The organism is Rhizobium leguminosarum bv. viciae USDA 2370 (assembly GCF_002008365.1).
GTDB classification, from domain to species: domain Bacteria; phylum Pseudomonadota; class Alphaproteobacteria; order Rhizobiales; family Rhizobiaceae; genus Rhizobium; species Rhizobium leguminosarum.
The window spans coordinates 574,651-632,321 of sequence record NZ_MRDL01000059.1 but is presented as its reverse complement, the minus strand read 5'-3'; the positions used below and the strand labels follow the sequence as shown (position 1 = coordinate 632,321).

The following is a 57,671-nucleotide window of genomic DNA, read 5'->3' as shown; positions in this document are numbered from 1 at the left end:
CAAGTATCCCGACATCAAGGTGACGCTGACGACGACGGGCTGGGTCGATTATTGGACGAGGCTGCCGGTGCTGGCGGCATCGGGCCAACTCGCCGACATCGTTTCCATGCAGTCGCTGCGCATGCCGAACTTCTATTCGCTGCTCGAGCCCCTGAATGACCGGATCGAGGCTGACAAATTCGACGTCGGCGCCTTTACCCCCTCGATCATTGGCGGCATGTCCGTCGAAAAGCAGCTTTACGGCCTGCCCTACGATGTCGGTCCGTGGGTCATCTATTATAACCAGGACGCGCTCGAAGCCGCCGGCGTTCCGCTGCCGAAGCCGGGCTGGACGCTTGCCGAGTTCACCGATGCCGCCAAGAAGCTGACGAAGGACGGCAAGTATGGCTTCGGTATCACCCCGACCAACTATTCGGTCCTGGCCGCGGCCTGGGGCGATAAATACGTCAACGATGCCGGCGAGCTTGACTTGACCAGTGCGAGTGCAGTTGCCGCCGCCGAGAGAGTGGTCGGTTTCGCCGCCAAGGATAAGATCGCGCCGCTGGTTCCCTCGGGTGGCGCAGATCCCGGTGATGTCATCCAGGGGCGGTTCAATTCGGGCAATGTCGCCATGTATATCGACGGCCCCTGGTCGATCATCGGCATGAAGGATCAGGCCAAGTTCAAGATCGGCCTCACCACCCTGCCGCGCGATGAGGGCGAACTTTCCGCCGTCACCGCAGGCTCCGGTTTCGGCATCGCCACGACGAGCAAGAACAAGGATGCTGCCTGGAAGGCGATCCAGGTGCTGACCAGCCCTGAAGCCTTATCCTATCTCGCTGAGCAGGGCCGTGCCCTGCCGGCGCGCACGGCGTCGCAATCCGCCTGGTACAAGGTGGCGGCCAAGGACATCACCAATGGCGGCGAGGCCATCGACTATTCCCTGGCGCACTCCGTGCCCTACGTGATCACCAACAACTGGGCGGCGGTGGAAAACCTGTTCAACCAGTATTTCCCGCCGGCTTTCGCCGGCAGCGCCGATGCCAAGCAGACGATGGAGTCTATCCAGAGCCTTGCACAGCAATAGAGCCAGCGCGTCCGACAGGACGCGCGGTCGCTTTGAAATCTGCGCATGATCCTATCGGAAAATCGATTCCGATTTTCGGGTCATGCGCCAGCTCGCGCTGCGGCAGGTCCTGCCGCGCATGGAGGAAGACATGTCGCAAAGCGCTGTTGCCGCAGTTCCCTTGCAGCCCGGTCAGCCACGGCGCTTCCTGAAGCCGGAGACGCAGACAGCCATGCTGTTCCTGCTGCCGAGCTTCCTCGGCTTCATGGTCTTCATGGCGCTGCCGATCCTGGCGTCGCTGGCGCTCAGCTTTACCAATTGGCAGCTGATCTCGACGCCATCCTTCGTCGGCTTTCAGAATTATATCAGGCTCTTCACTGTCGATCCGGCCTTCTACACCGTATTGAGCAACACGCTGTTCTTCGCCGTCGAGTATCTGGCGCTGAATATAATCGTCTCGCTGACGCTCGCGGTCTGGATATCGAGCCTGAAGCGCGGCAAGGCGATCTTCCGGGTGATCTTCTTCCTGCCGACCTTCACGCCCACCATCGCCGCATCGGTGGTATGGCTGCTGATCTTCACGCCGGACGGGCTGGCCGACAGCATCATCCGCGCGCTCGGCCTCGGTCTGCCGAATTTCCTGTTGAGCTCGAGCTGGGCCATGCAGGCGGTCGTGCTCGTCACCCTGTGGGCGAATGTCGGCTACAACGTTGTGATGTTCAACGCCGCGCTCGACCTCGTGCCGAAGCATTACCTCGAGGCGGCGACGATCGACGGTGCCAATGCCTGGCAGCGCTTCTGGCGCATCCGCCTGCCGCTCATATCGCCGACCATCTTCTTTGGCACCGTGATGACGGCGATCACCTCGCTGCAGGTCTTCGACGAGATATTCGCGATGACGCGCGGCGGCCCGGGCTCGGCGACGGCCACGCTCGGTTTCGCCATCTACCAGAAGGGCTTCACCAACTTCCAGATGGGCTATGCCTCCGCATTGGCCTGGGTGATGTTCGTCATGATCATGGCGCTCACCATCCTGCAATTCCACATGCAGCGCAAATGGGTGCATTATGACGATTGATCCGACCTCACGGCATCCGCATTCCGTGTCCCAGCATCGTCACCGCATATTGCGGCGCGTCGGCGCCTTCGTCAGCTACACGGCACTTTCGCTGATCGCGCTGCTTTTCCTCTTCCCCTTCTTCTGGATGGTGTCGAACGCGGTGCGCTCCAATGCCGAGGTGATGGCCGTGCCGGTCCGCATCTTCCCCGAGGAGTATCGTTGGGGAACATTCGTCGAAGCCCTGGTTTCCCTGCCGTTCGGAACCTTCCTGTTGAATTCCTTCGTGGTCGCCTGCGGCGTCACGGCGATCGTGATTGCGGTATCCTGCCTGTCTGCCTACGCTTTTGCCCGGCTAAAGTTTCCCGGCCGGGAGGGGTTGCTGCTCACCTATCTCAGTACGCTGATGATCCCGCAGGTGATGCTGGTCATCCCGCTGTTTCTCATCGTCAGCAAGTTCGGCTGGATCAACACCTATCACGGCATGATCCTGCCGGTCGCCTTCAGCTCCTTCGGCACCTTTCTGCTGCGACAGTTCATCCTCGGCATTCCCAAGGATCTCGACGAGGCGGCGATGATGGACGGGGCTTCGCGCCTGCGCATCCTGGTCACGGTCATCGTTCCGCTTGCCATGCCGGCCATCGGCCTCTTGTCGCTGTTCACCTTCATCGCGCAGTGGAAGAGCTTCCTCTGGCCGCTGATCGCCACCAGCGGCGTTGAAAAAGCCACGCTGCCGCTCGGGCTCACCCTGTTCCAGACACAGCAAGGCACCGCGTGGAACTACATCATGGCGGGTGCGACGATCTCCATGCTGCCGGGCGTCGTCCTGGCCATTGTGCTGCAGAGGGTGATCTACAAGGGTATCACCGTCAGCTCCGGCTTTGGTGGACGCTAATAGTTAAAAAACAAAGATTTAAGCGCATCGCATCAAGTTTGTTGTGATGCCCTTCAAGTCCGCTCGGTTGCCGCCCAAGAAGGCGCTCGTGCCGTCGCAATCATAGCCTCGCGCTTAACTTTTGCTTCCGGCCGAAAAGTAAAATTTAACCAAAATTTGAAATAACGCATTTCATATACGAATTGTGCAGGGGAATTCATGAAAACGGCCACGCTTGCATCCATCGCCTTGGCGATATCGATCTCTGCTGCCCATGCCCAGACGATCGGGGTTTCGATGTCCGATCTCGACAAATTCAGAACGGTGCTTCTGAACGGCGTCGTCTCGCATGGGCAGACGATATCCGGCCTCAAGCTCGTCACCGAGAATGCCAAGGGCGACAACGAAGTCCAGAAGCAGCAGGTGCAGAAGCTCATTGCCGACAAGGTCGACGCGATCATCCTTGCGGTCTCCGATGGCGACCTCGGGCCGCAAATGACCAAGATGGCGGCAGATGCCGGTATTCCACTGATCTATATCAACAACGTTCCTTCCAACCTGTTGGACCTGCCGGACAATCAGGTGGCGGTCGCCTCCAACGAGAAGGAGTCCGGAACGCTGGAGACCAAGCAGGTCTGCGCGCTCCTCAAAGGCAAAGGCCGCGTCGTCGTGCTGATGGGCGAACCCTTCCACGCGGCGGCCCGCGCCCGCACCCAGGACATCTCCGACGTCATCGCCACGCCGGACTGCAAGGGCCTTCAGATCGTCGAGCGGCAGGCCGCCTATTGGTCGCGCGATTATGCCGACCAGCAGATGCAGGAATGGCTGTCGGCCGGCGTCAAGTTCGATGCGGTCATCGCCAATAATGACGAGATGGCGCTCGGCGCGATCCGGGCCATGAAGAAAGCCGGCATGCCGATGAAGGATGTCGTCGTCGCCGGCGTCGATGCGACCGACGACGCGCTCGCCGCGATGGTGGCCGGCGATCTCGACGTCACCATTCTCCAGAGCGCCGTCGGGCAGGGCGCTGCCGCTGTCGATGCCGCCGTCAAGCTTATTCGCAAAGAGAAGGTGCCGCGCGAAAACAACGTTCCCTTCGAACTCGTCACACCTGAGAACATTGCCACCTATCTGCCGAAGAGCCAGTGAGCATAAGAGGACTATGATGTTGCATATCTGGAATAAATTCGGCATTCGCGCGCAGATCACCTCCGGCTTCGTGCCGCTGATCCTGTTGATGAGCCTGCTCACGGTCAGCGCGATCTCGGGCATGAACGGGCTCGCCTCCATCTTCGCGTCCTATCGCGCCACGGCTGGTCAAAGTCTCGCCATCTCGGACTACAGCGACCAGCTGAACGAGATTCAGATGTCGGCGGAAGCCTTCCGCTCCACGCCGACGCAGGATGTCGTCGACCGCTTCCGCGCCGGTGTGAAAGCGTTCGACGCCGACGACCCGCGTTTTGCCGGTAACAAGGACCTGCAGTCCGGCCTTGCGGCGATCCGCCAAGACATTGCCGCCTACGGCAAGGCTTTCGAACAGATCGTCTCCCTTCAGGCCAGGCGTGACGCCTTGATTTCCAAGGTCACCGAATTCGGCCCCTGGACCAGCATCGCGCTCAACGACGTCGTGCGCAGCGCCTGGCGCCAGAACGATGTGGCCCTGTTGCAGATGACGGCGGCGACGCTGGAGGCTTTGAACCGCAGCCTCTATTTCTCCGAGCGCTTCGTGCATTCCAACGATTTTGCGGCCTATGACACCGCGCAGGCGGCACTCGCCGAAGCGGTCACGCTCAACGAAGCCGCCGCCAAGGCCGCGAAGAACGAACTGCAGAAGAAGCGCCTGATGGGCGCCGGCCAGCTCATGCAGAACTACACCGCCCGTCTCGGCGACATGAAGGACGTCTTGCAGGCCTCCGGCAATATTCGCCAGACGCAGCTCAGCGTGCTCGCTCCGAAAATATCAGGCGGCTTCAAGGACCTGCAGGCCACCGTCACGGGCGCGCAGAAGACGCTGGACGGTTCTGTAGACGCGACGGTTGCCTCTGCGACCAGCACGACGCTGGTCATCAGCGGGCTGTTGATCGTGATCGGTCTCGTCCTTTCCTATTTCGTCGGCCGGCTGATTTCCTCTGCGGTCCGTAACATGGCGCAGTCCATGGAGCAGCTTGCCCGCGGCGAGGAAGGGATCGTGATAACGGGCGTTGAGCACCGCCACGAACTGGGGGCCATGGCGCGTTCGCTGAAGGTTTTCCAGGAAACGGGGCGCGCCAAGCTGATCGCGGAAGCCAATGCCGAACGCGCTCGTCTTGCCGCCGAGGAAGAGCGGCTCCGCCAGGAGGCCGAGCGGCTCAGCGATGCGCAGGTGATGGAGCATGCCTTCCGCCAGATTTCCGTCGGGTTGGACGCGCTTTCCAAGGGCGATCTCACCGTCCGCGTCGGCGAAGTCGACCATCGCTATGTGAGGATCCGGGATCATTTCAACAATTCGGTCGCGAGCCTCGAAGAGGCGGTCGACTCGGTCATTCGCGCCGTCGCCACCATCCGGTCCGGCCTTGCGGAAATCTCCACGGCGTCCAACGATCTCGCCCGCCGCACCGAGCAGCAGGCAGCCTCGCTGGAGGAGACCGTCGCGGCGCTGGGTGACGTGACCCGCGGCGTCAACGGAACGGCGGAGGGCGCAAGCCGCGCGCAGGGTGTCGTGGCAACGGCCCGCACCAATGCCGAAAAGGGCGGCGAGATCGTTGCCCGCGCCATCGACGCGATGACGGAAATTCAAAATTCGTCGTCGAAGATCGGCAACATCATCAGCGTCATCGACGAGATCGCCTTCCAGACCAACCTGCTGGCGCTGAACGCCGGCGTGGAAGCGGCGCGCGCCGGCGAGGCAGGCAAGGGCTTTGCCGTCGTCGCCCAGGAAGTCCGCGAGCTCGCCCAGCGCTCCGCCAACGCGGCAAGGGAGATCAAGCAGCTGATCTCCACCTCCTCGGCGCAGGTCAAGACCGGCGTCCAGCTGGTGGGTGAATCCGGCCTCTCGCTCGAACAGATCGTCGAGCAGGTCACCGCCATGAATGCGACCGTGGCCGAGATCGCCGTTGCCGCCCGCGAGCAGGCGACGAGCCTGCGCGAGGTCTCGGCCGCCGGCGACCAGATGGACAAGGTGACGCAGCAGAACGCCGCAATGGTCGAAGAGACCACGGCGGCCGCCCAGAGCCTGACACATGAAACCGAAAGCCTCGCCGAGCTGCTGCGGCGGTTCAGGACGGGCAGCGGCCGGGCGGCGGAACATCGCCACTACGCGATGGCATCCTGACGTTCGGATGCAGGCAAGCAAACGCCGCCGCCTCGAAAGGGCGGCGGTGAGCGAATGTCTGGCGTCGCTTCAGTGGCTTCCGGATGCCGGACCGGCGGAGTGGCCGGCAATGCTCTTGCGAACGTGACGAACCGCTGTCCAGACGGCAAAGAGCACGAGCGGGATGGCGCCGAGAACGGCGAGCTTCGCCACGTGGGGATCGACACCCAGTTCGGAAATACTTTCGAGGCAGATCTTCGCCAGGCCGACGGTGTAATAGGTGATGGCGATGACGGAGAAGCCTTCGACCGCCTGCTGGATATGCACCTGGATGCGAGCCCGTTCTTCCATCGACGTCAACAACGATGCGTTCTGATCTTCGAGCTGAACCTGCACGGTGGTTCTAAGGAGGTCTCCGGCAAGGCTGACGCGTTCGGCCAGTTCATCGAGGCGGCGTTCGGCGGCTTCGACCGAGCGGACGGCTGGTTGAAAGCGCCGATCGATAAAGGTGCCGAGCCGCTGGCGCTGTTCGACACGTTCCTCACGAAGCTCCGACACTCTGCTCGCGACAATTTCGGCATAGGCTTTCGTCGCGCCGAAGCGGTGGCGGGCGAGCGCCGAGAAGTTGAGAACGTCCGAAGAGAGCCTGGTCACCTCGGAAAGCAGTGCCTTGTCGACCTTGATCGCACTCTGCATATGCGCGATCAGCAGGTCGAGGCGTCGGTCGAAGACGGAGAGCTTCGAGACCGTCTCGCGGGCCATCGGCAACGCCAGCAGCGCCATCATCCGGTATGTCTCGATCTCCAGGAAACGCCTGACCATGCGGCCGGTGCGATAGGCATTGAGGTTGCGGTTGAAGAACAGAAATTCGACGAAACCGCTATCGGTCAGCCGGAAGTTCGAATGCACTTCCGCGTCGCCGCCGCCGACCTGAGAGGCGACATAGTCGAGCCTCGGTTTTTCCGGACGCTGCCGGTCCTTCTCGTCCCGCACCAGCACGCGAACGGCCGCGATGATCTTCCCGTTGATCTGGCGGCAGCAGGCCTGAAAGGCTTCAGGCGGATTGCTGCCGGGTTCGGCCGACGCGGGAACGACGAAGGTCAGGGTGAGGAACTCGGTATGCGCCTCCCACTTCAGCCGGCCGTCGCCGATGCGGCCGATGCCGTGGTTGCCCTCGCGGGTCGTGGAGACATCCTCCAGCCCCGGCAGGGAATTCGGTATCTGAGGAGGGGCATTTTCTCCGACGATGGCGACGTGCCACACATCCGTGTCGCCATCGAAGTAAAGCGACGGCCGCGCGTGGAGCTCGTTGTGAAGTTCCCTTCGCAGCGGATGCTCGGAGCCCATCGGCATGGAAATGCACCTCTATAAGGTAGACAGTCGCTGGGTCGCCGGACGTAACCGGGTTGCCGGCATGTGTGAGTTGACCATGGCGCCCGCGAGCCGGCGAAGGCTGACAACGCCTATAGCCTCTCCCGAACCGGATGTCACGACGCCTTCGCCAGCGGAGGCGCCATGCACGAAACGAAAAAGCCACGGCCCTGTTGCGAGGCCGTGGCTGCAGCATGCGCGCATTGTGCGGGACAACGCGTGACCGGTTACTTGGCGGCGAGCGCCTCGTTGACCTTGTCGACGTCGGCACTCATTGCCTTGAAGGTCTCGTCGAGGGAGAGTTCGCCGACGATCAGCTGGCTCATCCTCTGAACGATGAGCTGATAGATGGCGGAGGATCCCTTGAGACGTTCCAGGTCCCGGGCTGCCTGCGGCACGCTATTGCGGCTTCCGAGGAAGACGGCCATCGCCTCCTTGGCATTCTTGCTCTCGAGCTTGTATTGCGGGTCCTTGATGTCGGCGCCCGTCAGGATGACGTAGTTTTCAGCGATTTCACGCTGGACCTTTTCAGAGCCAAGGAATTCGATGAACGCGGCAACGGCCTCCGGAGACTTGGTGCGCTTGAAGCCGACGATCGCGGTGCCACCCGGCATCGCATAGCAGCCGGCATCGCCGCACGGCGCGCTGATCGCCGTCCAGTCGAAGGCGTCGCCGATCTTCTTCTGGAACGGATTGACCATCCAGTTGCCGGCGAGATAGGTCACGACGTTGCCGTTGACGAACTCGTCACCCATGTTCTTGTACTGGGTTCCGCCGGCAGCACCCCACATTTCCTTCGGGAAGGAGCCGTCCTTCGTCCAGCCGTAGAGATCCGTGACATAGCGCTTGGCGGCATCGTCGGGGAAGAAAAACTTGCCGTCCTTAACGTAGTTCGAGCCGTAGGAGAATGCCGCGCCGGAAAAGCGATGGCCCGAGCGATCCATCGTGAAGGGGATCTGAGCGCCGGTCGCCTTGGCAACACGCGCCGAGGCTTCGACGATGTCCTTCAGCGTGGCGGTGGGCTTCGGAAGCGGTTCGCCGGCCTGTTCGAACAGCGTCTTGTTGACGAAGGGCAGGTTGAAGGTCTGCGACGCGATATAGCCGTTGATCGACTGCGGATCGTTGACGCCGGGGAAGCGAAGTGTGTTCAGGCTGTCGCCGTGCAGCTTGGCGAAGCCATCCGGGTCCTTCATGTAGGGACGCATGTCGAGGTAATAAGGGGCAAGCTGCCAGTCGGTGATCTTGGCGATGTCAGGGCCTTCGCCGACGGCAAGCTGTACCGGCAGCTGCTTGGCGACCGCATCATAGCCCGAAGAGACGAAATTGACCTTGATGTCTGGATGCGCCGTCTCGAATTCCTTGCTGAGCGCTTCCATCCGCTCGACGTAAGCCTGGTCGTCGTCGGTGAACAGAAAGGTGATTGTCTTGGTTTCCGCCATGGCCGCGCCGGACCATGCGAAAGAAGCGGTAGCCAGCGCCACTGCGAAGGCACCTGAAAGATAGGTTTTCATTTTCATCCTCCCATGAAAACATTTTCATCAATCGCGGCCTCGGCCATCGATAAATCAATTTCATATACTTGACATTCGTTCCGTCAAGCTATTTTCTGCGGCAATAGCGATGTTTTTGAGCAATATGCAAAAATAGCGCGCACAAAAACCTAATGAAAATATTTTCATAGGATTGCGGAGGAGGCGGTCTGTGAAAACGGAATGCATCAAGCAGCCGGACGATATGGCGCCAGCATACAGCGTGGCTGAGAGGCAAACGATCACGGCATGGGCCGTTTCCGGCCTCATCGCCAGCTATTTTCCCGGCGAGCCCGCGCCGGCCGAAGACCGCGTGAACTATCGTTTCATCAACGGTTTCGTCGATGTCGGCGACCTGCCCTGCCGCAAGGCCTTCTGGTCCACCATGGTGGGGCGGCCGCTCTCGCCCGACACCTCCTGGCCGACCGAAAGCCTCAATCTTCCCGGCTCGAACCGCCGCGTCGAGTTCACCGGCTTCTGGCATGTGCCGACGCATCTCAGGCGATGGCTGAAGGGCACGTTCAGGACGGAGACTGCGCGAACGCTAAATCTCAGACTGAAGACCTGCGGCGGCGTTCGCATATGGGTCAACGGGCAGGAGGTGGTGCGCTTCGAACCCTTCAAGCGCAATCTCGAGAGCGCGACCGACATAAGCCTGTCCCTTGAAACTGGCGACAACCAGATTCTCGTTCACACCGAAGACCTGGCCGAGCGCGACACGACGTGGTTTTTCGAGCTCGAGATGCTGGACGAGGAGCCACTCTGCGTATTGTTGCCCGTATCGCTGGATCAGAATGAGGTCCGCGAGCTGGAGGCCCTTGCCCGTGGCGTCCGCCCGGCCCGCGACGTCTTCGTCAATCAGCCGCTGGAGATCATATTCGGCACCGCGCCCGAACGCGACTTGCCTGTCGAGATCAAGGTCATCGGCCATGGTCACGAACGGCCCGTTCTCGCGCACTCACGATTGACGCTGCGCGCCCATCAGAGCAGCCTCACGGCCGACGATGTCTGCGGCATTGCGGACGGTTATCACGGCGTCCACATGACGATCGGCTCCGGCACGGGCTCGGTCACCCGCGTCATCGATGCTGCCTTCATGAGCAGCATTTCACCGTTGCCATCAGAGGCATCGCTCGCCGCCCGCAAGCGGCAGGCGCTCGAATACAGCGCCCGCTTCGGCGCAAACCGCGTCGGGCGCCTCATTGCGATGATGGAAACCGGTCACCACGACCAGGAAAGCTTCGATCGCATCATCGACGCGACACTCGCCTCCATCGATGCGCGGGAGGATTGCTCGGATTTCATCATGGTGCCGCTCTTGTGGCTACTCGGTGCCTATGCCGACCGGATGTCCGATGCCGTGGTCGCTCGCATTCGGCATTCCGTTCGTTCCTACCGTTACTGGGTCGACGAGCCGGGCAACGACGCGATGTGGTTCTGGAGTGAGAACCATGTGCTCTGCTTTCACACGAGCCAGCTGCTGGCGGGACTTCTTCTGCCCGACGAGGTGTTTTCAGCCTCGGGCCGGACGGGGCGGCAGCAGGCGGAAATCGCCGGCGAGCGGCTCGGGCGCTGGTTCGACAGCGTCGAAGCCCATGGATTGGCGGAGTGGAACTCGGCGGCCTATTACCCGATCGACTTCATTGGCCTGCTGGCACTGGAGCGCTGGGCCGAGATGGCGATGTCAGCGCGCGCCCGCGCCCAGATCGATCTCATCTTCCGCATGATCGCCCTGCATTCGCTCGCAGGCGTTCCGGCCGGATCGCAGGGGCGCGCTTACGACAAGGAGTTGCGTGCCGGCCCGCTGACCGAGCTTGCGCCCTTCGCCCAGGTCGCCTTTGGAACCGGTTGGTTGAACAACGGCGTTGCGGCATTGACCATGTTCTGCGCCGGCGGCTACGAGCCGCCCGCCGATCTGGCCGAGCTTGCCGCGCTCTCGCGCGCAAGAAGCGTCGAGGCGCGTTACAGCCAGGGCCTCGAGAGCGGAAAACTCGTGCTGTTCAAGAACGAGGCGGCGCAGCTTTCGACGGTCGTCGATCATAAGACCGGCCAGAAGGGGCATCAGCAACATGTCCTCGACATCCGGCTGGCCGGCCACCCGATGGCGAGGCTGTGGATCAACCATCCCGGCGAGGACGATCCCTGGGGCAATCAAAGGCCATCCTATTGGGCCGGCAATGGCATCCTGCCGCGCGTTGCCCAGCATTGCGACGTCGCCCTGCTGGTCGAGGACACAAGCGACGCACGCCATGCATGGACGCACGCCTATATCGGCCGCGACGGCCTGGACGATCTCATCATCGAAGACAAGTGGCTCATCGCGCGATCGGGCAGGGGATTTTCCGCCCTCTGGGCGTCGAACGGGCTGGAGCTGATCACCGACGGCCCGACCGCCGGCCGCGAGGCACGCTCCCACGGACCGCTTTGCGGCTGGGCTGGTATCGTCGGATGCGGCGATGGCGACGCTTTCAAGGCATTCACCGAACGCCTGTGCCGGACGACGGTTTCCTTCGATCCCGGGCTTCGGCGCCTCTCCCTGACGCCGCCGAGTGGCCCGGCGATCTGCCTGTCCTATGCCGACGGTCTTTCGATCGGCGGCGAGGCGAGGCCCTTCACCCACGATCAGCCGCACCCGATCCTCACACACGACAGTGCTGCCTCCGGCGCCGGCACTGACGGACCCTTCTACTCTTGAAACATAGGTCTCCAACATGAACACAACATCTGTCGATAACGCCGCGCTCCTGACGACGATCGATCGCGTGGCAACGGCTTTCAGCCGGCTCAGGGGCATCAAGGAAGGTCTCGTGACCGGAAATTCCGCCTCCGGAATCCAGTTCGACGAATGGGACTGGGAAGTCGGCGTCGGTCTCTACGGCTTCCTGCGGCGCGCCATTTCCACCAATGATCAGAAAGCGCTGCAGGAACTGGTGACCTGGTATGCCGGACAGATCGAACGCGGCTTGCCGCCGCGCCAGATCAACAGCACGGCGCCGATGCTGCCGCTAGCGATCCTCGTCCAGCATGTCGACCGTCCGGATTTTCGCGCTCTCGTCGAGGACTGGGCCGAATGGCTCGTCAAGGAACTGCCAAAGACCGAAGACGGCGGCTTTCAGCACGTCGTCAAGGAGCGCCTCAACGACGGCGAATTGTGGGACGATACGCTGTTCATGGCCTGCCTGTTTCTCGCCCGGGCCGGCGTGCTCTGCGAACGCAGTGAATGGATCGACGAGGCCGTCTATCAGTTCGTGATCCACACCCGTTACCTTTCCGATCCGGTCAGCGGGCTCTGGTATCATGGCTGGACCTTCAACGGGCGGCACAATTTCGCCAATGCGTTCTGGGCGCGCGGCAACGCCTGGATCACGGTCGCCATCCCCGAGCTCTTCGATCTCGTTCCGACGCTCGGCGAGAAGGACCGGCGTTTTCTGTCGAACGTCCTCGTCAGCCAGGTGCGCTCCTTGAAAGCATACCAGCGGCCAGATGGCATGTTCACCACGCTTCTGGACGATCCGTCTTCGCCGTTGGAAACCTCAGCCACGGCAGGCATTGCCTATGGCATATTGCGCGCCATCGATGCCGGCATTCTCGACAAGGACGACAGGGCCCATGCGGAGCGCGCTCTTGCGGCGGTGTTGGCGCAGATCGACGAAGAAGGCGTGGTCCACGGCGTCTCGGACGGCACGCCGATGGGCCATGACCTCGATTTCTACAGGCGCATCCCCAACGTGCCGACGCCTTATGGCCAGGCGCTGACCATGCTGCTCCTGACGGAAGTCTTTCTCGAGAACGGCGAGCGCCAATGAGCCCCGTGTCCCTTGTCGCGATCGAGCCGGCAGAGGGCGACGATACGGTCCGCCTGCAGGCGGCCATCGACGGCTTGTCGGCTTCGGGCGGCGGACGCGTGGAGCTCATGGCCGGCATCCATGTCTGCCGCGGGCTCCAGCTCAAATCCGGCGTCGACCTTCATCTGGCCGCCGGAGCGATCCTGCGTCCCGTTCCGGATTATGCCGCCTACACGCATACGACCGTTTCGGTGATTGCCGAAAAGTCGGACCGTGGCATGATCGTCGCGAGCGGTGCGCGGCGGATCAGCCTGACGGGAGCGGGTCGCATCGAAGCCGGTTGCGACAGCTTCATTGTGGGGGACGACGAGACCGTTGGAACCTTCATCCCGGCCGAATTTCGGCCCCGTGTCGTCGTCTTCGAAGGCTGCGACGAGGTCGAGATCAGCTCCATCCATATCAGCCGCTCGCCGATGTGGACGTTGCACTTCGTCAACTGCACCGATGTCGCCGTCACGAACGTGACCATCGACAACGACCGCCGCCTTCCCAACACCGATGGCATCGTGCTGGATGCCTGCCGCGGCGCCGTCATCGAGGACTGCCGGATATCGACGGCCGACGATGGCATATGCCTGAAGACGAGCATCGGTCCCGACCGTGTCGCCATCGGGCGATGTGAAAACATTCTCGTCCGCCGTTGCTCCGTTCAGAGCCTCAGCTGCGCGCTGAAGATCGGCACGGAAACGCATGGCGACGTTACCAACGTCGTGTTCGAGGATTGCAGCGTCTCTTCCTCCAACAGGGCGCTCGGCGTCTTTTCCCGCGACGGCGGCAGGATATCCAACGTCAGGTTTTCGAGAATTGCGGTAGAGTGCCGCGAGACCCCCGATGGTTTCTGGGGCTCGGGGGAGGCGCTGACGGTCAATGTTGTCGACCGTGTCACGGAACGCACGGCGGGCGCCATCGAAAATCTCATCGTCGAGGACATAACCGGGCGGATGGAGGGGGCGATCACAGTCATTTCGACCTCGTCGGCCGGCATCGGCAACGCATCGCTGGCACGCATCGCCTTGGACCAGCAGCCTGGGCAACTCGGCACTGCGCGGTCCTACGACCTGCGTCCGACAAACGCGGACCTTTCCCCGAAAGCCGATGGCGGCGGCCGTGCTAATGCCTGGACCCGCGGGTCGGACGGCCGGGTGATCGGTCTTGAGCACTATCCGGGAGGAATGCCGGCCGTCTACGTGGCGGGGGTCACCGGGATCTTGATGAACGAGGTGCGGGTCACAAGGCCGACACCGCTGCCGCAAGGCTGGAACAAAAACGACGCCGTCTTCGAAACGGCGGCACCTGATGGGAGTGGGGCATGGCAGAACTGAAGCTTTCCAACGTCAACAAGTCGTATGGCTCGGTCAAAGTCCTGCATGACGTCGAACTCGATATCAAGGACGGCGAGTTCGTCGTCTTCGTCGGTCCGTCGGGATGCGGCAAGTCTACCCTGCTGCGCGTCATCGCCGGCCTCGAAGAGGTGACCTCAGGCGCAATCGCGATCGGGGCGCGCGACGTCAGCGCGCTCTCGCCGGCCGAGCGCAAGATCGCGATGGTCTTCCAGTCCTACGCGCTCTATCCGCATATGAGCGTTCGCAAGAATCTCGCTTTCGGCCTGGAGAACCTGAAGTTCAAACGCGCCGAGATCGAGGCGCGGATTGCCGAGGCTGCCAGGATGCTGGCGATCGAACCCTATCTGGACCGGCGTCCGAAGCAGCTTTCGGGCGGCCAGCGCCAGCGCGTGGCGATCGGCCGGGCCATCGTGCGCGAACCTGACATTTTCCTCTTCGACGAGCCGCTGTCCAATCTCGACGCGGCGCTGCGCGTCCAGACCCGCGCCGAGATCACCAAGCTCCACCGCGACATCAAGACGACGATGATCTACGTCACGCATGACCAGGTCGAGGCGATGACGATGGCCGACAAGATCGTCGTGCTGCGCGCCGGGCGGGTCGAGCAGGTTGGGGCACCGCTGGACCTGTTCGACAGCCCGCGCAATCTCTTCGTCGCGGGTTTCCTTGGCTCGCCGCGCATGAACATCATCAAGGGCAAGGTATCAGGCATCGACGAAAGCGGCGTCACCATCGATGTCGGCAATGGCGGCAAGATCGTCAGCGACGTCGATCCTACCGGCATTGCTGTCGGCCAGGCCGTTCTCGCCGGCATCCGGCCCGCGCATTTTTCACGCTCCAGCGAGCAGGGCCTGCCGTTCATCGTCCAGTATCACGAGGGCCTCGGCACCGAGACCTATGTCTATGGCAAACTTGCAGGACAGGACGAGCAGATCATCATTCATGAGGCCGGCCATTTCGCGCCGGCGCCTGGGGATCACATCCTGATCGACGCCGTGCCGGGGCGGGTTCATCTGTTCGATCCCGAAAGCGGCCTGGCTTTTGCCCGGCGGCCCGGACAGGGGAGGCGCTGAACATGGCGGCGCTCAAGGCAGGTGTATTGCTGTCCCAGGCAGGCGAAGCGGCGATGAGGGTGGTCGAAGCGCCGATGAATGCGATCGAGCGCATCTTCGGCCGCAAGCGCATGCCATGGCTGTTCCTGGCGCCGAACCTCGTTCTGTTCGCCATCTTCACGTTCCTTCCGATCGCGATTGCGATTGGTTACGCCTTCACCGGCGGCACCAATCTTTTCGTGTCGGAGCGCCCCTTCGTCGGCTTGGACAATTTCCGCACGCTGCTTTCCTGCGGCAATTATCTGCAGCCGGGAACCTGCCAGGAATCGCTGTTCTGGACGGCCGTGTGGAACACGCTCTGGTTCGTGGCGTGCAATGTTGTCGCCACATTGCTGGTGGCGCTGATCACGGCGCTGATCCTCAATCGGGCGATCGTCGCGCGTGGTTTCTTCAGGGCGATGTTCTTCTATCCCGTCTTGCTGTCTCCCGTCGTCATCGGCCTCATCTGGAAATGGTTCCTCGATCGCAACGGGCTGCTGAACGCCTTCTTCCAGATGATCGGCGTTCCCCCTGAAATCTTCCTGCTCGATGTCGGCTGGTCGCGCTTCTTCGTCGTCGTGGTGTCGGTCTGGTTTCATATGGGTTTTTACACCCTCATCCTCTTGGCCGGCCTCCAGGCCATTCCGAAGGAGCTCTACGAGGCTGCCTCCATCGATGCCGCCTCGCCACGCCGCACGCTTTTTAGGATCACGCTTCCCCTGCTGGCGCCGAACCTGCTGGTCGTGTTCATTCTGTTGATGATCAAATCCGTCCAGATCTTCGACGAGGCCTGGGTTTTGACCAATGGCGGCGGTCCGGGCACGGCCAACAGCTTCATCGTCCAATATATCTACCAGATGGCGTTCGGCAGCGATCTTCGCCTCTTCGGTCTCGCATCCGCGGCATCGGTTCTCATGGGGCTGGTGCTTCTGGTTCTCACCCTCATACAGCTGCGCATCGGCAAGCGAATGGAGTCCTGAGATGAACCCGATCAGCTTTTTCACGCGCACACGCCGGGCCGGACGCATCGATATAACCGACATATTGTCATGGGTCTGGCTGATCGGCGGAACCTTTGTGGTGTTGCTTCCGGTCCTCTGGGCGGGCCTCTCCTCGCTGAAGCCGGCCGCCGAGATCACCCGGTTTCCGCCGACGCTGCTTCCCCGGGCCGCCGTCGAACAGACCGTGCCCGGCTTCGACAAGCCGCTCAGCCTCTGGCAGGTTACCGTCGACGGCCAGCAGCGTGAAATGGCCATGGTCCGCCGCATCGGCCTCAAGGCCCAGATGGTCGACCCCGCAAATCCGGGACCACCCGTCAGCGTCGACGTCAAGGGGATGACGCCGGTGCAGAAGCTGACGGTCGCCACGCAGAATTACACCGATCCGCTGACGCGCTTCAACTTCCTGACCTTCCTCAAGAATTCGGTGTTCGTCACCTTCGTCGCAACGCTCCTGACGCTGATCGTCAACGCCATGGCGGCCTTCGCCCTATCGAAATACAAATTTGCTGGTGATACGACGGTCTTCGTCATCATCATTTCGACTTTGATGATTCCGCTCGCTGTCGTCATGGTGCCGGCCTATCTCGTCATCGTCGGGGTCGGGCTTGCCGACAATCTCTGGGGCGTCATCCTGCCGACGGTCGCCTCTCCGACCGCCGTCTTCCTGCTGCGGCAATATATGCTGACCATACCCGACGAGCTGATAGAGGCGGCGCGCGTCGATGCGGCGAGCGAATTCTGCATCTTCTGGCGCATCATCCTGCCGCTGACGGCACCGGCTCTCGCGGTGCTGGCGATCTTTTCGGTGCTCTGGCGGTGGAACGATTTCCTCTGGCCGCTCATCGTCCTCAATAGCCGCGAGAATTTCACCCTGCAGGTCGGTCTGAACGCGTTCCAGGGCGAGTTCTCGGTGCAGTGGCACTATATCCTGGCGATGACGTTCCTCAGCCTGCTGCCTGTCACCGTCGTCTTCCTGTTCCTGCAGAAATACATCACCACGGGCATCGCCGGAACAGGCATGAAATGAACGGTGCTGGCGTGGAGAAAGACCTCCTCGCAGCCGCCGAAGAACCATACTGTCTTCCTCCCGGCTGAGGCGCGTCGCATTGAACTTGTTTCATGCGGCGCGCTTCGGTCTTTGTCTTGGACATGCTCTCAAGCGGTCGTCGATTGTTGAGTGACATGCACCCTTGCCTGGGCAGTAAAGTTCACACCTATTCGTCTGAACCGCTCCAATTTTGTTTAGGCAAATACCAGGGATTCAGCACAATTCCCGGGACCCAAACATCTAGCGCGGCGGCGCGATGCTGCCGCGCAGGACGAGATGACATCCGAGTTCCAGGCGATGGGCGGGCCGCTGCGGATCGTTGGCAATCAGCCTCTGTTCGATGAGCGCCAGGGCGGCGGCACCGAGCCTGTCGGTGGGAACGCTGATTGTCGAAAGCGGCGGACGGCTGAATTCGCCGGGGACGATGTCGTCGAAGCCCAGGACGGAGATCGCTCCGGGCACGCGTATGTCGCGATCGGCCAATGCCTTCAGGCAGCCGAGCGCCAGGTTGTCGGCGGCGCAGAAGACGGCGGTCGCCCCTTTCATCGTGGGATCGCGGTCGAGCAGCGTGTTGATGGCAGCCTCGCCGTGCCTGGGCTCATATCCCTCGGCCTCGACGATCATGTCGTCCGGTACGGGAAGCTGGGCGGCGAAATAGGCGTCGGTAAAGCCGTCATATCGGCGCTGGATCGTTGTGCGGCCCTTCCAGGTCAGGTGCAGGATGCGGCGATGCCCGAGTGCGAGCAGGTGCTCGATGCCGAGCCTTGCCCCGAAGCGATTTTCGGGGGTGACCGTATCGACCAGCATGGCCGGGTCTTCGCCGTTGACGATGACGACGGGCATATCAGGGGAGGCGAGGCTTCGGATGAGTTCCGGCTGATCATCGTTCAGAACCACGATGCCGTCGGCGCGCTCGGAGAGGGCGATCTGCCTGACCTGGGCGCCGTCGATGCGACGGCCGGTGCTGACAAAGGGCACGATCCTGATGCCGCGGCGCTCGCACTCCCTGCGAAGGCCGTTGAGGATCGTCCAGCTCACCAGGTTGAGGTCGCTCTCCGGCGCGGCATCGTCGGGAATGGCGAGAAGCAGGACGCGTAAGGTCGCGATCGTTGCCTTCTTCCTCCGGCGGTCGAGGTAACCCAGGCGTTTTGCCGAATCCAGAACCCTCTCGCGCACCTCGATTGTCAGCGGTGCGGTTCCGTTCAGTGCGTGCGAGGCCGTGCTCAGCGATACGTCAGCATCGCGCGCGACATCCTTGAGATTGACTTTGCGTTCCACTTTTTCCGTCACGAATTGAGGTCATACCTTCGAAGGCATGGCTAACTCGATGTTTTTACATAAAAACTTGAGAAAAGCTACGTGCCTTGCGCGGTATTTTTCGTCATTCGGCGATCAGTTCTTGGCAAGCAGGCCGTTGAGCAACAGGTCGAAATAGGCCCGCAGGAAGGCCTCCTTGTTGGGAGTGGGCACGCGGCGGTCGTCGAATATCAGCCGCAGAACTGTCGTCGTCAGGATGGGGGCGACGACGATTTCGGAGAATTCCACCGGAATTTCGCGAAACTCCCCCGACGCCACACCCTCCAGAATGAGAGCGTCGACCTTGGCGATGATCGGCTCAATGAACTGATCGTGGTGGCGGTCGATCAGGTCGGGGAACCGGTGTCCTTCGGCAATGACGAGCCGCGTCAGCTCGCGTGTCGTGCGATCCTCGGCGATTTGGTCGTAGAGCAGGCCGAGAATGGAAAGCAGCCGGTCGGTGGCGCTGCCGCTGAGGCTTGCGGTGATCCCCAGCAGCTCCTGAAACGGCACGGAGAAGTGGTTGATCATGGCTTCGAAAAGCTTCTCCTTCGTCTCGAAGTAGACGTACACCGTACCCTTGGTGACGCCGACCCTGTCGGCGATGTCTTCGACGCGCGTGCCGGTGAAACCGCTTCTCACGAACTCCTCGAAGGCGGCATCCAGGATCTGGATGGGCCGCAGCGCTTTCTGTTCCGCGCGCGTGATCTTCTTCTGATTCTGAGCTGCCATTTGCCTCGCCTCCCGTGTTGCGCACGCCCTCGTTCCTGCGGCACAAAGTTTCATTGACTAATGCGTCAGTCAATTATATAGGAGCTGCCGTTGAGAGCAAGAGGTCAACTATGAGAACCATTCTGGTCGCCACAGCGATCGTATGCGCCATCGGTCTCGGATCATGCAGCGATGAGCGCGGACCGACTGAGCCAACCCCACGGCAGGTCGGCGTTGTCGTCGCCAAGCCTGAGCCGTTGGTCCAAGGTGGCGCAATCACCGGAGATGTCCGCGCCCGTGTCCAGACCGATCTGTCCTTCCGCGTCAGCGGCAAGATCATCGAGCGGCTGGTGGAGGTCGGGCAGTCCGTGAAGGCGGGGCAACTCCTCGCGCGCATCGATCCGGAAGAGCAGAAGGCTGACCTGGATGTGGCGGCAGCCAATCTTCAGTCGGCTGAGGCGCAACAGACCCAGGCGCAGCTCGCATACGACCGCCAGCAGAGCCTGTTTCGAACGCAGGTGACGACGCGTGCGGCACTCGACCAGGCGCAGGAGGCACTTCTGACCGCGCAGGCATCGACGAAGTCGGCGCAGGCGCTTTTCGAAACCGCCCAGGATACCCTGTCTTATACGGAGCTGAAGGCGGATGCCGACGGGGTGATCACCGCGCGCAACGCCGAGGTCGGGCAGGTGGCGCAGGCCGCCCAGGTCGTCTTCACCCTTGCCCATGACGGCGACCGGGATGCCGTCTTTGAGGTGGTCGAAAGCGCGTTCCTGCGCCCGATCGACGGCGACGGGACCGTGACCCTTCTGTCGAACCCGACGCAGAAGATCGCGGCGAAGGTTCGCGAGATTTCGCCGACGATCGATTCTTCCACCGGAACCATCAAGGTCAAGGTCGCGATATCGAGCGACGCTCCGATCCCTCTCGGCGCTCCCGTCGTCGGAAGATTCAATTACGTCTCGCAGGACGTCATCCAGCTTCCCTGGTCGGCCATGACGTCCAAGGGCGGCAAGCCTGCCATCTGGATCGTCGATCCCGCATCCTCTGCAGTTTCGGCAAGGGCAGTGGATGTCGCTGGCTACGAGACCGGCAGCTTCATCGTGAAGTCGGGCGTGTCGGAAGGAGATGTCGTGGTGACCGACGGGACCAAGTTCCTCAGGGCGGGTGAAATCGTGTCTTATGTCAAGGAAGCTTCCAAGTGAGTATTCGTTTCAACATAGTCGCACTGATGGTGGGCACGGCCCTGATTTCCTCTTGCGCACCGCAGGAGGAAAGCAAGGACGAAGCGCCCCGTCCCGTGCTGTCGATGACAGTCAAGCAGATGGCCGCTACGAGCCTAGGCCTGACCGGTACGATCGAGCCGACGATCGAGACCGAACTCGGCTTCCGGATTCTCGGACGGATGATCGCCCGCAACGTCAATGTCGGAGATCTCGTCAAGAAGGATGATGTCGTTGCCGCGATCGATCCGCTGGCGCTGGAGCTTGCCGTGCGCAACGCGCAGTCGGACGTGGAAAATAGCGACGCCCAGCTCAGAAACGCGGTGACGACGGAGCAGCGCCAGCGCGCGCTGCTGGAGTCGCGCTCCGGCACCGAAGCCTCACTCGAGGAGGCCGAGCAGGCAAGGCGAACCGCCGCAGCCGCCGTCGCCAAGGCGCAGGCCAATCTCGACAAGGCGAGGGAGCAGCTCGGCTATGCGCAGCTGCGGGCGGAATTCGATGGCGTGGTGACGGCGACCTCGGCCGAGGTCGGCCAGGTGGTGTCGGCCGGCCAAACGGTCGTGACCATCGCCCGGCCGGACAAGCGCGACGCTGTGGTCGACGTGCCCCAGGCCGCCGCCCAGAAACTGAAAATCGGCGCGCCCTTCGAAGTGACGCTGCAGCTCGCCCCGACGATCCGCACGTCGGGCGTCGTGCGCGAGATCGCCCCGGAGGCGGAGACCGCTACCCGCACGAGCAGAACCAAGATCGCGCTCGCTGATCCGCCCGAGGCCTTCAGACTCGGCTCGGTCGTCACTGCTTCTGCAACCATCGCTGCAGATCCTGAGATCGTGCTGCCTTGCTCGGCAATCCTTGCCGGCAGCGACGGCCCGAGCGTCTGGATCGTCGATGCTCCCGCCAGGAAGGTATCGCTCCGCCGCGTGAAGATCGACGGCGACGTCGAAGACGGCGGCACCGTTCGCGTCACCGAAGGGCTCGTCCCCGGAGAAAGGGTAGTCGTGGCAGGCGTGCATAAACTTGAAGATGGCCAGGCCATCAGGATCGACCAGGAGATCAGCCAGTGAAGTCCTTCAATCTTTCCGACTGGGCGCTCGAACACCGTTCGCTCGTCTGGTACTTCATGATCGTCTTCATTCTCGCAGGCGCCTTCTCCTACGTGAAACTCGGCCGCGAGGAAGATCCGAACTTCACGATCAAGACGATGGTGATCACCGCGCAGTGGCCCGGCGCCTCCGCCGATGAGGTGACGCGGCAGGTGACCGACAGGATCGAGAAAAAGCTCCAGGAACTGGAATCGCTCGACTACACGAAGAGCGAGACCGTTGCCGGCCAGACGACCGTCTTCGTCGAGCTGCTGCCGACCACCAAGGCAAAGGATGTCGCGCCGACCTGGCTGCGCATCCGCAACATGATCGCCGACATCAAGGGCGATTTTCCCACGGGGGTCGTCGGTCCTTTCTTCAACGATCGCTTCGGCGACGTCTTCGGAAACATCTACGCCTTCACCAGCGATGGGCTTACCCAGCGCCAGCTTCGCGATCTGGTGGAAGATGCCCGTTCCAAGGTTCTGACCGTGCCCAACGTTGGCAAGGTCGATGTGGTCGGCGCTCAGGACGAGGCGATCTATCTCGAATTCTCCACACGCCAGATCGCAGCGCTCGGGATCGACCAACAGTCGGTCATCCAGACCCTGCAGGCGCAGAATGCCGTGACTCAATCCGGCTTCGTTGACGCCGGGCCGGAGCGCATCGCGTTGCGGGTCAGCGGACAATTCACCTCCGAGGACAGCCTGAGATCGATCAATCTCCGAATAAACGACCGCTTCTTTCCGCTGAGTGACGTCGCCACGATCAAACGCGGCTACGTGGATCCGCCCTCGTCGCTGTTTCGCTTCGACGGCCAACCGGCGATCGGGCTTGCCATCGGCATGAAGCAGGGCGCCAATCTTCTGGAGTTCGGCGAGGGGCTCGACGCGCAGATGAAGCGTGTTGTCGCTGACCTTCCGATCGGCGTGGACGTTCACCGCGTTTCCGATCAGCCGGCCGTTGTCGACGAAGCGGTGTCCGGATTTACCCGCGCGCTGTTCGAAGCGATCGTCATCGTGCTGATCATCAGCTTCATCAGCCTTGGTCTTCGCGCCGGCATGGTGGTGGCGATCTCCATTCCGCTCGTCCTGGCGATCACCTTCGTGGTGATGGAATATTCCGGCATTTCGCTTCAGCGCATCTCGCTCGGCGCGCTCATCATCGCGCTCGGGCTGCTTGTCGACGACGCCATGATCGCCGTCGAGATGATGGTGGCCCGTCTGGAGGCGGGCGACGATCTGAGGAAGGCCGCCACCCACGTCTATACATCGACCGCCTTCCCGATGCTGACGGGAACGCTCGTCACCGTTGCCGGCTTCATTCCGGTTGGTCTCAACAACAGTGCTGCCGGTGAATTCACCTTCACGCTTTTCGTGGTCATCGCAGTTTCGCTGATCGTTTCCTGGGTGGTGGCGGTGCTGTTCACGCCGCTTCTCGGCGTCACGATCCTGCCGAAGACGATGAAATCGCATCACGAGAAGAAGGGCCGCTTCGCTTCCATCTTCTCCTGGCTTCTGGGGCTGGCAATGCGCTGGCGCTGGGTCACCATCATCCTCACGGTCGGCGTCTTCGGGCTTTCCATTGGCGGCATGGGGCTGGTGCAGCAGCAGTTCTTCCCGAACTCGGACAGGACCGAGCTCGTCATCGACTGGAACCTCCCCCACAACAGCTCGATTGCCGAAACCAACAGGCAGATGGCCAGGTTCGAAAAGGAGATGCTGGCCGACAACAAGGATATCGATCATTGGACGACCTATGTCGGCCAGGGTGCGCCACGCTTCATCTTGTCCTTTGACGTGCAGACGCCCGACGTGTCGTTCGGACAGACTATCATCGTCACCAAAGGGCTGGACGTGCGCGACAAGGTGCGGGCGGAACTGCAGGACTATCTGACGAAAACCTTCCCCGGCACCGACGCCTTCGTCAAGCTTCTCGACATCGGTCCGCCGGTGGGCAAGCCGGTCCAGTACCGGGTCACCGGCCCCGATATTCAAAAGGTCCGCGATCTCTCGCAGCAGTTTGCCGGCGTCATGGGATCACACCCGCTTCTGGCAAACCTGGTCCTGGACTGGAACGAGCCGTCCCGCGTGGTGAAGGTCGATGTCCTGCAGGACAAGGCGCGCCAGCTCGGCGTATCCTCCGAAGACATTGCCACCGCCCTCAACGGCATCGTCGAAGGCTCGACAGCCACCCAGGTTCGAGACGACATCTACCTGGTCAACGTCATCGGCCGCGCCAGGGCATCCGAGCGCGACTCCATCCAGACGCTTGAGAATCTGCAGCTCTCCACCTCCAACGGCAAGGTCGTGCCTCTCTCCGCCGTGGCGAATTTCCGCTACGAGCTCGAGCAGCCGACGATCTGGCGTCGCGACAGGCAACCCACCATAACGGTCAAGGCAGCCGTCGTCGGTCCGACGCAACCGGCCACGATCGTCGACCAGCTCAAGCCCAAGGTGGAAGAGTTCCAGAAAAACCTTCCGGTGGGATACAAGGTGGAAGTGGGCGGCGCGGTCGAATCCAGCGCCGAGGCTCAGGGGCCGATCGCGGCGGTTGCTCCGCTGATGCTGTTTGCGATGGCGACGATCCTGATGATCCAGCTGCAAAGCTTCAGCCGCCTCTTCCTGGTGTTCGCCGTCGCGCCGACGGCCCTGATCGGCGTGGTCGCGGCGCTCTTGCTGAGCAATGCTCCTATGGGCTTCGTCGCGATCCTCGGCGTGCTGGCGCTCATCGGCATCCTGATCCGCAACTCCGTCATTCTGGTCGTCCAGATCGAGCATCTGCGCAGTGAAGGAATGGCGCCCTGGCAGGCCGTCATCGAGGCCACCGAACACCGCATGCGGCCGATCATGCTGACGGCCGCGGCGGCCACGCTGGCGCTGATCCCGATCTCGCGCGAGATCTTCTGGGGCCCGATGGCCTACGCCATGATGGGCGGCATCGTCGTCGGAACGGCGCTCACCCTGCTGTTCCTGCCTGCGCTCTACGTCGCGTGGTTCAGGATCCGGCGGGATGAAGGCGTCGTCCAGGCCGATGTCGTGGCAGAGGCGTGAGCACGGGCTTCGACGTCCATCGCATGCGGCCGTCGCGGCGGCCGCTGCAGGTCCTGGCTTCCAAGGAGAGAACTCGATGACGGGCCAGCGGTTGAATGAGTTTCCGTTGGGGGCCAAGATGATGCTGGTCGCGATCGGCCTGGCGATGCTTGCCGGTTGCGCTACACGACCGTCGCCTGATGTGTTGAACCCGGTCCATCTGCCGGTTCATCTCAATGCATCGCTTCAATCCGATGAAGCCGCCTCGAGCCGCGTAAACGTGCTCGCTGCGACAAACAGGAACCCCGATACCGCGCGCGGCGGGTTCGGGAGCGCATGGGCTGACAATCTCACCTACGAGCAATATGCGTTTTCGGTCCCTCCCAACCGGAAGGACACCGCGATCACATATCCGACCTCGAGGCCGGATCCCGAACGCCAATTTGCCGTCATCCAGCGCAAGCAGCTTCCAAAGGACGCATTCGTAGAGGAGGCGCTCCGCTCCACGCAGTCCGATGGCACCGTCGGCATCTTCGTCCATGGCTACAATTATAGTTATCAAGAGGCGTTGTTTCGCACCGCGCAGATCGCCGCGGACGCCAATATTCCGGGCTCTCCGATTCTGTTTTCCTGGCCATCGGCCGCCGCCGTCGCAGGCTATGTCGCCGACCGCGATGCGGCGCTGTCCTCGCGCAGCGACCTGGACTCGCTTGTCACCTCGCTCTCGGCTTCAGGAAAGGTGAAACGCATCATCCTTTTCGGACATAGCATGGGAGGATTCCTGGTCATGGAGACCGTGCGCCAGCTCAAACTGCAGCATCGTGACGACGTCATCGATAAACTGGCGGTGATCCTGGCCGCCCCTGACATTGACATCGATGTTTTCCGGTCCCAGCTGAAGGATATCGGGCGGATGCCGATCCCGATATCTCTTCTCGTTTCGAAGGACGACCGGGCGCTGGTGGCCTCGAGCTTCATAGCGGGAGAGCGGGCGCGTGTCGGACGTCTCGATATCGACGATCCCGTCATCAGGGAGGCTGCCTTGAAGGAAAGGCTTCGGGTCATCGACATTACGTCGATCCAGGCGTCCGACGGGCTGGGGCACGACCGCTACGCATCGCTTGCCAAGTTCGGCGCGCAGCTTGCCTCCTTCGAAAGCGGGAGACGGTCGAGCGCCGGCGACGTTGGCGCCTATGTCTTCGATGCCGCCGGCGCAGCAGTCGCAAGTCCCTTTCGGCTGGCCGGACGTGTTGTCGGCTCGCAATGATGAGAACTGGTGTCTCAGGCAGGCGCACATGGCTAATCCTGAGGCATCGTCAAGAGATGTGTACAATGTGACTATTAAATTGTCAGCTGCACAAATGAAGAGCAGACTTCCGCCTGTGGTCGATTTGGCCTCAAGGATAGGGGAGGGCATTCTCCCTCGTTATACAACGAGGATCTTGCACCCGCCGAGGAGCGTAAATGGGGTGCATTCAGCATCTTTAACGTCTGGACGTCAGACGTCCACAGCCTGTGGGGTTACTATCTGGCGGCGAGCCTGTTCCTGCTGTGCGGCAGCTTCGTCAATTTCGTCATCGCCATCGGCATCGGATCTCTGGTCATCTTCTTTTTGATGAGCCTGGTCGGCAATGCCGGCGTGCGCACCGGCGTACCCTTTCCGGTCCTGGCGCGCGCCTCCTTCGGCACGTTTGGGGCGAATGTTCCGGCACTGGTCCGGGCGGTGGTCGCCTGCTTCTGGTACGGGGCGCAGACCGCCGCCGCATCCGGCGCCATCGTCGCCTTGCTGATCCGCAACGACAACCTGCTCGCCTTTCACCAGAACAGCCACTTCCTCGGCCACTCGACCCTCGAGGTCATCTGCTACGTCATCGTCTGGGCGCTGCAGCTACTGATCATTCAGCGTGGGATGGAAACGGTTCGCAAGTTCCAGGATTGGGCCGGTCCGGCCGTCTGGATCATGATGCTGGTGCTCGCAGTCTATCTGGTCGCCAAATCAGGCACCTTCTCCTTCGGGTCCGAAATCCCGCGCGACGTGCTGATCGAAAAGACCAAGGATGCAGGCGTGCCGGGTGAGCCTGGTTCGATTGCAGCGCTTGCCGCCGTGGCCGCCACATGGATCACCTATTTCGCGGCTCTCTACCTAAATTTCTGCGATTTCTCGCGCTACGCAACGAATGAAAAGGCTCTCAGGAAAGGCAACCTCTGGGGGCTTCCGATCAACCTTCTGGCGTTCTGCCTGGTCGCAGGTGTTACGACCACCGCCGCCTTTACGGTCTACGGAGAGGTGCTGCTGCATCCGGAACAAATATCGGCGAAATTCGACAGCTGGTTCCTGGCGCTGCTGGCCGCGCTGACATTCGCGATCGCAACGCTCGGCATCAACGTCGTGGCGAACTTCGTGTCGCCGGCCTTCGACTTCGCCAATGTATTCCCGCGCCAGATCAACTTCAAACGCGGCGGATATATCGCCGCCCTGATCGCTCTCGTGCTTTACCCGTTTGCTCCCTGGGAGACGGGTGCGGCGCATTTCGTCAATTTCATCGGATCGACGATGGGGCCGATCTTCGGCATCATGATGGTGGATTACTATCTCATCCGGAGAAGCCAACTGAACGTCGAAGCGCTCTATCATGAGAATGGCGAGTTCCGGTTCCAGAACGGATGGCATGGCAATGCCTTCATCGCATTTGCGGTTGGCGTGCTCTTCTCATCGATCCTGCCGACCTTCACCACCATCCTGCCGGACTGGTGGGGAACCTACGGCTGGTTCTTCGGCGTCGCCATCGGCGGGGCGATCTATTTCGTGTTGAGAATGGGCGCGCGGCGCAATCCGGCCTTCGCGTCATGATCGAATGAAAGCGCCCGGCAATCGCCGGGCGCCTTTTCATGTCTGGTTTTCTGCTGCCGCCTGGTTCAACGGCGAGCCGCAACCGCATGCACGGCTGCACGAGCAGCGGGCTGCGCCATCGTTCTCGCCGTCGACCGAAGGGCCGAGGAATGGCTGGTGGCCACATCGTCGAGCTTGAACTGGGCGATGAGCTCGCGAAGCTTCTGGGCTTCCTGCGCGAGCGAATCGGATGCCGCCGTCGACTGTTGCACCATGGTTGCGTTCTGTTGCGTGGTCTGGTCCATCCGGTTGACCGCGACGTTGACTTCGCTGAGGCCGATGGACTGCTCCTTCGCTGAGGTGGCGATCGAATCCATATGGTGATTGATCTGGGTAATGAAGCCGCCGATGGTCTTCAAGGCCTGGCCGGTATCGCGCACCAGCTTGACCCCGCCTTCCACCTCCTTCGAGGAGTTCTGGATCAGGCCCTTGATTTCCTTGGCCGCACTTGCCGAGCGCTGGGCGAGTTCGCGCACTTCCTGGGCGACGACGGCGAAGCCCTTGCCGGCCTCGCCGGCTCTCGCCGCTTCCACGCCGGCATTCAATGCGAGTAGGTTGGTCTGGAATGCGATTTCGTCGATGACGCTGATGATATTGGAGATCTGCTGCGACGACGTCTCGATGCGTCCCATCGCCTCTTCGGCGTGGGAAACGACTTCCGCGGAGACCCCGGCGCTGCGATTTGCCTCCGTGGCCACCGTGCGCGTCTCCTCGGTTCGCTTGCTGGAGTTCGACACGTTCGCCGTGATCTCTTCCAGCGCGGCCGCCGTCTCTTCGAGCGAGGCGGCCTGCTGCTCCGTGCGCTTTGCAAGATCGCTCGCCCCGGAAGAAATTTCCCGCGTGCCTTCGTCGATCGTGCCGATGCTGTCGGATATTGCTCTCAGCGTCGCGCCAAGCTGGTTGACGGACTGGTTGAAGTCATGGCGTAGCGCCTCGAAGTCGGGGGCGAAGGTCTCGCTGAGCTGGAAGGCGAGGTCGCCTGCGGCCAGCCGCTTCAAACCGGCGGCGAGACCCGAGGTAGCGATGCGCAGCCGTTCCGAGGCGTCAGCCTCCGCCTGCTGCTGGGCGGCAAGGCGGTCGGCCTCCGCCCTGTTGCGGTTTTCGTCGGCTTCCATTGCCATTCGCTTGTTGGTGATCGCGGCCTGGCGGAAGATCTCCACCGCTCCCGCCATCGATCCGATTTCGTCGGCGCGGTCAGCGAACGGAATCTCTGAACCGGTGTCTCCCTCGGCCAGCCGCCGCATCGAGGCGGTGATGCCGGTAATCGGATTGGCGATGCCCGTCAGAACGAAGACGACGGCGCCGAGAACGAGCAATCCCGCAAAGCCGATCGCGGCAAACAGCTCGAATTCTATCGAGGCGAAGGTCTCCTTGCTGAGTTCGGCGGCCTTGTTGCTGCCGCTGACGTTCAGTTCGACCAGGGCCGCAGTTGCTTCTTTGAGCTTATCCGAATGCGAGCGCATCTCTCCACCCAGATATTGCCCGGCTTCCTCGGTCTTGTTGGCCCGGGAGAGGACGAGCAGTTGCGAGCTGCTGGCGATGTAGCCACCAACGCTCTCCTTGATCGTCTTGATCAGTTCGCGCTCGTGGTCGGACGAAGCCAGCGGGAGATAGGCGTCTACCGCTTTGCCAACTGTATCCTCAGCGACTTTAATGGCCTCTTCGCGCGTTTTCTTTTCTGCATCCGACTGCGCGATGATGTGATCACGATAGGCGAGGCGCAAATTCGTCATGGCGAGATTGATCGCTTGCGACGCCTGCACGCTCGGCAGCCAGTTGGTCGCAATTTCTTCGGTGGAGCCGTTCGTATTTCGAAGACCGTCGACCGCGAGATAAGCGACAAGCCCGAAAAGAAGAGCTATGCCGCTGAAAATCAACAGCAAACTCGATTTTATGTTTGGACGACGCATTGAAAGCCCCCATCGAACATCCGGTTTCATATCGGATTGGCCAAGGACTTTTTTATCCAAAAAAATTTAACGATTTGTTCCATATGTAAAAACGCCGTTTACCAGTTTTCCGGAAAACTGCTGCCGCCTTCGCGCTCCGGCTCCCGCTAAAGCAGCAAAATGCCTATCGATGCTGCGGCACGGATGACAGGAGCCAGAGATGATGAAGCGCATATATTCCGCCCTTCTTGCATTGATTCTTCCGGTGCAGGCAGCCGTTTCGCAACCCGCTGACGAGGCGGGGGCACGCAAAGCCCGGTCTATCGCCCAGCTTCAGTCGGAAGGCGTGCCGACCATCGATCATCTGCCGACCATCGAGCCCGAGAGCGAGAGCACTCGCCGAAATACAAAGGCTGTCGTTCAGCGCACGATTGCGCTTGCGATCGTTGCCGTGAAAGGCGAGACCGGCGACCACGAAATGGGTCAGGCTCTCATCCGGCAGTTCGACGCCGCAAGTTTTTTCACCCCGAAAGAACGGGTCTTCATGGACGATCCCGATCCCTCGGATCAGGACCGGACCAACTTCGCCTGGCGCTACGAGGGCGTGCACGTCATGTTATGGGCGCTCGGGATCACTTCCGATCTTGAACGCCCCGACCATATTTGCGACGTGCCATTCATTGCCAACACACTTCGCGAACTGGGAACCGACGGCCTGATGCGTCGTGCCAAGCTGCGTCCGCAGAAAGAACTGCTCGACGCTACCGATCTCATTTACCGCTACGATTGGGCCGCAGTGAACGCGCGGCTGAAGGGAGAGGAGCCACCTGCCGGATTGGACAAGGGCGTGGTTTACGAACGGCATTATGCCCTCAACTGGCTGACCGGCTATATGGATCAGGATTGGGACGATATTTCCACGGACACATGACGCCGCCCGGCGCCCGGCCACGATGAAGGCGCCTGGTCAGACCCCGCACCGACGCGGATGATGCATGTTTTACGAAATAGCATTATGATCGGTTGAGCGCCTGACTGGCGGAGGGGCTGGCCGCGGATTTGTGATCCGCGCGAAATGGAGGACGGCAGGATTTGGAACGGCTAAAGGATCTGGACAGTATTTCCGCGCAATCAGGTGGCGGTTCCACATCGCCTCCGTATGAACGGCCCGGCGTCGTGGCTGCTGCCGTTTACCAGCATGGGCAACGCATTCGCGACATCAGGATAGAAGAGGCCGGCGAATGGCGAAGCAGGGAGAATGCCATCGTCTGGATCGGCCTGCACGAGCCGGATGAAGTGCTGCTGCACCAGGTCCAGGCCGAGTTCAATCTCCATCCGCTGGCGATCGAGGATGCAGCGCAGCCCCACCAGCGCCCGAAGCTGGAGATTTATGGGGACGCGATGTTCATCGTCGCCCGGACCGCCCACATGAAGGATGACGAAATCATCTTCGGCGAAACGCATTTGTTCGTCGGTCGCGGTTATGTCGTCTCCGTTCGCCACGGGGACTCGTCCTCGTATCTCGCGGTGCGGCAGCGATGCGAGGCCACGCCGACAGCGCTTGCCCACGGCGAGAATTATATTCTCTATTCCATCCTCGATTTCATCGTCGACAATTATATGCCGGTGATCGAGGTCGTGCAGGAGGAGGTCGAGAAGCTCGAGGATCTGGTGCTGCGCGAACAGCTGGCAAAGTCTGACATCGAGCGCCTTTACCTGTTGCGGCGCAAGCTGCTGCGGCTCCGCAATGCCGTGGTGCCGCTGGTAGACGTCTGTCGGCGATACGAGCACATCGATCTTCCCGGCATGGATCCGACGCTCCAGTCGCTGTTTCGCGATGTGACGGATCACGTGCGCCGGGTTCAGGAAGATATCGATGCGCTACGCGAGGTTCTCGCCTTTGCCTTCGAGGCCAGCGTGATGATTGGCCAGACGGAGCAGACGGCGATCGCCCGCCAACTCGCCGCATGGGCGGCGATCCTGGCCGTTCCCACCGCGATCGCCGGTATCTACGGGATGAATTTCAGCGATATGCCCGAACTGAAATTCCAATATGGCTATTTCGTCGTGCTTGGTGTTATCGCCTTCTTGTGCCTGTTTCTCTTCAGTTTCTTCCGTCGGAGGAAGTGGCTCTAGATATGAAGCCTGGCGAAGGCGTCAGCACAGAGCTTCGAGCAGTCGATCCCGATGGCTTCTGATATAGTCGATATCGCTTAGATAGAGCCGGGCATCTCCTGTGGCGACGTCCTCCGCGAATGTCGCCTCTCCAGCCGAGGCGTTCGCCAGCATGAAATCGACCAGCGCCTGAAGCCGCCTGCAGATCATCTCGGGGAGCTGGAGCCGTTCGTCCACCGTCGCCCCATATGCCTCACAGAAGAGTTCCGCTCGCCGCAGCTGTTCGTCGAGGTTGAATGCCACATGTGGGTTGGCGGGATCGGATAGGGGCGCCCAGCGATAAACCGAGTAGGCCAAATCCCAAAGGCGCGACGCGGGATGGGCGGCGTCGAAATCGATGATGCCGACAGCCGCCTGACCTGCCGTGGCGACATTGTAGGGCGCATAATCTCCGTGGCATACGATCTCGCGCGGCTCCTGTGGCGGCAACATCCATGTCTGGACCTCGCGATCCGATTCCAGAAATCCTTGAGATGCCGAATGAAAGTCGCGCAGAAGCTTCGCTGCGGAAAGCAGCATGGGCTCCGATCCGACAAATTGGTCGCTCAAATCTTCGCAGACGCGCCCGGCGACATAACTGATGACCTCCTGGTTCCCCGTTATTTCAATGGGATCCGGCGCTCCCGAAAAGCCTCTGCTCCTCAGATGGCGCAAAAACCGGTGCACCGTCGGCGTCCACGCGCCGGAAGGCCTGATCACGGTATCGCCACCACGCCAGATCTGCCCGGTTCGACCGCCCTCCAACAGTTTCATTTTCCGGTCTCTTCGATATGGGCCTGAACCGTCGCGCCAAGGTTTGTCTCATGGCAGTTCCGGTAGAACGCCACCACCTCGGAAGGCATTCCGTCGGGGATGGGGACGAAGTCTTCAAGCCGCAGGCCGATTGAGCTGCCGAGTTGTGGATCCGCCAGCTGGCTCTCGCTCAAACTGCCGATACGATCGGCTAGGGCTTGGAAATAGGCGAGGTTCGCATCCACCGTCGAAGGGGAGTACGTCCGGCCGTGCGCAGGGATAATCAGCCTTGCATCCAGGTCACGTATTCGCTCGAGCGAGGAACGGATAAGGCGGAGATCATCAGTACTTTTGCTCCAGACTTCGGGAACGGGATACTCCACCGCGTCGACGGCCAGGCAGATGCGAAGTTCGGGAATCCATACGGCGATATGGTCGGGCGTGTGACCCGGCGTATGAATGAGTTCCAGCGTCAGATCACCGCCATTGAGGGTCATCGAGGCGGAGAACGTAATGTCGGGACCGATGAGGTCGACGTTCCGAAACCTCGAATCCTGGCTTGCCTTGTCCCTCAGGACCTCGCGTGCGGAAGGGTCGCGTAAACGGTCGAGCGCTGCGGCATGCGCGATAATCGGAGCGCGCCCCGCAACGGCGGCATTCCCCCAGAAATGATCCCAATCCATGTGCGAATTGATGACGATCATCGGGCGTTCCTTCGTCTGTTCCTCGAGCAGGTCCAGCGCCGCCAGGCATAATTCGGGCGTTCCGAGCGTATCGATCAGCACATTGAACCTCTCGGTCTGGACAAACACGCTATCAACCTCATCCCCCGCCCTGACGATCACGATTCGATCATCGAGTTCGGGATATGAACACAATTCCACCGATGGATTCACGTCTGGTCGCCTTTATTGCAAATCGCAGAGATTCATTCGGATACATCAAGTCCCGTTCGGGCGCCTGCTCTTTCCGAACGGTGCGGGGCGGCGGGGCTTCCCGTCAGATTTGGCTTGCGCTCTACCGGAACATGGACATCCCAACGTCTCATCACGCTGTTCGGCACCGCGACCGTGCATATCACCATCACGCTCAGTTTCGAGCGGCCAAGGCTCTTCGGCGTCCACTGTGTTTCGAGCGGCACCGCACAGCGGGGAACCAGAATCTTCAGGTTGGGCTCCAGCACGTCCCATTGCTGATGCCCCTTGGCGTTCTCGTGCGAAATGAAGCGCCTGGCCTCCTCGCGGATTTCGAACAGGCCATGGGTGTTCTCAGTGGAACGATCGGTGTCGATGCTCCAGGAGGCCAGGCACAGCGCGCAAGCCGACAGGGCGGCGCTAAAGCATATCGATCGAAGCAATGGTGCGCCGTCAGCAGCCAAATGGGTCACCCTCCCAGGAAGTGAAAGACTACCGAAATGCGGCAGTCCTTCAAGGTCTCTCTTCTGACGCAAGCGCCTTTGATGCTCGAAATTAACGCGTCCTATCGGTCCCGCGCCAATGCGGCCGGTGATGTCCAGCGCATCGCGAATTGGCAGTTTCGGTGGAACAACGGCCGCCAACAGAAGTTTGCCTGTAAAGCAACTCGAGCGGCGGCCGATGTTATTCTCTCCAAAACAGGGTGTGTTGAGCACCCCACCCCGGATTTATTATGTCAATCCACTCCTTCTTCAGGGTATCGATGCGTGGCGCGAGGTTTTCGACCATGCAGCGGATACGGGTTTCGACCGTGTGCTGACGGCGCCTCTTTTCGACCGGGGCGGGGAGCGCAGCGTCTTTGCCTCCCGGGACCTAGGCCGCCTCGATCCTCAACTGTCGCTCGGAAGCGCAGTCGAGGAGGGGGTGGGACGCCTGGCGGAGGCCGCCCGCAAGAGCGGCGTCGCCTTGATGATGGACTTGATGCTCGACGGTAAGGCCCGGGATCCCAAGGCGGGCTTTCACCCTGTCGATCCGAGGCGCTCGCCATTGGACCCGGCGGAACCGATGACTGCGATGGGGGCGGAGTCTCTATCCCGGCTGTTGGAAGAATGGACCGAACGGCTGCGAGGACTGACTGGTCTCGGCCTCTCCGGCTACAGGGCGCTCGGGATCGATCGCATTGCGCCGGCGGTTTTCAAATCACTGATTTCGGCGGTGCGCGAGAAGGCGGACGCGCAATTCCTCGCCTGGACGCCCGGCACTGACTTTGGAGCCAGGGCCGCGGTCAAGGATACAGGCTTCGACGGATGTTTTTCATCGATGGCTTGGTGGGATTTCGATGAGAGATGGTTCATCGAAGAACACCGCGTCCAGAAGGAGCTTGGCTGGCAGGTCGCTTTTCCGGAGCCGCCCTTCGCCAGGCGGATCGCCCACGGAACCGAAAGTCGCGAAATCCTCGAACGGCGCGCTATAAGGGCGCTCCGGCTGGCTGCTTCACTCGGCGGCGGCCTGATGGTTCCGATGGGCTTCGAATATGGCGCAGTCACGCCGCTCGATCCGACCCATGGGAATGGAGCGGGCTTGCGGAGGATGCGCCATGACCTTGCCTTCGATATCTCCTCCGAAATTCGCCTTGCGAACACCGAGGTCGGCAAGAAACCCCATGCGCCGACCTCGTCGCTCCGGCTCATCCGCAACGCCAACGGACCGGTCTCAGCGCTGCTGCAGGCTGAGGCGGAAGACCTTCGTAGCACTGAGAATGTGCGGTTCATCCTGCTCAACAGGGACCTTCGGAAAAGTGCGCCCGCTCCGGTGACCGCACTGCGCGAAGCGGCCTCCGGTTTTCTTCCCGCCGCAGCCGACGGCACAGCTCTGCGGCTGCGGGCAGGGGAGACCCTGGTGGTCGAAGGCAAGGCGCCGGCGCCGATCACATCCCGGCCGATCCTCGACGTCGCACAGGCGATAGCATCACCGCGGCTCGCCATCGAAAACATCATGCCGCGGGTCGATGAAGGGCGCTTTCCCGTCAAGCGGGTGGTCGGCGACATCGTCACCGTCGAGGCGGATATATTCGCCGACGGCCATGACCCGATCGCCGCGGTCCTGCTCTGGCGGCCGCTCGATGCGGCGGACTGGAATGAGACGGAGATGCAATTGGTCGAAAACGACCGCTGGCGCGCCGAATTCCTGCTGGAGCGCATTGGACGTTATGAATTTGCCGTCGAGGCATGGAAGAACCCGTTTGCGATTTTCCGCTACGAACTGACGAAGAAGAACGATGCCAGGCTGGATCTGAAGCTCGAACTGCAGGAGGGGTTGAACCTCGTCCGCTCGGCCGAGATGCATGCCGGCCCAACGCTCAATGCCGAATTGAAGGCCCTCGGCGACAATCTCGAAAGCGCCTCCGATGCCGAGCGCACGGCGATCCTGCTCGATGCCGAAACATCCGAATTGATGAACAAGGCGGATTGGCGGCCGTTTCGGCTTCGCTCGACGGCAAGCGCCGTCGATGCCGAGCGCAAGGAGGCTGCCTTTGCCAGCTGGTACCAGATCTTCCCGCGCTCGCAGAGCGGCGATCCGGACCGACACGGCACCTTCGACGACGTCATCCCGCGACTGCCCGCCATCCGCGACATGGGTTTCGACGTGCTCTATTTCCCGCCGATTCATCCGATCGGTTCGACCAACCGGAAAGGCCGCAACAACAGCCTGAAAGCCGGGCCGGGCGACCCCGGAAGCCCCTATGCCATCGGCTCCGAGGATGGCGGCCATGACGCCATCCATCCCGAGCTCGGCGAGTTCGAGGATTTCCGCCGGTTGGTCGAGGCGGCAGGGCGGCATGGCCTGGAGATCGCTCTCGACCTTGCGATCCAGGCGTCGCCGGATCACCCCTGGTTGAAGGAGCATCCCGGCTGGTTCGACTGGCGTCCCGACGGCACGATCAAATATGCCGAAAACCCGCCGAAGAAATACGAGGACATCGTCAACGTCGATTTCTACACGAAAGATGCCCTGCCTTCGCTTTGGGTGGAGCTCAGGGATGTCGTGCAGCTTTGGGTGGACCAGGGCGTCAAGCTGTTTCGCGTCGACAATCCGCACACGAAGCCCTTTCCGTTCTGGGAATGGCTGATCGGCGATATCAGGGCCCGTCATCCCGATGTCGTCTTCCTCTCGGAAGCCTTCACCAAGCCGAAGGTCATGTACCGGCTGGCAAAGATCGGCTTCTCCCAGTCCTATACCTACTTCACCTGGCGCAATGCCAAATGGGAACTCGAGCAATATATGCGGGAGCTGACCGAGACCGCGCCGAAGGAATTCTTCCGCCCGCATTTCTTCGTCAACACCCATGATATCAATCCGGATTTCCTGCAGAACGCACCGCGCCCGGCCTTCCTGATCCGCGCAGCACTTGCCGCCACTCTTTCGGGATTGTGGGGCGTCTATAATGGTTTCGAACTTTGCGAGGGGCGACCCGATGCCAAGCGCAAGGAATATGCCGACAGCGAAAAGTACGAAATCCGGGCCTGGGACTATGACCGGCCGGGCAATATCATTGCCGAAATCAGGACGCTCAACCGCATCCGGACCGAAAACACCGCGCTGCATTCGCATCTCGGGCTGACGCTGCTGAATGCGCGAAATGACAATATCTTGTTCTTCGAGAAGGCAAGCCGCGCCCGCGACAACGTCCTGCTGATCGCCATCAGCCTCGACCCCCATAATTTCCAGCAAAGCGACGTCGAGCTGCCGCTCTGGCACTGGTCGCTCGGAGACGACGGCACGCTGGATGCGGAAGATCTGATCGGCGGCCATCGTTTCAAGTGGACCGGCAAATGGCAGAGCATCGGGCTCAATCCTGAGATCCTGCCCTATGCGATCTGGCGCATTCGCTCAAGGGAGGCATGAATGGACACGATGAATGCAGATAGCGCGCCGCAGCCGCTCTGGTACAAGGATGCGATCATCTACCAGCTGCACATCAAGTCGTTCTACGATGGCAATGGCGACGGGGTCGGCGACTTCGCCGGCCTGCACCAGAAGCTCGATCATATCGCAGCGCTCGGCGTCAATGCCATCTGGCTCCTGCCTTTCTTTCCCTCTCCGCGCCGCGACGACGGCTACGACATCGCCGACTATGGCAATGTCAGCCCCGATTACGGGACGATGGAGGATTTCCGAGCCTTCGTCGACGCCGCCCACCAGCGCAATATTCGCGTCATCATCGAACTCGTCATCAACCACACCTCCGACCAGCATCCCTGGTTCCAGCGCGCGCGCCAGGCGCCGGCGGGATCGCCGGAGCGCGACTTTTACGTCTGGTCGGATACCGATCAGAAATTTCCGGAAACACGCATCATTTTCATCGATACAGAAAAATCCAACTGGACATGGGACGCGGTGGCCGGCGCCTATTACTGGCACCGCTTCTATTCCCATCAACCCGACCTGAATTTCGACAGCCCTCTTGTCATGGAGGAGTTGCTGAGGGTTATGCGCTTCTGGCTGGAAACCGGCATCGACGGGTTTCGTCTCGATGCGATCCCCTACCTCGTCGAGCGCGAGGGGACGATCAACGAAAACCTGCCGGAAACCCACGGGATCCTCAAACGCATACGCGCCGCGCTCGATGCCACTCATCCCGGCGTGATGCTGCTTGCCGAGGCCAATCAATGGCCGGAGGACACGCGCGAATATTTCGGAGAGGGCGACGAATGCCACATGGCCTTCCACTTCCCGCTAATGCCGCGCATGTATATGGCGATCGCCAAGGAGGATCGGTTTCCGATCACCGACATCCTGCGCCAGACGCCGGAGATTCCAGACAACTGCCAATGGGCGATCTTCCTTCGCAACCACGACGAGCTGACGCTCGAAATGGTGACCGACGCCGAGCGGGATTATCTCTGGGAGACCTATGCATCCGACAAACGTGCCCGCATCAATCTCGGCATCAGACGGCGCCTGGCGCCATTAATGGAGCGCGACCGCCGGCGGATCGAGCTGATGAACGCGCTTCTTCTCTCGATGCCGGGAACGCCGGTGATCTATTACGGTGACGAGATTGGCATGGGCGACAATATCTATCTCGGCGACCGGGATGGAGTGAGGACGCCGATGCAATGGTCTCCGGACCGCAATGGCGGTTTCTCCAGGGCAGATCCGGCGCGTCTCGTCCTGCCGCCCGTCGCCGACCCGCTCTACGGTTTCGAGGCCGTCAACGTCGAGGCGCAGAGTACGGACGCGCATTCGCTGCTCAACTGGACGCGCAGAATGTTGGCGTTGCGCGGCAGGCATCCGGCCTTCGGGCGTGGCACGCTGCGGTTCCTTTCACCGGAAAATCGCAAGATCCTTGCCTATCTCAGGGAGTATGAAGGCGAGGTTCTGCTCTGTGTTGCAAGTCTCTCGCGGCTGCCCCAGGCCGTCGAACTCGACTTGTCGAGCTTCGAGGGGCGCGTGCCCATTGAACTGACCGGGATGTCGCCGTTTCCGCCGATCGGCCAGTTGACCTATCTGCTGACCTTACCGCCCTACGGTTTCTTCTGGTTCCAGCTGACGGCTGATGCCGACCCGCCGGCGTGGCGCACCGCACCGCCGGAACAGCTTCCCGATCTGTTGACGATGGTCATCCGGCGTAGCCTGCTCGACCTCGTGGATGAACCGGGTCATGCGCGCATTCTGAGCGGCGAAATCCTGCCCGCCTATCTCTCTAAGCGGCGATGGTTCGGGGCAAAGGACCAGGCGGTTCAGGCCGCTCGACTGATCTCCGCGACACCAATCCCATTCGCCGACGGCGTCGTCCTCGGCGAATTGGAGGTCGAGCTGCCGAACCACAGCGAATCCTACCAACTGCCGCTCACGGTCGCCTGGGACGATGCGCATCCTTCCGCGCTTGCCCAGCAGCTTGCGCTTGGGAGGATTCGCCAAGGTAGACGCGTCGGTTTCCTCACAGACGGATTTGCCGTGGAGGCAATGGCGCGCGGCATTCTGCACGGACTTCGCGACCGCTCGCGCACCACCGGCCGGACCGGCACGCTCGAATTCATTGGGACAGAACGGCTCGACAGTCTCGATATTTCAGACGAGCTGCCGGTGCATTGGCTATCGGCTGAACAGTCCAACAGCTCGCTGCTCGTCGGCGATGTAGCGATGATCAAACTGATCAGACACATCTTCCCGGGCATCCATCCGGAAGTCGAGATGACGCGCTATCTCACCCGCGCCGGCTATGACCACACGGCGCCCCTGCTCGGAGAGGTCGCGCATACCGATTCCAGCGGACGCCGTTCCACCTTGATCATCGTCCAGGGCGCGATCCGCAATCAGGGCGACGCCTGGAACTGGATGCTGAACAATCTACGCCGCGGGGCCGACGAACTCGTGCTGAACGATCCGGCGGTCCAACCAGACGATGACGTCTTCCGGTCGCTGATCAGTTTCGTCGCGATGGTGGGTCTCAGGCTCGGCGAATTGCATGTCGTACTCGCTGCGAAGACCGGGGACGAGGCCTTCAGCCCGGTGGTATCAGGCGACAGCGAGGTCGAGGCGATGAGGAAGGCCGTTGCCGGGGAGCTCGCCTATGCCATGTCGAAGCTCGAGGAACGCGACGAGAATGCCGACCCTGCAATCGACCTGCTCGCAAGGCCGCTTCTCGAGCGTCGTTCCGAACTCGCAGAGCTCGCCGCGACGCTGGCGGAGAGCGCCCGCCATACGCTGATGACACGCACGCATGGCGACTTCCATCTTGGCCAGATCCTTGTCAGCGAGGGTGATGCCGTCATCATCGACTTCGAGGGCGAGCCTGCGAAAAACCTGGCCGAGCGCCGCGCCAAGACGAACCCGCTGCGCGATGTCGCCGGGCTTTTGAGATCGCTGAGCTACCTCGTGGCCACCGCCCAGCTCGATAACGACGCGGTCATCGAACACGACAACGAGGTCCGCCGCGAGGCGATCGCCCGCTTCGGGCGCCATGCCGAGGAGGCCTTTCTCGATGCCTATTCGCAGGCGGTTTCCGTATCGAAGGAGCTTGACATGCCACCCCACCAAAGACGCCGGGTTCTCGATGCCTTTCTACTCGAAAAGGCCGCCTACGAGATCGCCTATGAAGCCCGCAACAGACCGAAATGGCTTCCGATCCCGCTATTCGGCCTTACCGAAATCGTAGCGCGTCTGACGGGAGTCAAGGCATGAATGTTGAGCGCTCGGAACTTCTGGCGGGCATCGGACAGGATGCGCTATGGGCCCTGATCGAGGGGCGCCATGGCGATCCCTTTTCGATCCTCGGTCCCCACCAAAGCGGCGGCATGACGATCATGCGGGTGTATCTGCCCGGAGCGGAAGCGGTCGATCTCATCGATGCGACGAGCGGCCGGGTGGTGGCGCCGTTCAGCATCGCCCACCCGTCCGGCCTGTTTGCGGCGGTGGCGGCCTCGAGGACGGGATACCGGCTGCGGATCACATGGCCGGATGCAGTTCAGATCACTGAGGACCCCTACAGTTTCGGTCTGCTGCTCGGAGAGCTCGACCTCCATCTGATATCGGAGGGCACCCACTACAGTCTGAGCCGGACGCTCGGCGCAGTTGATATGTCGATCGACGGGATATCGGGCGTTCGTTTCGCCGTGTGGGCCCCGAATGCGCGCCGCGTCTCGGTTGTCGGCGACTTCAACGCCTGGGACGGGCGGCGCAATCCGATGCGGCTGAGACCGTCGGCGGGCGTCTGGGAGCTGTTCGTTCCGCGCCTCGCCCCCGGTGAAAGATATAAGTTCGAGATCATCGATGCTGAGGGGACATGCTTGCCGCAGAAGGCCGATCCGGTCGCGAGGGCGAGCGAGGCGGCTCCGTCCACCGCCTCCATCGTCGCATCGTCGACGCCGTTTCGATGGACCGATGACGGCTGGATGAAGGGCCGGTCCCGCCAAGACAGGCTGGAGGGCGCATTCTCGGTCTATGAGGTGCACGCCGGCTCCTGGCTTCGAGATCTAAAGGACGGCAACAGGTCGCTCGACTGGGTTGAACTCAGTCAGCGGCTGGTTCCCTATGTCAGCGACATGGGCTTTACCCATATCGAGCTGCTGCCGATCATGGAGCATCCGTTCGGTGGGTCCTGGGGTTATCAGCCGCTCGGGCTATTCGCGCCCACCGGCCGATATGGGACGCCTGAAGATTTCGCCTATTTCATCGACCGGTGCCATGGCGCCGGGCTCGGCGTCATCCTCGATTGGGTTCCTGCTCATTTTCCTACAGACGTCTGGGGGCTTGCCCGCTTCGACGGCAGCGCGCTCTACGAGCACGAAGATCCGCGCGAAGGCTTTCACCGCGACTGGAACACGCTGATCTACAATCTCGGCCGCAACGAGGTGAAAGGGTTCCTGATCGCCAGCGCGCTGGAATGGCTCGAGCGCTACCATATCGACGGTTTGCGGGTCGACGCCGTTGCCTCGATGCTTTACCGCGACTACAGCCGCAACGAGGGCGAATGGATCCCCAACCAATATGGCGGCCGCGAGAATCTGGAAGCGGTCGAATTCTTCAAGCACCTGAACAGCATCATTCACGAGCGCTGCCCGCACGCGATGACGATCGCCGAGGAATCAACTGCCTGGCCCGGCGTGACGAAGCCGCCGGAGCAGGGAGGGCTGGGGTTCGACATCAAATGGAACATGGGCTGGATGCATGACAGCCTGAGCTACATCGAGAAGGATCCGATTTACCGGAGCTACGCCCATGGCACGATGACCTTCGGCATGATCTATGCCTATTCCGAACACTTCATTCTGCCGATTTCACATGACGAGGTCGTCTACGGAAAGGGCTCGCTGCTGACGAAGATGCCGGGCGACGAATGGCAGAGATTCGCCAATCTGCGCAGCTATCTCGCCTTCATGTGGGGTCATCCCGGCAAGAAGCTCTTGTTCATGGGGAGCGAAGTCGCACAGCCGGGCGAGTGGAATCATGATGGTTCGGTGACCTGGGATGTGCTGGACCGGCCCCAGCATGTGGGGATTCAGCGGCTGGTGAAGGATCTGAACGGCCTCTACGCGGACGAGCCGGCATTGCAATTCGGCGACTTTCATCCCGAGGGCTTCGAATGGGCGGCAGCCGACGACGCCGTCAATTCCGTGCTCGGGATGCTCCGTTATGCACCCGATCGTGCTTCGTCGATCCTGGTCATGTCGAATTTCACGCCGGTGCCGCGTTACGGCTACAGGGTCGGCGTGCCCAGCGACGGTGTGTGGATCGAGCGGATGACGACGGATGCGCGGGAATATGGCGGCTCGGGCCTTGTCAATGGCGCGGTGTCGACCGAACCGGTGCCCGCCCACGGCAGGCCCGTCTCTCTGTCGCTGACGCTGCCGCCGCTGTCCACGATCTTTCTGCAGGGGCCGTCGCCTTGACAGTGGTCACGTCGATGACGGTTCCACCGTCATCTGAGACGACCGTAGATAGTCAACTCGGTGACAGTTTCACCGTCACCTGAGATAATGGATATGCGGGCGCGAGTGATAGGGAGAGGCTTCGACACGGGCCTCGACGGAAAAGACATTCCTTAGAAGATCCTCGCTCAACACGTCCTGGGGCGCGCCGGAGGCGACGATCCTGCCATGCTGCATGATGATCAGCTGGTCGCAGAACATGGCAGCATGATTGAGATCGTGCAGGGCGACGATGCTGGTGATCGGCAGGCCGGAGACGAGCCGCATCAGGCCGATCTGATGCTGGATATCGAGATGGTTCGTGGGTTCGTCGAGGATCAGCTCCTGGGGCGACTGGGCGAGCGCCCTTGCGATATGGGTGCGCTGCTTCTCGCCGCCCGACAGGCTTTGCCAGCGATCGTCGCGTTTCTCCGCCATGCCGGCGCGCGCCAGCGCGGCTTCGACCGCCTCGTCGTCGGTCTTCGTCCAGCCTGAAAACATCGACCGGTGCGGGAACCGGCCGAGCTTGACGACGTCGACGACTCTGAGATTGGCATTTGTGGTGGCGTGTTGCTCGACGAAGGCGATCCGCCGGGCGATCGCGCGGCGGCTGATCGTGGCGACGTCGCTCCGGTCGAGCGTGATGCGGCCGGAATGCGGCCGCTTCAGGCCGGCGAGAAGCCGCAGGAGCGAGGTCTTGCCCGAGCCGTTCGGCCCGAGCAGGCCGAGCATCTTGCCCGGCGGCGCGTCCAGGGAAACGCCGTCGAGAATGGTCTTCCTGCCAATCTTCCAGATGAGGTTTTCGGCCTTGATGCTCATGATGCGCGCTGGAACCGGTAGAGGATGATCGAGAAGAAGGGGACGCCCACCAGGGCCGTGACGACGCCGATTGGCAGGATCTGGTTCGGAATGAGGGCGCGCGCGGCGATGTCGGCGAGCACCATGAAGATCGCCCCTGTTATTGCGCAAGCCGGCAGGAGGCGGACATGCAGCGGCCCGACGACAAAGCGCGCGACATGCGGCACGACAAGGCCGACGAAGCCGATCGACCCCACCATGCTGACGATCGTCGCCGTCATCATTGCCGTCAGCGCAAAGAGCGCCATCCGCGCGCGGCCGACATTGACGCCGAGTGATGATGCCGCCTCGTCGCCGAAAGCGAAGGCGTCGAGCACGCGGGCGTAAAACAGGCAGCCGACGAGGCCGACGCCGACAACGATCGAGACCAGCGCGAATTCCGGCCAGCGCACGCCGCCGAAGCTGCCGAGCAGCCAGAACATGACGTCGCGGGCCTGCTGGGCGTTGGCCGATGTCGTGACGATGTAAGACGTAGTGGCGTTGAAAAGCTGCGAAGCGGCGACACCGGCGAGGATGGTGCGATCGGCTCCGCCGCGCGTGCCGTTTGACAGCAGGGCGACGAAGAAGAAGGCCGCGAAGGCTCCGGCAAAGGCGCCGGCGGAAAGCGAGACCGCGCCGGCGCCGACGCCTAAGATGACGATCGCGACGGCGCCTGTGGAGGCGCCGGCCGAGATGCCGAGAACATAGGGTTCGGCAAGCGGATTGCGCAGCAGCGACTGCATGATCGCGCCCGATAGCGCAAGGCCCGCGCCGCAGAAAGCGGCAACCAGCGCCCGGCTGAGACGATAATCCCAGATGACAGTCTCGTGGATGCGGTTCAGTTCGACCGCGGTCCATCCCAACCGGTTGGTGACGGCCGAAAACGTGGTTGCAAGCGGGATCGGCAGGTCGCCGATCCCGACGCTGACGCCAATGGCAACAGCGATGAGGCAGAAAGAGGCCAGGAGCACTGCGAGGACGGCTCCCAGCTGCCGGAAGATACGGCCCGCTTCCGTCACTTCAACAGACCGAGAGCCTTCAGCTGGCCGGCCACCTGCTCAGCGCCGTAGACCGTGCGGACGGTCGGGTTCATGGCCTGGCCGTCCATGATCACGATCGCCTTGTTCTTGACGGCAGGGATCTGGCTGACGGCCGGATCGGTGTTCAGGAAATTGATCTTGGCCTCCGGCTTATCGAGCTCCCAACGATTGCGGTCGAGACTGGCGACGACAATGACGTCGGGATTGGAGGCGATGATGCCTTCCCAGCCGAGCGTCGGCCATTCCGCTTCCGCTGATATCGCGTTGTGTCCGCCGAGCAGATCAGCGATGAAGCCGGACGCGCTGTTCTTGCCGCCGAGATAGGCGTCGGCCGACGGGCTGGGGCTGGAGAACCAGAAGACGTAGGAAAGGTTCTTGCCGTCCTTTGAAGCGCTGGAGCGAAGCTTGGCTTCGCGCGCCTTGAAGTCGGCGATCAACGCCTGGCCGCGATCGGCGACATCGAAAATCTCAGAGAGTTCGTCGATCTCCTTGTAGAGAAGATCCATGTTCCACAGCTCGGCGCGGCTGCCGTACTGGTCCTTGACGTCCTTGGTGCTGAGGCAGGTGCTGGGAGAAAGATAGGTCGCGACGCCGACCTTGTCGAAATCCTCGCGCTTGGCCACCTTGCTGTTCGGCCCAACCAGGCTCGGCAGAGCCGCCGCCACGAAATCGGGATTTTCGGCGAGGATCGATTCGAAAGTCGGCATCTCGACGGTCAGAAGCTTGACCTTGGCATTGGCTTCTGCGAGCTGCGGCAGAACCTTGCTCGGCCAGAAGGCCGTGCCGGCCATCTTGTTCTCGAGGCCGAGCAGCAGCAGGATTTCAGCGCTGTTCTGGCCGAGGCCGATCGCCCGTTCGGGCGCCTTCTGGAAAGTCACCTGCGCGCCGCAGTTTTCCAGGGTCAGCGGATACGTCGTCGAAGCGGCCAAAGACAGATCTGCGGCAAGGCCGATCATGGTTGAGAGGCCGCAGGCGGCCAGAAGCGATTTGAGGCTGGTCACGAAGAAATTCCCGGTGCGTGAGTATATGCGGTCGCCGTATAGCCTCAGAAACAGCCAGAAAACAAGACCAAATAAATCAACTTATCGCAAAATTGACAAGGCATTGCTGCGGGAACAACGTGCCACCGCCTGTCGAACGGCAGCCGCGTTCGCCGTCTAAACGGGGCCGACCGGTGACAGCGACTTGCCGTAGACCTCGAGGATCGCCGCAATCTCCTTGAGGATGCCGGAGAGCGGAAGCGTGCCTTTTCTGTCGAACGCCATGTCGCTGCGTTCGAAAAGGGCGAGGCAGATCTCGCTCGAATCATGGCGCGATTGGTAGGCAAGGCCATCCAGCCGGTCGGCATGGTCCCAAAGCGCGTCGGTCCAAAGGCCGCATGGTCCGTAGGGGCCGGTGGAGTTGGCATTATCAGTGCCGAGGGTCTGCAGGCCGGTTCCGTGCATGCGGACGATCCTCAGCGGTCTGATACAGCTGAGTTCACTGATGGCGCGTGTGGTGATTTCGGTCATGGACACCATCAACCGCTGGGGATTGCGCAGGATCGTTTCCGTAAGCGCTCCCCTGCGGCTCATCCCGACATAGAGAATTCCGAAACGTCCGCTGGCGCTGTCGAAACGATTGGTGGCGGGAATCCCGGGGCCGGGTCCAAAGAAGATGGGGTCGAGATGCGTCCGATGGACCCTATGGAGAACCTGCCCGACCGGAATGAGGTCGATCGGCAATGACGAATGGGCGAGCCAAGCGGGCGGGGGCAGTGCAGCTCCCGACGGCCCTCTGCCTGCATTTGCCGGCATCAGGCAAAGCCGCCGGAGGTTTCGATCCGGATCAGACGCCGGACTGCTTCACGATCGCCGTCGCGCAGCGCCTGCAGAGCTGTCCGACCACCGAGAACCGTATCGGAAGCAAGCAGAAAATCCAATGCGATCCAGGGACCGGCGGCGGCAAAACCACGCACGACATCGGAAATCCCTGCGATCACCTCACCTTGATCCAACTGGCAGAGCGGATAGCGCCAGTCGCTGCCTTCGCGCATGGCAAGCAGCGTGCCGGCTCGCCGCCTTTTGTCGACGGCCTGTCTGCTGATGCCGAGGATCCGTCCGGCGTCCTCGGCTGACATCGTCCCGCCGGCCCGTTCGACGAGATTTTGCCGATGCTCGACGTTGCGAGCCAACGCCGGAACCAGCGGATCGAGATCGTTTATCGCCGCGCCCACCATATCCGAGCGGCTGAGAAGCTGCGCCAACGATCCGGCGTCGGTCGGGGCTGAAAGCGCATCGGCCAGATCCTTTGCCGGCACGTTTGCAGAAATGCGCTCGAGCGCCGAAGTCGCGCGTCGCAGAAACGCGGCTCTGATGGAATTCGGCTCTTCCTGTTCTGTGACGGGAGTGGATGCGTGGCGGGCCATGGAGCGGCTCCTTGGTTGACAAGGTATTTATATGGCTCATGCCGATATGAAGTCAACCACATGTGTAGAGGCCACGTGCATCAATAAGCTTCCAGAAAGCCCCGATTGCCCGGGAGAGAACATACGGGTTCTCGTCAGCGAAGCCTTCGACATTGTTCAGGTCATCTTTCCTACAAGCTTGGCATAGTCCGAAAACGTCAACCGTTCGCCTCTCCTGCCTGCCTCTTCGGCAAGCTGCAGCACACGGATGGGGAACAGGATCGCGGCGCGATTGGCATCCGACAGTTCATGGTCGTCGTCATCCTCGACTGCCTGCTTGGCTTTCGCGAGCGCGGCATTGAGTTCTCCGCTGGTCAGCAGTTCCTTCTCGACGATCGCATCACATATCGACGCCATGGCCATGATGAGGCCCTTGAGCTGGAGGTTGGCCGTATTCATGAGAACTCCAAGGGAACGAGGGACCTATGATGGTGACGCCGTAGCGCCTCGCCGATTTCGTCGGTAAATTGCTACGTCAGTCCGATTGAATCGGCCGGATCGTGTCGACAGCGATGGCGCCTTCGAGGATCCCTCGCTTAACATCGCGCTTGTTCCGCTCGATCTCAATGACGGTGTAAAGCTTGTCGTCGCGAAAAGCGCTGGCATTGACCGTTGTGACGTCCTCGGCGGGAGCCGCATCCACTTCCATGAAGTCAAGCTCACGAGCCGCAGCGACGATCCTGGCATCACCGGCCGTTCTGGCAGCGACGACGACGGTACCATGTCCGGGGGAGTTGTCCCATCTCGGATCGTCGGGCGCCGCGATCGGCTCCAGCCGATAGATGTTGAGCATCTCGTCGCCAGCGTCGGGCGACGATTGCGAAGCCGCATCCTCGATTTGCGCCTGGCTCTCGACCGACTTCCCGAACGTGGTCTGGCTGGTCGCGTTGTTGATCTCTTCCTTGCCTGTCCTTGAGACGTTCGACATATCGCTCTCCATTGTCAGGACGGAAACGACGGCCGGCAGCCAAGTGTTCCCCCACGCACGAAAAACCGCAAATTCCACCCAGACGATGTCCGGCGCGCACTTTGGATATCTGCAACTATCAGGCTCATTTTGGGCGCTGAATCATGTTAGGATCAACGCGGGACGGCCATACCATTTTCCCAGTCGAGCACTAAATTACCAGTCGTCGAAGAGGGGGATTCTCGTGAACAACCAAACCAGCGAATTCGCGCGCGACAATGCCGCGGCAGATAACCTCAATGGTCAGGTCCACAAAGCAATGGCGTTGGACGAGGCCAGTGCCCTTCTGGAGGTGCTGGTTGCGGTAAGACGGGGCGACTTTTCGGTGCGGATGCGGTCGGATCTGACCGGTGTCACCGGCAAGGTCGCCGACGCTCTCAATGACATCATCGCCGCCAATCAGCGCATGGCCCAGCAGCTCGAACATGTCGGGCAGGTGGTCGGCCGGGACGGGCGAACGAGCACGCGCGTGCGCTTCGGCCTGTCGGACGGTTCCTGGTCCGAAATGGAAGGATCGATCAACGGTCTGATTGACGACCTTCTGTGGCCGACGACAGCTGTCACGCGCACGATCACTGCGGTCGCCAAGGGAGATCTTCTGCAGACCGTGCCGCTCGATGTCGACGGTCGGGCGCTCAAAGGTGAGTTCCTACGCTCGGCCGATATCGTCAATACGATGATCAAGCAGCTGAGCGTCTTCACATCGGAAGTGACGCGCGTCGCGCGCGAGGTCGGCACCGACGGAAAACTCGGCGGCCAAGCGCAGGTGCCGGAGGTGACGGGCGTCTGGAAGGACCTCACCGAAAGTGTGAACTCGATGGCGTCGAACCTGACGGCGCAGGTGCGCAACATCGCGGAAGTGACGATCGCCGTCGCGAATGGCGATCTTTCCAAGAAGATCACCGTCGACGTGCGCGGCGAGATCCTGCAGCTGAAGGAGGCGATCAACACCATGGTCGACCAGCTCAGGTCCTTCGCATCGGAAGTGACGCGCGTCGCGCGCGAGGTCGGCACCGAAGGCAAGCTCGGCGGCCAGGCGCTGGTGCCAGGCGTCGCCGGAACCTGGAAAGACCTGACCGATTCCGTCAACGCCATGTGTGGCAACCTGACGGCGCAGGTCCGCAACATCGCCCAGGTGACCACGGCCGTTGCGCGCGGCGACCTGTCGCGCAAGATCACTGTCGACGTTTCGGGCGAAATCTTGGAGCTCAAGGAAACCATCAACACGATGGTCGACCAGCTCAACGGCTTCGCCGGCGAGGTGACGCGCGTGGCGCGTGAAGTCGGCACCGAAGGTCGGCTCGGCGGCCAGGCGCAAGTGCCCGGTGTGGCGGGCACCTGGAAGGACCTGACCGACAACGTCAATTCCATGGCCTCGAACCTCACGGCGCAGGTGCGCAATATCGCCGAAGTCTCGACCGCGATCGCCAATGGCGACCTGTCGAAGAAGATCACGGTCACGGTGTCGGGGGAAATCCTCGAGCTGAAGGAGACGATCAACACGATGGTCGATCAGCTCAATGCCTTTGCTTCCGAAGTGACCCGTGTGGCCCGCGAAGTGGGCACGGAGGGCCGGCTTGGCGGCCAGGCTAATGTGCGCGGCGTCGCCGGCACCTGGAAGGATCTTACCGAGAACGTCAACTCGATGGGCGGCAACCTGACGGCGCAGGTGCGCAATATCGCGGAGGTCTCGACCGCCATCGCCAATGGCGACCTGTCGAAGAAGATCACGGTCGACGTGAAGGGGGAGATCCTCGAGCTGAAGGAAACCATCAATACGATGGTCGATCAGCTGAATGCCTTTGCCTCGGAAGTCACCCGCGTCGCCCGCGAAGTGGGCACGGAGGGCCGGCTCGGCGGCCAGGCCAATGTGCGCGGCGTCGCCGGCACCTGGAAGGACCTGACCGACAGCGTCAATTCGATGGCGTCCAACCTCACCGGGCAGGTGCGCAACATCGCCGAAGTCGCGACCGCCGTCGCCCAGGGAGACCTGTCCAAGAAGATCACCGTCACCGTGTCTGGCGAAATCCTCGAACTGAAGGAGACCATCAACACGATGGTCGACCAGCTCAACGGCTTTGCCGGCGAGGTGACGCGCGTGGCGCGCGAGGTCGGCACCGAAGGCCGGCTCGGCGGCCAGGCGAACGTGCTCGGCGTCGCGGGCACTTGGAAGGATCTGACGGACAGCGTCAATTCCATGGCGGGCAACCTGACGGCGCAGGTGCGCAACATCGCCGAAGTCTCGACCGCGATTGCCAATGGCGACTTGTCGAAGAAGATCACGGTGTCAGTCTCGGGTGAAATCCTCGAGCTCAAGGAAACGCTGAACACCATGGTCGATCAGCTGAACCGCTTTGCTTCCGAAGTCACGCGCGTTGCCCGTGAAGTCGGCACCGAGGGCAAGCTCGGTGGCCAGGCGCAGGTGCCGGGTGTCGCGGGTACCTGGAAAGACCTCACCGAAAACGTCAACTCCATGGCCTCCAACCTTACCGGCCAGGTTCGAAACATCGCCGAAGTCACGACGGCCGTGGCGCGCGGCGACCTGTCGCGCAAGATCACCGTCGACGTGAAGGGGGAAATCCTCGAACTGAAGAACACCATCAATACAATGGTGGACCAGCTCAACGCCTTCGCCGGCGAAGTGACGCGCGTCGCCCGCGAAGTCGGCACCGAAGGCAAGCTTGGCGGCCAGGCGCAGGTCTCCGGCGTCGCCGGCACCTGGAAGGACCTCACCGACAGCGTCAACTCCATGGCGGGCAACCTGACGGCGCAGGTGCGCAATATCGCCGAGGTCGCGACCGCAATCGCCAATGGCGACCTGTCGCGCAAGATCACCGTCGACGTGCGCGGCGAAATCCTGCTCCTGAAGGATACTTTGAATACCATGGTCGATCAGCTTCGCTCCTTTGCCGGCGAAGTGACGCGTGTCGCCCGCGAAGTCGGCACCGATGGCAGGCTCGGCGGTCAGGCTGTCGTTCCCGGCGTCGCCGGCACCTGGAAGGACCTGACCGATAACGTCAACCTGCTCGCCGCCAATCTGACGACCCAGGTTCGAAACATCGCCGAAGTCACGACAGCAGTGGCGCGTGGCGACCTGTCGCGCAAGATCACCGTCGACGTGAAGGGGGAAATCCTCGAACTGAAGAACACCATCAATACGATGGTGGACCAGCTCAACGCCTTCGCCGGCGAAGTGACGCGTGTGGCCCGCGAAGTCGGCACCGAAGGCAAGCTCGGCGGCCAGGCGCAGGTGCCTGGCGTTGCCGGCACCTGGAAAGACTTGACCGACACCGTCAACGTCATGGCCGCCAACCTGACCGAGCAGGTCCGCGGCATCGTCAAGGTGGTGACGGCGGTGGCGAACGGCGACCTCGAGCAAAATCTCACCGTCGCATCCAAGGGCGAGGTGGCAGCCCTTGCCGAGACCATCAACAACATGACCAACACGCTCGCGACCTTTGCCGATCAGGTGACCACGGTTGCGCGCGAGGTGGGCGTGGAAGGCCGTCTCGGCGGTCAGGCGAATGTTCCGGGCACCGCGGGAACCTGGAAGGACTTGACCGGCAACGTCAACCTGCTGGCAGCCAACTTGACGACGCAGGTGCGCGCCATCGCCGAGGTGGCGACCGCCGTCACCAAGGGTGACCTGACGCGCTCGATCAAGGTCGACGCGCGCGGCGAAGTGGCTGAGCTCAAGGATAACATCAACACGATGATCGATAACCTCAGGCTCACCACCGAGCGCAACACCGAGCAGGACTGGCTGAAGACCAACCTGGCGCGCTTCACCAACATGCTGCAGGGGCAGCGCGACCTGACGCTGGTCGGCAAGATGCTGCTGTCGGAGCTGGCGCCTCTGGTCGGTGCCCATCAAGGGGTTATCTACCAGGTGGATGCCGACGAGCGCCAGCCGATCTTGTCGCTGCTCTCCGTCTACGCGAAAGGGGGCGAGGCGGCGCACCCGGCACGTCTCGAGTTCGGCCAGGGACTTGTCGGCCAGTGCGCCAGCGACGCTCGCCGCATCCTGGTCACCGACCTTCCCGACAATGTCGTTCCGATAAGCTCCGGCGTGTTCACGACCTTGCCGAGAAGCGCCATCGTGCTGCCGGTGCATTTCGAGGGGCAGGTGAAGGCCGTGATCGAGTTGGCCTCGGCCGGCGAATTCACCGAGTTGCAGCTGTCCTTCCTCGACCAGTTGACGACATCGATCGGCATCGTCCTCAACTCGATCGAAGCGACCATGCAGACCGAAGGCCTGCTCAAGCAGTCCCAGCAGCTTGCCGCCGAGCTTCAGACGCAGCAGCGCGAGCTGCAACAGACCAACGAGCAGCTCGGACAGAAGGCGCAGCAGCTGGAGGAACGCAACGTCGAAGTCGAGGCGAAGAACCAGGAGATCGAGCAGGCCCGGCGCGCGCTGGAGGAAAAGGCAACCGAGCTCGCGCTGACATCGAAGTACAAATCCGAATTCCTCGCCAACATGTCGCATGAGCTGCGCACGCCGCTGAATTCGATCCTCATCCTCGGCCAGCAGCTGGGAGAAAATCCGGATGGCAACCTGTCGGGCAAACAGGTCGAGTTCGCAAAGACGATCCACGGCGCGGGAACCGATCTGTTGAACCTCATCAGCGACATCCTCGACCTGTCGAAGATCGAGTCCGGAACGGTCTCGGTCGATGCCGAGGAGATTTTTGTCAGCAACCTGCTCGAGATGATGGCGCGGCCATTCCGGCACGAGGCCGAAAACCGGAACCTGTCGTTCTCGGTCGACGTCGGCGCCGATGTCGCCAAGAGCCTCATCACGGATTCGAAGCGACTGCAGCAGATCCTCAAGAACCTGCTGTCGAATGCCTTCAAGTTCACCGCGCAGGGCGGCGTGACGCTTCGCGTCGCTTCGGCAACGAGCGGCTGGTCGTCCGATCACCCCTCGTTGAAGCATGCGCCTTCTGTCATCGCCTTCGAAGTCGTCGACACCGGCATCGGCATACCGCCTGAAAAACAACGCATCATTTTCGAGGCCTTCCAACAGGCGGATGCCTCGACAAGCCGCAAATATGGCGGCACCGGCCTCGGCCTGGCGATCAGCCGCGAACTGGCAAACCTCTTGGGCGGCGAGATCCAGCTGCGCAGCACCCCCGGTGTCGGCAGCACCTTCGTTCTCTACCTGCCGCTCACCTATGTGGGCGCCGGCGCGGTTGCGCCGAAGTCGGTTCCGCCGGCAAATGTCGTGGAATTTGCCGAAGCGGCAGCAAACCGCCGCGCCGACAAGCCGACCGAACATGTCGAAGACGATCGCCACCACATAGCGGCCGGCGACTCGGTGCTGCTCGTCGTCGAGGACGACGCGCACTACGCCCGCGTCCTGGTGGATCTCGCCCGCGACAACGGATTCAAGGTTCTGGTGGCGATGCGCGGTAGCGATGCGCTCGCACTCGCGCAGGACTACAGGCCGGCGGCGATCTCGCTCGACATCTTCCTGCCCGACATGCTCGGGTGGACGGTGCTGAGCCAGCTCAAGCAGAATCCGCAGACGCGGCATATTCCGGTCCAGATTATCAGCCTCGACGAGGATCGTCAGCATGGGCTGACCCGCGGCGCCTTCGCTTTCATGAGCAAGCCGACGACGCCGGAAGGCCTGGGCAAGGCGCTGTCGCGATTGAAGGCCTATGCGCAGCCCCGCCGCAAGCATCTGCTGCTCGTCGAAGACAACGAGGCCGAGCGTCTGAGCGTCACCGCCCTTCTCGGACACGACGACATCGATATCACCAGCGTCGGCTCCGGCTCGGAGGCTCTCGCCGCTCTTCGGCAGAATGCCGCCGACTGCGTGGTGCTCGACCTTTCCCTTCCCGACATGTCCGGCTTCGAAGTGCTGGAGCAAATACGCGACGACGCCGAGATCGGCGAGGTGCCGGTGGTCGTGTTCACCGGCCGGGAGCTTTCCGCTGAGGAAGACGCGACACTGCACAGCATGGCCCGCAGCGTTGTGGTCAAGGGGGTCGAATCGCCCGAGCGTCTGCTGGATGAGACGGCCCTGTTCCTGCACCGGGTTGTCGCCGACCTGCCGGCGGCAAAGCAGGCGACGCTGCAGGACCTGCACAGCTCGGACGAGGATCTGGTCGGCGAGACCGTGCTGCTTGTCGACGACGATGCCCGTAACATCTTCGCGCTGAGCAGCGTCCTCGAACGCCGGGGAATGAAGGTCCTGACCGCGACGACCGGTAGCGAAGCCATCGACGTCATCAACAACGAACCCTCTGTGGCGATCGTGCTGATGGACATCATGATGCCCGGAATGGACGGCTACGAGACAATGCAGGTCATCCGTTCGGAGCCCCGGTTCCGGCGGCTGCCAATCCTGGCGCTGACGGCCAAGGCGATGAAGGGCGACCGCGAGAAATGCCTGGAAGCGGGCGCGTCCGACTACCTGGCGAAACCGGTCAATACCGAACAGCTGTTGTCGGCTCTTCGCATGTGGCTGCATCGCTGAGGATTCTCGCCATGAACCCCGTCAACATCCTCCTCGTCGACGACCAACCGGCAAAGCTCCTGAGTTACGAGGTCATACTCGAAGAGCTCCAAGAAAACCTCATCAAGGCGCAATCCGCACGCGAAGCTTTTGAGCACCTGTTGCGCACCGAAATCGCGGTGATCCTCGTCGATGTCTGTATGCCCGAACAGGATGGGTTCGAGCTCGTCAGCATGATCCGGCAGCATCCGCGCTATCAAAACACGCCGATCATCTTCGTTTCCGCCGTCATGCTGGCGGAACCAGACCGGCTGCGCGGCTATGCGGTGGGCGCGGTCGACTATGTCTCCGTCCCGATCGTCCCCGAAGTGCTGAGAGCCAAGGTTAGGGTCTTTGCCGATCTCTACAGGAAGACGAGGGAACTCGAACGCCTGAACGCCGAGCTGGAGGCCCGGGTTCACCAGCGCACCGCCGAGCTCGAGGCCTCGGCAGCGCAGTTGCGTGAGCTCAACGAGGAGCTCGAGCATCGGATCGATCAACGGACACGGGAGCGCGAAGAGGCGCTCGCACAGCTGTTCGAGGCGCAGAAGCTCGACACGATCGGTCACCTGACGGGTGGCGTGGCCCACGACTTCAATAACCTCCTGATGGCAGTTCTCGGCAGCCTGAATCTTCTGAAGAAACGGCTTCCGGCCGATGAACGCAGCGAACGCCTGGTGACGAACGCGATTCAGGCGGCCGAGCGCGGCACCGCGCTGACCCAGCGCCTGCTTGCCTTCGCACGCCGCCAGGAGCTCAAGCCGCAGGCGGTCGACTTCCTCCGGCTGTTCGAAAACGTCGAGGATCTTCTCGCCAAGGCGGTGGGGCCGCGCATCGAAATCCACAAGAGCATCCCGGCGGATCTCGCCCCTCTTCTGGTCGACAGCAACCAGTTGGAACTGGCGCTGCTCAACTTGTTTGTCAATGCCCGGGATGCGCTCGAAAGCGGCGGAGCCGTGACGGTGGCCGCGGCGGCAGCCGAAGAAGCCCTGCCGACCAGCCTCGCAGGCGGAAATTACATCAGGATATCGGTGTCGGACGATGGCGAGGGGATGGACGAGGCAACGGTCTCGCGTGCCGCCGAACCGTTTTTCACCACCAAGGGGGTCGGCAAGGGCACCGGTCTCGGCCTGTCGATGGTGCATGGCCTGGCAGCGCAATCCGGCGGCTCGATCCAGATATCGAGCGTCAGGGGCAAGGGCACGACCGTTTCCCTGTGGCTCCCCGTTGCCGAGACATTCGTCAAGGTGCAGCCGGTCGTCGAGCCTCCGGCGACGGAGCCTTTGAAACCGGCGTCGCGGCCGCTCGCCATTCTCGTCGTCGACGACGACGCCCTTGTCAGGACGGGAACCGTGGCAATGCTGGAGGATCTCGGGCATCTGCCGCAAGAGGCGTCTTCCGCTTCCCAGGCTTTGGAATTCTTTGCTGACGGACAGGGTTGTGATCTCGTCATCACCGATCATGCCATGCCGGGGATGACGGGCGCAGAGCTTGCGCGTCACCTTCGCTCCTCCTTTCCAGGCCTGCCCATCATCCTTGCCTCGGGCTATGCCGAGTTTTCCGAAGACCATGGCCTCGGCCGGATGCTGCGGATGAAGAAGCCATTCACACAGGAACAGCTTCAGGCGGCGATGGACCAAGCGCTCGGGTAAAATCGCGGCGGCCTGACGATCAAAGCGTAAACATGCCGAGGCGACCGGCGCGGCCATGCTGGTGACAGCGACCGCTTTCGCGCGTCCGCTTGCGGACGAAACTTTTTCCTCCCGCAAAAGTTACCCAAATCCCATCCCAATTTCATCGAAGGCTTTCTCTTGACCAAAATGACATTCGGACCGGCATTCACCGAAGGGGGCATTCTATTCCGCCTCTGGGCTCCCCTGCATGAAAGCGTGTCGTTGAAGATCGAAGGCGCTGATCCGTGGCCGATGCAGGCGACTGAGGACGGCTGGCACCGCTGCACGGTCGCGCAAGCCCATACCGGTACGCTTTATCGCTTTGTCCTGCCGGACGGTTCCGAAGTTCCCGATCCCGCCTCGCGGTTCCAGCCACAGGATGTGCGCGGGCCGAGCGAAGTGGTCGACCTTTCCACCTATCGCTGGACGACGAGCGACTGGACGGGTCGGCCATGGGAAGAGATGGTCATCTACGAGATGCATATCGGCTGCTTCACGCCGGAGGGTACTTTCAAGGCCGCGATCGAGCGGCTCGACCATCTGCAAGCGCTGGGCGTTACGGCGCTGCAGATCATGCCGCTTAGTGAATTTCCCGGCCGTTACAGCTGGGGCTATGACGGTGTGCTTCCCTATGCTCCGGACAGCAGCTACGGCCGGCCGGAAGATTTCATGGCGCTGGTTGACGCAGCACACCTGCGCGGCATCTCGGTTTTCCTGGACGTGGTCTACAATCACTTCGGACCTGACGGCAATTTTATCCCCGCCTATGCGCCGCTCTTTACCGAGCACCACAAGACGCCCTGGGGCAACGGCATCAACTACGACGGCGACGGATCGGAGATGATCCGCGAATTCATCATCCAGAACGCCATCTATTGGATCACCGAGTTCAGGCTCGACGGTTTCCGCTTCGATGCCGTCCACGCCATCAAGGACAACAGCGCCGAGCATCTGCTTCACGCGCTCGCCCGCCGCGTCAAGGCTGCCGCCGGCGACCGACTTGTCCATCTGATCGTCGAAAACGAGGAAAACGACAGCGATCTGCTGAAGCGTGACGAAAACGGAGAAGTGAGGTTGTTCACCGCCCAATGGAACGATGACGTGCACCATGTGCTGCATATCACTGCTACGGGCGAAACCTTCGGCTACTATGCCGATTACGTCGGTGACGCCGGTAAGCTCGGCCGGGCGCTGGCGGAAGGTTTCGTGTTTCAGGGGGAACATATGCCCTACCGCGGCGGAAGCCGCGGCAGGCCGAGCGGCCATCTGCCGCCCACCGCTTTTATCTCCTTCATCCAGAACCATGACCAGATCGGCAATAGGGCGCTGGGGGACCGGGTTCTGGCTTCGAGCCCG

At 61.8% G+C, this 57,671-nt stretch carries 37 protein-coding genes and 2 pseudogenes (2 of these 39 only partly in view); 24 read left to right on the top strand and 15 right to left on the bottom strand.

The window, feature by feature from the left end:
- The 5 genes from BS629_RS36990 to BS629_RS36965 form a co-directional block, all read left to right on the top strand.
- Positions 1 to 1,066, top strand: the 3' portion of a protein-coding gene (locus BS629_RS36990) for an ABC transporter substrate-binding protein (RefSeq protein ID WP_018245921.1). 158 nt of this gene lie to the left of the window's left edge; only the last 1,066 of its 1,224 coding nucleotides appear in the window; its start codon lies beyond the left edge, outside the window; it ends in the stop codon at positions 1,064 to 1,066.
- A gap of 82 nt (positions 1,067 to 1,148) precedes the next feature.
- Positions 1,149 to 2,123 carry a carbohydrate ABC transporter permease gene (locus tag BS629_RS36985; protein ID WP_018245920.1) on the top strand — a complete coding sequence of 325 codons (975 nt, stop codon included), beginning with the start codon at positions 1,149 to 1,151 and terminating at the stop codon, positions 2,121 to 2,123.
- Positions 2,113 to 2,997 (top strand): carbohydrate ABC transporter permease, encoded by an 885-nt coding sequence (locus BS629_RS36980; RefSeq protein ID WP_018245919.1) that lies wholly within the window; start codon positions 2,113 to 2,115, stop codon positions 2,995 to 2,997. The genes BS629_RS36985 and BS629_RS36980 overlap by 11 nt, the downstream gene beginning before the upstream one ends.
- Positions 2,998 to 3,195: 198 nt before the next feature.
- Positions 3,196 to 4,125 (top strand): substrate-binding domain-containing protein, encoded by a 930-nt coding sequence (locus BS629_RS36970; protein WP_077988810.1) that lies wholly within the window; start codon positions 3,196 to 3,198, stop codon positions 4,123 to 4,125.
- 16 nt (positions 4,126 to 4,141) lie between these two features.
- On the top strand, positions 4,142 to 6,286 hold the full coding sequence (locus BS629_RS36965) for a methyl-accepting chemotaxis protein (protein ID WP_026188719.1): 2,145 nt from the start codon (positions 4,142 to 4,144) through the stop codon (positions 6,284 to 6,286).
- 69 nt (positions 6,287 to 6,355) lie between these two features.
- Here the strand turns inward: BS629_RS36965 and BS629_RS36960 are convergent, their stop codons facing one another.
- Both BS629_RS36960 and BS629_RS36950 read right to left on the bottom strand, forming a co-directional pair.
- Positions 6,356 to 7,618, bottom strand: a complete 1,263-nt coding sequence (locus tag BS629_RS36960; protein ID WP_077988809.1) for a DUF3422 domain-containing protein — start codon at positions 7,616 to 7,618, stop codon at positions 6,356 to 6,358.
- Positions 7,619 to 7,863: 245 nt separating this feature from the next.
- Positions 7,864 to 9,147 carry an ABC transporter substrate-binding protein gene (locus BS629_RS36950; protein ID WP_026188718.1) on the bottom strand — a complete coding sequence of 428 codons (1,284 nt, stop codon included), beginning with the start codon at positions 9,145 to 9,147 and terminating at the stop codon, positions 7,864 to 7,866.
- 190 nt (positions 9,148 to 9,337) lie between these two features.
- Here BS629_RS36950 and BS629_RS36945 point away from each other — a divergent pair, with 190 nt between their 5' ends.
- From BS629_RS36945 to BS629_RS36920, 6 genes are read left to right on the top strand one after another with little or no spacing between them, the layout of a single operon-like run.
- On the top strand, positions 9,338 to 11,860 hold the full coding sequence (locus BS629_RS36945; RefSeq protein ID WP_018245914.1) for a hypothetical protein: 2,523 nt from the start codon (positions 9,338 to 9,340) through the stop codon (positions 11,858 to 11,860).
- A gap of 16 nt (positions 11,861 to 11,876) precedes the next feature.
- Positions 11,877 to 12,971 carry a beta-galactosidase BglB gene (gene bglB / locus BS629_RS36940; RefSeq protein ID WP_018245913.1) on the top strand — a complete coding sequence of 365 codons (1,095 nt, stop codon included), beginning with the start codon at positions 11,877 to 11,879 and terminating at the stop codon, positions 12,969 to 12,971.
- Positions 12,968 to 14,332, top strand: a complete 1,365-nt coding sequence (gene pglB, locus BS629_RS36935; RefSeq protein ID WP_018245912.1) for a polygalacturonase PglB — start codon at positions 12,968 to 12,970, stop codon at positions 14,330 to 14,332. The genes bglB and pglB overlap by 4 nt, the downstream gene beginning before the upstream one ends.
- Entirely contained in the window at positions 14,320 to 15,426 is a 1,107-nt protein-coding gene (locus tag BS629_RS36930) for an ABC transporter ATP-binding protein (RefSeq protein ID WP_018245911.1), read from the top strand. The genes pglB and BS629_RS36930 overlap by 13 nt, the downstream gene beginning before the upstream one ends.
- 2 nt (positions 15,427 to 15,428) lie before the next feature.
- Positions 15,429 to 16,424 (top strand): carbohydrate ABC transporter permease, encoded by a 996-nt coding sequence (locus BS629_RS36925; protein WP_018245910.1) that lies wholly within the window; start codon positions 15,429 to 15,431, stop codon positions 16,422 to 16,424.
- A 1-nt stretch (position 16,425) separates the two neighbouring features.
- Positions 16,426 to 17,472, top strand: coding sequence for a carbohydrate ABC transporter permease (locus BS629_RS36920; RefSeq protein ID WP_003562795.1), 1,047 nt, complete (start codon positions 16,426 to 16,428; stop codon positions 17,470 to 17,472).
- A gap of 261 nt (positions 17,473 to 17,733) precedes the next feature.
- On the opposite strand, the gene BS629_RS36915 is transcribed toward BS629_RS36920, so the two are convergent.
- Both BS629_RS36915 and BS629_RS36910 read right to left on the bottom strand, forming a co-directional pair.
- Positions 17,734 to 18,783 carry a LacI family DNA-binding transcriptional regulator gene (locus tag BS629_RS36915; protein ID WP_245268279.1) on the bottom strand — a complete coding sequence of 350 codons (1,050 nt, stop codon included), beginning with the start codon at positions 18,781 to 18,783 and terminating at the stop codon, positions 17,734 to 17,736.
- 102 nt (positions 18,784 to 18,885) lie between these two features.
- The gene (locus BS629_RS36910) at positions 18,886 to 19,521 is read right to left on the bottom strand and encodes a TetR/AcrR family transcriptional regulator (RefSeq protein WP_018245908.1); all 636 of its coding nucleotides are present in this window, start codon (positions 19,519 to 19,521) and stop codon (positions 18,886 to 18,888) included.
- 110 nt (positions 19,522 to 19,631) lie between these two features.
- Between BS629_RS36910 and BS629_RS36905 the strand changes: the two genes are divergently transcribed.
- The 5 genes and pseudogenes from BS629_RS36905 to BS629_RS36885 form a co-directional block, all read left to right on the top strand.
- Positions 19,632 to 20,705 (top strand): efflux RND transporter periplasmic adaptor subunit, encoded by a 1,074-nt coding sequence (locus BS629_RS36905; protein ID WP_018245907.1) that lies wholly within the window; start codon positions 19,632 to 19,634, stop codon positions 20,703 to 20,705.
- Positions 20,702 to 21,787 carry an efflux RND transporter periplasmic adaptor subunit gene (locus BS629_RS36900; protein ID WP_077988807.1) on the top strand — a complete coding sequence of 362 codons (1,086 nt, stop codon included), beginning with the start codon at positions 20,702 to 20,704 and terminating at the stop codon, positions 21,785 to 21,787. Before BS629_RS36905 ends, BS629_RS36900 begins: the two co-directional genes overlap by 4 nt.
- Positions 21,784 to 24,858: an efflux RND transporter permease subunit gene (locus BS629_RS36895; protein ID WP_018517829.1), complete on the top strand. Its 3,075-nt coding sequence runs from the start codon at positions 21,784 to 21,786 to the stop codon at positions 24,856 to 24,858. The genes BS629_RS36900 and BS629_RS36895 overlap by 4 nt, the downstream gene beginning before the upstream one ends.
- Positions 24,859 to 24,934: 76 nt before the next feature.
- A complete protein-coding gene (locus BS629_RS36890) occupies positions 24,935 to 26,104 on the top strand; it encodes an alpha/beta hydrolase (RefSeq protein ID WP_018245904.1) in 1,170 nt (389 codons plus the stop codon).
- A gap of 150 nt (positions 26,105 to 26,254) precedes the next feature.
- Positions 26,255 to 27,688 (top strand): annotated as a pseudogene (locus BS629_RS36885) (NCS1 family nucleobase:cation symporter-1); the annotation flags it as partial.
- A gap of 65 nt (positions 27,689 to 27,753) precedes the next feature.
- Here BS629_RS36885 and BS629_RS36880 read toward each other — a convergent pair.
- Positions 27,754 to 29,637, bottom strand: coding sequence for a HAMP domain-containing methyl-accepting chemotaxis protein (locus tag BS629_RS36880; RefSeq protein WP_018245902.1), 1,884 nt, complete (start codon positions 29,635 to 29,637; stop codon positions 27,754 to 27,756).
- A 199-nt stretch (positions 29,638 to 29,836) separates the two neighbouring features.
- Here BS629_RS36880 and BS629_RS36875 point away from each other — a divergent pair, with 199 nt between their 5' ends.
- The gene (locus BS629_RS36875; protein ID WP_018245901.1) at positions 29,837 to 30,547 is read left to right on the top strand and encodes a DUF4272 domain-containing protein; all 711 of its coding nucleotides are present in this window, start codon (positions 29,837 to 29,839) and stop codon (positions 30,545 to 30,547) included.
- A 161-nt stretch (positions 30,548 to 30,708) separates the two neighbouring features.
- Positions 30,709 to 31,752, top strand: a complete 1,044-nt coding sequence (locus BS629_RS36870) for a magnesium and cobalt transport protein CorA (protein ID WP_018245900.1) — start codon at positions 30,709 to 30,711, stop codon at positions 31,750 to 31,752.
- Positions 31,753 to 31,773: 21 nt separating this feature from the next.
- Here BS629_RS36870 and BS629_RS36865 read toward each other — a convergent pair whose 3' ends face one another.
- From BS629_RS36865 to BS629_RS36855, 3 genes are read right to left on the bottom strand one after another with little or no spacing between them, the layout of a single operon-like run.
- The gene (locus BS629_RS36865) at positions 31,774 to 32,544 is read right to left on the bottom strand and encodes a phosphotransferase enzyme family protein (RefSeq protein WP_018245899.1); all 771 of its coding nucleotides are present in this window, start codon (positions 32,542 to 32,544) and stop codon (positions 31,774 to 31,776) included.
- Positions 32,541 to 33,419 carry an MBL fold metallo-hydrolase gene (locus BS629_RS36860; RefSeq protein ID WP_018245898.1) on the bottom strand — a complete coding sequence of 293 codons (879 nt, stop codon included), beginning with the start codon at positions 33,417 to 33,419 and terminating at the stop codon, positions 32,541 to 32,543. Before BS629_RS36860 ends, BS629_RS36865 begins: the two co-directional genes overlap by 4 nt.
- A gap of 32 nt (positions 33,420 to 33,451) precedes the next feature.
- The gene (locus BS629_RS36855; protein ID WP_050566360.1) at positions 33,452 to 33,880 is read right to left on the bottom strand and encodes a hypothetical protein; all 429 of its coding nucleotides are present in this window, start codon (positions 33,878 to 33,880) and stop codon (positions 33,452 to 33,454) included.
- A 238-nt stretch (positions 33,881 to 34,118) separates the two neighbouring features.
- On the opposite strand from BS629_RS36855, the gene BS629_RS36850 reads away from it, so the two are divergent.
- The 3 genes from BS629_RS36850 to glgB are packed head-to-tail and all read left to right on the top strand — an operon-like array spanning position 34,119 to position 42,832.
- Entirely contained in the window at positions 34,119 to 37,343 is a 3,225-nt protein-coding gene (locus tag BS629_RS36850; RefSeq protein WP_018245896.1) for an alpha-1,4-glucan--maltose-1-phosphate maltosyltransferase, read from the top strand.
- Positions 37,344 to 40,625, top strand: coding sequence for a maltose alpha-D-glucosyltransferase (gene treS, locus BS629_RS36845; RefSeq protein WP_018517831.1), 3,282 nt, complete (start codon positions 37,344 to 37,346; stop codon positions 40,623 to 40,625).
- On the top strand, positions 40,622 to 42,832 hold the full coding sequence (gene glgB / locus BS629_RS36840) for a 1,4-alpha-glucan branching protein GlgB (protein WP_018245894.1): 2,211 nt from the start codon (positions 40,622 to 40,624) through the stop codon (positions 42,830 to 42,832). The genes treS and glgB overlap by 4 nt, the downstream gene beginning before the upstream one ends.
- Positions 42,833 to 42,907: 75 nt before the next feature.
- Here glgB and BS629_RS36835 read toward each other — a convergent pair whose 3' ends face one another.
- The 7 genes from BS629_RS36835 to BS629_RS36805 all read right to left on the bottom strand — a co-directional run bounded on the left by BS629_RS36835 (position 42,908) and on the right by BS629_RS36805 (position 48,113).
- Positions 42,908 to 43,669 carry an ABC transporter ATP-binding protein gene (locus BS629_RS36835; RefSeq protein WP_018245893.1) on the bottom strand — a complete coding sequence of 254 codons (762 nt, stop codon included), beginning with the start codon at positions 43,667 to 43,669 and terminating at the stop codon, positions 42,908 to 42,910.
- Positions 43,666 to 44,706 carry a FecCD family ABC transporter permease gene (locus BS629_RS36830; RefSeq protein ID WP_018245892.1) on the bottom strand — a complete coding sequence of 347 codons (1,041 nt, stop codon included), beginning with the start codon at positions 44,704 to 44,706 and terminating at the stop codon, positions 43,666 to 43,668. The genes BS629_RS36835 and BS629_RS36830 overlap by 4 nt, the downstream gene beginning before the upstream one ends.
- Complete coding sequence (locus BS629_RS36825) at positions 44,703 to 45,728, bottom strand: ABC transporter substrate-binding protein (RefSeq protein WP_018245891.1); 1,026 nt, start codon at positions 45,726 to 45,728, stop codon at positions 44,703 to 44,705. Before BS629_RS36825 ends, BS629_RS36830 begins: the two co-directional genes overlap by 4 nt.
- Before the next feature lie 156 nt (positions 45,729 to 45,884).
- Entirely contained in the window at positions 45,885 to 46,523 is a 639-nt protein-coding gene (locus tag BS629_RS36820; RefSeq protein WP_018245890.1) for an RES family NAD+ phosphorylase, read from the bottom strand.
- Positions 46,523 to 47,134 carry a helix-turn-helix domain-containing protein gene (locus BS629_RS36815; protein ID WP_018245889.1) on the bottom strand — a complete coding sequence of 204 codons (612 nt, stop codon included), beginning with the start codon at positions 47,132 to 47,134 and terminating at the stop codon, positions 46,523 to 46,525. Before BS629_RS36815 ends, BS629_RS36820 begins: the two co-directional genes overlap by 1 nt.
- A 156-nt stretch (positions 47,135 to 47,290) precedes the next feature.
- Positions 47,291 to 47,572, bottom strand: a complete 282-nt coding sequence (locus BS629_RS36810) for a hypothetical protein (RefSeq protein ID WP_018245888.1) — start codon at positions 47,570 to 47,572, stop codon at positions 47,291 to 47,293.
- 76 nt (positions 47,573 to 47,648) lie between these two features.
- Positions 47,649 to 48,113: a hypothetical protein gene (locus BS629_RS36805; RefSeq protein ID WP_020493438.1), complete on the bottom strand. Its 465-nt coding sequence runs from the start codon at positions 48,111 to 48,113 to the stop codon at positions 47,649 to 47,651.
- A gap of 211 nt (positions 48,114 to 48,324) precedes the next feature.
- Here BS629_RS36805 and BS629_RS36800 point away from each other — a divergent pair, with 211 nt between their 5' ends.
- The 3 genes and pseudogenes from BS629_RS36800 to treZ all read left to right on the top strand — a co-directional run.
- Entirely contained in the window at positions 48,325 to 54,624 is a 6,300-nt protein-coding gene (locus tag BS629_RS36800) for a HAMP domain-containing protein (RefSeq protein ID WP_018245886.1), read from the top strand.
- Between the two features lie 11 nt (positions 54,625 to 54,635).
- Positions 54,636 to 56,310 (top strand): annotated as a pseudogene (locus BS629_RS36795) (response regulator).
- A gap of 152 nt (positions 56,311 to 56,462) precedes the next feature.
- Positions 56,463 to 57,671 carry the 5' portion of a malto-oligosyltrehalose trehalohydrolase gene (gene treZ / locus BS629_RS36790; protein WP_245268283.1) on the top strand. 552 nt of this gene lie beyond the right edge of the window, so 1,209 of the gene's 1,761 nt are visible here — the first part of the coding sequence; it begins with the start codon at positions 56,463 to 56,465; the stop codon falls past the right edge of the window.

Bases quoted from the DNA above. Each gene is read 5' to 3' on its own strand.
- treS (WP_018517831.1), top strand. From the start codon at position 37,344: ATGGACACGATGAATGCAGATAGCGCGCCGCAGCCGCTCTGGTACAAG.
- BS629_RS36980 (WP_018245919.1), top strand. From the start codon at position 2,113: ATGACGATTGATCCGACCTCACGGCATCCGCATTCCGTGTCCCAGCAT.
- BS629_RS36970 (WP_077988810.1), top strand. From the start codon at position 3,196: ATGAAAACGGCCACGCTTGCATCCATCGCCTTGGCGATATCGATCTCT.
- BS629_RS36950 (WP_026188718.1), bottom strand. From the start codon at position 9,147: ATGAAAACCTATCTTTCAGGTGCCTTCGCAGTGGCGCTGGCTACCGCT.
- BS629_RS36905 (WP_018245907.1), top strand. From the start codon at position 19,632: ATGAGAACCATTCTGGTCGCCACAGCGATCGTATGCGCCATCGGTCTC.
- BS629_RS36965 (WP_026188719.1), top strand. From the start codon at position 4,142: ATGTTGCATATCTGGAATAAATTCGGCATTCGCGCGCAGATCACCTCC.
- BS629_RS36820 (WP_018245890.1), bottom strand. From the start codon at position 46,523: ATGCCGGCAAATGCAGGCAGAGGGCCGTCGGGAGCTGCACTGCCCCCG.
- BS629_RS36880 (WP_018245902.1), bottom strand. From the start codon at position 29,637: ATGCGTCGTCCAAACATAAAATCGAGTTTGCTGTTGATTTTCAGCGGC.
- BS629_RS36875 (WP_018245901.1), top strand. From the start codon at position 29,837: ATGATGAAGCGCATATATTCCGCCCTTCTTGCATTGATTCTTCCGGTG.
- BS629_RS36910 (WP_018245908.1), bottom strand. From the start codon at position 19,521: ATGGCAGCTCAGAATCAGAAGAAGATCACGCGCGCGGAACAGAAAGCG.
- BS629_RS36925 (WP_018245910.1), top strand. From the start codon at position 15,429: ATGGCGGCGCTCAAGGCAGGTGTATTGCTGTCCCAGGCAGGCGAAGCG.
- BS629_RS36865 (WP_018245899.1), bottom strand. From the start codon at position 32,544: ATGAAACTGTTGGAGGGCGGTCGAACCGGGCAGATCTGGCGTGGTGGC.
- BS629_RS36835 (WP_018245893.1), bottom strand. From the start codon at position 43,669: ATGAGCATCAAGGCCGAAAACCTCATCTGGAAGATTGGCAGGAAGACC.
- BS629_RS36810 (WP_018245888.1), bottom strand. From the start codon at position 47,572: ATGAATACGGCCAACCTCCAGCTCAAGGGCCTCATCATGGCCATGGCG.
- glgB (WP_018245894.1), top strand. From the start codon at position 40,622: ATGAATGTTGAGCGCTCGGAACTTCTGGCGGGCATCGGACAGGATGCG.
- BS629_RS36890 (WP_018245904.1), top strand. From the start codon at position 24,935: ATGACGGGCCAGCGGTTGAATGAGTTTCCGTTGGGGGCCAAGATGATG.
- BS629_RS36920 (WP_003562795.1), top strand. From the start codon at position 16,426: ATGAACCCGATCAGCTTTTTCACGCGCACACGCCGGGCCGGACGCATC.
- BS629_RS36960 (WP_077988809.1), bottom strand. From the start codon at position 7,618: ATGCCGATGGGCTCCGAGCATCCGCTGCGAAGGGAACTTCACAACGAG.
- bglB (WP_018245913.1), top strand. From the start codon at position 11,877: ATGAACACAACATCTGTCGATAACGCCGCGCTCCTGACGACGATCGAT.
- BS629_RS36930 (WP_018245911.1), top strand. From the start codon at position 14,320: ATGGCAGAACTGAAGCTTTCCAACGTCAACAAGTCGTATGGCTCGGTC.
- BS629_RS36850 (WP_018245896.1), top strand. From the start codon at position 34,119: ATGTTATTCTCTCCAAAACAGGGTGTGTTGAGCACCCCACCCCGGATT.
- BS629_RS36815 (WP_018245889.1), bottom strand. From the start codon at position 47,134: ATGGCCCGCCACGCATCCACTCCCGTCACAGAACAGGAAGAGCCGAAT.
- pglB (WP_018245912.1), top strand. From the start codon at position 12,968: ATGAGCCCCGTGTCCCTTGTCGCGATCGAGCCGGCAGAGGGCGACGAT.
- BS629_RS36985 (WP_018245920.1), top strand. From the start codon at position 1,149: ATGCGCCAGCTCGCGCTGCGGCAGGTCCTGCCGCGCATGGAGGAAGAC.
- BS629_RS36805 (WP_020493438.1), bottom strand. From the start codon at position 48,113: ATGGAGAGCGATATGTCGAACGTCTCAAGGACAGGCAAGGAAGAGATC.